The 57,434-nt window shown below is 54.2% G+C and carries 49 protein-coding genes, 1 other RNA gene and 1 other annotated feature; of the genes, 31 read left to right on the forward strand and 19 right to left on the reverse strand.

Annotation, left to right across the window (positions count from 1 at the left end):
* Positions 1–183: 183 nt before the first annotated feature.
* The 3 genes from clpB to rluD all read right to left on the reverse strand — a co-directional run bounded on the left by clpB (position 184) and on the right by rluD (position 4,594).
* A complete protein-coding gene (gene clpB / locus ACG0Z5_RS18230) occupies positions 184–2,757 on the reverse strand; it encodes an ATP-dependent chaperone ClpB (protein ID WP_394449958.1) in 2,574 nt (857 codons plus the stop codon).
* 128 nt (positions 2,758–2,885) lie between these two features.
* On the reverse strand, positions 2,886–3,617 hold the full coding sequence (yfiH, locus tag ACG0Z5_RS18235) for a purine nucleoside phosphorylase YfiH (protein ID WP_394449960.1): 732 nt from the start codon (positions 3,615–3,617) through the stop codon (positions 2,886–2,888).
* Entirely contained in the window at positions 3,614–4,594 is a 981-nt protein-coding gene (gene rluD / locus ACG0Z5_RS18240; protein ID WP_319629022.1) for a 23S rRNA pseudouridine(1911/1915/1917) synthase RluD, read from the reverse strand. Before rluD ends, yfiH begins: the two co-directional genes overlap by 4 nt.
* 131 nt (positions 4,595–4,725) lie before the next feature.
* Between rluD and bamD the strand changes: the two genes are divergently transcribed.
* The 4 genes from bamD (at position 4,726) to pheA (ending at position 7,504) form a co-directional block, all read left to right on the forward strand.
* Positions 4,726–5,469, forward strand: a complete 744-nt coding sequence (gene bamD / locus ACG0Z5_RS18245) for an outer membrane protein assembly factor BamD (RefSeq protein WP_394449963.1) — start codon at positions 4,726–4,728, stop codon at positions 5,467–5,469.
* A 272-nt stretch (positions 5,470–5,741) separates the two neighbouring features.
* Positions 5,742–6,074, forward strand: a complete 333-nt coding sequence (gene raiA / locus ACG0Z5_RS18250; protein ID WP_319629024.1) for a ribosome-associated translation inhibitor RaiA — start codon at positions 5,742–5,744, stop codon at positions 6,072–6,074.
* A gap of 121 nt (positions 6,075–6,195) precedes the next feature.
* Positions 6,196–6,321, forward strand: a sequence feature (Phe leader region).
* Entirely contained in the window at positions 6,197–6,244 is a 48-nt protein-coding gene (pheL, locus tag ACG0Z5_RS18255) for a pheA operon leader peptide PheL (protein WP_394450028.1), read from the forward strand. (Overlaps the previous feature by 48 nt.)
* Positions 6,322–6,343: 22 nt before the next feature.
* Positions 6,344–7,504 (forward strand): bifunctional chorismate mutase/prephenate dehydratase, encoded by a 1,161-nt coding sequence (pheA, locus tag ACG0Z5_RS18260; protein ID WP_319629025.1) that lies wholly within the window; start codon positions 6,344–6,346, stop codon positions 7,502–7,504.
* Here the strand turns inward: pheA and ACG0Z5_RS18265 are convergent.
* From ACG0Z5_RS18265 to aroF, 3 genes are all read right to left on the reverse strand, one after another.
* Positions 7,501–8,373, reverse strand: coding sequence for an SMP-30/gluconolactonase/LRE family protein (locus ACG0Z5_RS18265; RefSeq protein ID WP_394449965.1), 873 nt, complete (start codon positions 8,371–8,373; stop codon positions 7,501–7,503). The two genes, pheA and ACG0Z5_RS18265, sit on opposite strands and share 4 nt — an antisense overlap.
* Positions 8,374–8,437: 64 nt before the next feature.
* On the reverse strand, positions 8,438–9,559 hold the full coding sequence (gene tyrA / locus ACG0Z5_RS18270) for a bifunctional chorismate mutase/prephenate dehydrogenase (RefSeq protein WP_394449967.1): 1,122 nt from the start codon (positions 9,557–9,559) through the stop codon (positions 8,438–8,440).
* A gap of 9 nt (positions 9,560–9,568) precedes the next feature.
* A complete protein-coding gene (gene aroF / locus ACG0Z5_RS18275) occupies positions 9,569–10,639 on the reverse strand; it encodes a 3-deoxy-7-phosphoheptulonate synthase AroF (RefSeq protein WP_319629028.1) in 1,071 nt (356 codons plus the stop codon).
* A gap of 219 nt (positions 10,640–10,858) precedes the next feature.
* Here aroF and ACG0Z5_RS18280 point away from each other — a divergent pair, with 219 nt between their 5' ends.
* From ACG0Z5_RS18280 to ACG0Z5_RS18295, 4 genes are all read left to right on the forward strand, one after another.
* Positions 10,859–11,233: a DUF2799 domain-containing protein gene (locus tag ACG0Z5_RS18280; protein ID WP_394449970.1), complete on the forward strand. Its 375-nt coding sequence runs from the start codon at positions 10,859–10,861 to the stop codon at positions 11,231–11,233.
* A 145-nt stretch (positions 11,234–11,378) separates the two neighbouring features.
* Entirely contained in the window at positions 11,379–11,876 is a 498-nt protein-coding gene (locus tag ACG0Z5_RS18285; RefSeq protein WP_394450030.1) for a YfiR family protein, read from the forward strand.
* Complete coding sequence (dgcN, locus tag ACG0Z5_RS18290) at positions 11,869–13,089, forward strand: diguanylate cyclase DgcN (protein WP_394449972.1); 1,221 nt, start codon at positions 11,869–11,871, stop codon at positions 13,087–13,089. Before ACG0Z5_RS18285 ends, dgcN begins: the two co-directional genes overlap by 8 nt.
* Before the next feature lie 17 nt (positions 13,090–13,106).
* Positions 13,107–13,589: an OmpA family protein gene (locus ACG0Z5_RS18295; RefSeq protein WP_394449974.1), complete on the forward strand. Its 483-nt coding sequence runs from the start codon at positions 13,107–13,109 to the stop codon at positions 13,587–13,589.
* 4 nt (positions 13,590–13,593) lie between these two features.
* Here ACG0Z5_RS18295 and ACG0Z5_RS18300 read toward each other — a convergent pair whose 3' ends face one another.
* The 7 genes from ACG0Z5_RS18300 to ffh form a co-directional block, all read right to left on the reverse strand.
* The gene (locus ACG0Z5_RS18300; RefSeq protein ID WP_394449976.1) at positions 13,594–14,964 is read right to left on the reverse strand and encodes a PepSY-associated TM helix domain-containing protein; all 1,371 of its coding nucleotides are present in this window, start codon (positions 14,962–14,964) and stop codon (positions 13,594–13,596) included.
* Between the two features lie 59 nt (positions 14,965–15,023).
* Positions 15,024–15,428: a DUF2946 domain-containing protein gene (locus ACG0Z5_RS18305; RefSeq protein ID WP_394449978.1), complete on the reverse strand. Its 405-nt coding sequence runs from the start codon at positions 15,426–15,428 to the stop codon at positions 15,024–15,026.
* A gap of 140 nt (positions 15,429–15,568) precedes the next feature.
* On the reverse strand, positions 15,569–15,916 hold the full coding sequence (rplS, locus tag ACG0Z5_RS18310; RefSeq protein ID WP_319629035.1) for a 50S ribosomal protein L19: 348 nt from the start codon (positions 15,914–15,916) through the stop codon (positions 15,569–15,571).
* 41 nt (positions 15,917–15,957) lie between these two features.
* Complete coding sequence (trmD, locus tag ACG0Z5_RS18315) at positions 15,958–16,725, reverse strand: tRNA (guanosine(37)-N1)-methyltransferase TrmD (RefSeq protein WP_319786403.1); 768 nt, start codon at positions 16,723–16,725, stop codon at positions 15,958–15,960.
* Positions 16,726–16,770: 45 nt separating this feature from the next.
* Complete coding sequence (rimM, locus tag ACG0Z5_RS18320; RefSeq protein ID WP_394449981.1) at positions 16,771–17,319, reverse strand: ribosome maturation factor RimM; 549 nt, start codon at positions 17,317–17,319, stop codon at positions 16,771–16,773.
* Between the two features lie 18 nt (positions 17,320–17,337).
* A complete protein-coding gene (rpsP, locus tag ACG0Z5_RS18325; protein ID WP_394449983.1) occupies positions 17,338–17,586 on the reverse strand; it encodes a 30S ribosomal protein S16 in 249 nt (82 codons plus the stop codon).
* A gap of 115 nt (positions 17,587–17,701) precedes the next feature.
* Entirely contained in the window at positions 17,702–19,063 is a 1,362-nt protein-coding gene (gene ffh / locus ACG0Z5_RS18330) for a signal recognition particle protein (protein WP_394449985.1), read from the reverse strand.
* A 165-nt stretch (positions 19,064–19,228) separates the two neighbouring features.
* Here ffh and ACG0Z5_RS18335 point away from each other — a divergent pair, with 165 nt between their 5' ends.
* On the forward strand, positions 19,229–20,020 hold the full coding sequence (locus tag ACG0Z5_RS18335) for an inner membrane protein YpjD (RefSeq protein WP_394449987.1): 792 nt from the start codon (positions 19,229–19,231) through the stop codon (positions 20,018–20,020).
* A 19-nt stretch (positions 20,021–20,039) separates the two neighbouring features.
* On the forward strand, positions 20,040–21,326 hold the full coding sequence (locus ACG0Z5_RS18340) for an HlyC/CorC family transporter (protein ID WP_319629041.1): 1,287 nt from the start codon (positions 20,040–20,042) through the stop codon (positions 21,324–21,326).
* 42 nt (positions 21,327–21,368) lie between these two features.
* Here ACG0Z5_RS18340 and grpE read toward each other — a convergent pair whose 3' ends face one another.
* Positions 21,369–21,962: a nucleotide exchange factor GrpE gene (gene grpE, locus ACG0Z5_RS18345; protein ID WP_319629042.1), complete on the reverse strand. Its 594-nt coding sequence runs from the start codon at positions 21,960–21,962 to the stop codon at positions 21,369–21,371.
* Between the two features lie 122 nt (positions 21,963–22,084).
* Here grpE and nadK point away from each other — a divergent pair, with 122 nt between their 5' ends.
* From nadK to bamE, 3 genes are all read left to right on the forward strand, one after another.
* Positions 22,085–22,963 carry an NAD(+) kinase gene (gene nadK, locus ACG0Z5_RS18350; RefSeq protein ID WP_319629043.1) on the forward strand — a complete coding sequence of 293 codons (879 nt, stop codon included), beginning with the start codon at positions 22,085–22,087 and terminating at the stop codon, positions 22,961–22,963.
* A gap of 85 nt (positions 22,964–23,048) precedes the next feature.
* On the forward strand, positions 23,049–24,710 hold the full coding sequence (gene recN / locus ACG0Z5_RS18355; protein WP_394449989.1) for a DNA repair protein RecN: 1,662 nt from the start codon (positions 23,049–23,051) through the stop codon (positions 24,708–24,710).
* Positions 24,711–24,847: 137 nt separating this feature from the next.
* On the forward strand, positions 24,848–25,186 hold the full coding sequence (gene bamE, locus ACG0Z5_RS18360) for an outer membrane protein assembly factor BamE (RefSeq protein WP_319629045.1): 339 nt from the start codon (positions 24,848–24,850) through the stop codon (positions 25,184–25,186).
* 45 nt (positions 25,187–25,231) lie between these two features.
* Here bamE and ACG0Z5_RS18365 read toward each other — a convergent pair whose 3' ends face one another.
* Entirely contained in the window at positions 25,232–25,519 is a 288-nt protein-coding gene (locus tag ACG0Z5_RS18365; RefSeq protein WP_394449991.1) for an RnfH family protein, read from the reverse strand.
* Complete coding sequence (locus ACG0Z5_RS18370; protein WP_394449993.1) at positions 25,509–25,946, reverse strand: type II toxin-antitoxin system RatA family toxin; 438 nt, start codon at positions 25,944–25,946, stop codon at positions 25,509–25,511. Before ACG0Z5_RS18370 ends, ACG0Z5_RS18365 begins: the two co-directional genes overlap by 11 nt.
* A gap of 146 nt (positions 25,947–26,092) precedes the next feature.
* Here ACG0Z5_RS18370 and smpB point away from each other — a divergent pair, with 146 nt between their 5' ends.
* From smpB to ACG0Z5_RS18420, 10 genes are all read left to right on the forward strand, one after another.
* Positions 26,093–26,575 carry an SsrA-binding protein SmpB gene (smpB, locus tag ACG0Z5_RS18375; RefSeq protein ID WP_319629048.1) on the forward strand — a complete coding sequence of 161 codons (483 nt, stop codon included), beginning with the start codon at positions 26,093–26,095 and terminating at the stop codon, positions 26,573–26,575.
* Between the two features lie 785 nt (positions 26,576–27,360).
* On the forward strand, positions 27,361–38,898 hold the full coding sequence (locus ACG0Z5_RS18380) for a BapA/Bap/LapF family large adhesin (RefSeq protein WP_394449996.1): 11,538 nt from the start codon (positions 27,361–27,363) through the stop codon (positions 38,896–38,898).
* A 75-nt stretch (positions 38,899–38,973) separates the two neighbouring features.
* Entirely contained in the window at positions 38,974–40,383 is a 1,410-nt protein-coding gene (locus tag ACG0Z5_RS18385) for a TolC family outer membrane protein (RefSeq protein WP_394449998.1), read from the forward strand.
* Positions 40,380–42,572: a type I secretion system permease/ATPase gene (locus ACG0Z5_RS18390; protein WP_394450000.1), complete on the forward strand. Its 2,193-nt coding sequence runs from the start codon at positions 40,380–40,382 to the stop codon at positions 42,570–42,572. The genes ACG0Z5_RS18385 and ACG0Z5_RS18390 overlap by 4 nt, the downstream gene beginning before the upstream one ends.
* Before the next feature lie 7 nt (positions 42,573–42,579).
* Positions 42,580–43,743: an HlyD family efflux transporter periplasmic adaptor subunit gene (locus ACG0Z5_RS18395; protein ID WP_394450032.1), complete on the forward strand. Its 1,164-nt coding sequence runs from the start codon at positions 42,580–42,582 to the stop codon at positions 43,741–43,743.
* 70 nt (positions 43,744–43,813) lie between these two features.
* Positions 43,814–44,176: a transfer-messenger RNA gene (gene ssrA, locus ACG0Z5_RS18400) on the forward strand.
* A 193-nt stretch (positions 44,177–44,369) separates the two neighbouring features.
* The gene (locus ACG0Z5_RS18405) at positions 44,370–45,581 is read left to right on the forward strand and encodes an integrase domain-containing protein (protein WP_394450002.1); all 1,212 of its coding nucleotides are present in this window, start codon (positions 44,370–44,372) and stop codon (positions 45,579–45,581) included.
* Between the two features lie 9 nt (positions 45,582–45,590).
* Complete coding sequence (locus ACG0Z5_RS18410) at positions 45,591–46,976, forward strand: DUF3696 domain-containing protein (RefSeq protein ID WP_394450004.1); 1,386 nt, start codon at positions 45,591–45,593, stop codon at positions 46,974–46,976.
* Entirely contained in the window at positions 46,973–47,512 is a 540-nt protein-coding gene (locus tag ACG0Z5_RS18415; RefSeq protein WP_394450006.1) for a hypothetical protein, read from the forward strand. Before ACG0Z5_RS18410 ends, ACG0Z5_RS18415 begins: the two co-directional genes overlap by 4 nt.
* Complete coding sequence (locus ACG0Z5_RS18420; RefSeq protein ID WP_394450008.1) at positions 47,502–48,182, forward strand: RNA ligase family protein; 681 nt, start codon at positions 47,502–47,504, stop codon at positions 48,180–48,182. The genes ACG0Z5_RS18415 and ACG0Z5_RS18420 overlap by 11 nt, the downstream gene beginning before the upstream one ends.
* Positions 48,183–48,530: 348 nt before the next feature.
* On the opposite strand, the gene ACG0Z5_RS18425 is transcribed toward ACG0Z5_RS18420, so the two are convergent.
* From ACG0Z5_RS18425 to ACG0Z5_RS18435, 3 genes are read right to left on the reverse strand one after another with little or no spacing between them, the layout of a single operon-like run.
* Complete coding sequence (locus tag ACG0Z5_RS18425; protein WP_394450010.1) at positions 48,531–49,097, reverse strand: phage polarity suppression protein; 567 nt, start codon at positions 49,095–49,097, stop codon at positions 48,531–48,533.
* Entirely contained in the window at positions 49,094–49,357 is a 264-nt protein-coding gene (locus ACG0Z5_RS18430; RefSeq protein ID WP_394450012.1) for an ogr/Delta-like zinc finger family protein, read from the reverse strand. Before ACG0Z5_RS18430 ends, ACG0Z5_RS18425 begins: the two co-directional genes overlap by 4 nt.
* Complete coding sequence (locus ACG0Z5_RS18435) at positions 49,354–50,085, reverse strand: glycoprotein 3 (protein WP_394450014.1); 732 nt, start codon at positions 50,083–50,085, stop codon at positions 49,354–49,356. Before ACG0Z5_RS18435 ends, ACG0Z5_RS18430 begins: the two co-directional genes overlap by 4 nt.
* A gap of 41 nt (positions 50,086–50,126) precedes the next feature.
* On the opposite strand from ACG0Z5_RS18435, the gene ACG0Z5_RS18440 reads away from it, so the two are divergent.
* From ACG0Z5_RS18440 to ACG0Z5_RS18475, 8 genes are all read left to right on the forward strand, one after another.
* Positions 50,127–50,306 carry a hypothetical protein gene (locus ACG0Z5_RS18440; protein ID WP_394450016.1) on the forward strand — a complete coding sequence of 60 codons (180 nt, stop codon included), beginning with the start codon at positions 50,127–50,129 and terminating at the stop codon, positions 50,304–50,306.
* Positions 50,307–50,657: 351 nt separating this feature from the next.
* The gene (locus ACG0Z5_RS18445) at positions 50,658–50,924 is read left to right on the forward strand and encodes a helix-turn-helix transcriptional regulator (protein ID WP_015960100.1); all 267 of its coding nucleotides are present in this window, start codon (positions 50,658–50,660) and stop codon (positions 50,922–50,924) included.
* Positions 50,921–51,472: a host cell division inhibitor Icd-like protein gene (locus ACG0Z5_RS18450; RefSeq protein WP_394450018.1), complete on the forward strand. Its 552-nt coding sequence runs from the start codon at positions 50,921–50,923 to the stop codon at positions 51,470–51,472. The genes ACG0Z5_RS18445 and ACG0Z5_RS18450 overlap by 4 nt, the downstream gene beginning before the upstream one ends.
* Complete coding sequence (locus tag ACG0Z5_RS18455; RefSeq protein WP_393969257.1) at positions 51,469–51,696, forward strand: hypothetical protein; 228 nt, start codon at positions 51,469–51,471, stop codon at positions 51,694–51,696. The genes ACG0Z5_RS18450 and ACG0Z5_RS18455 overlap by 4 nt, the downstream gene beginning before the upstream one ends.
* Entirely contained in the window at positions 51,693–52,013 is a 321-nt protein-coding gene (locus ACG0Z5_RS18460; protein ID WP_394450020.1) for a DUF5375 domain-containing protein, read from the forward strand. Before ACG0Z5_RS18455 ends, ACG0Z5_RS18460 begins: the two co-directional genes overlap by 4 nt.
* A 14-nt stretch (positions 52,014–52,027) precedes the next feature.
* A complete protein-coding gene (locus ACG0Z5_RS18465; protein ID WP_394450022.1) occupies positions 52,028–54,361 on the forward strand; it encodes a primase-helicase zinc-binding domain-containing protein in 2,334 nt (777 codons plus the stop codon).
* A gap of 443 nt (positions 54,362–54,804) precedes the next feature.
* Positions 54,805–55,305 (forward strand): DUF6998 domain-containing protein, encoded by a 501-nt coding sequence (locus ACG0Z5_RS18470; RefSeq protein ID WP_394450024.1) that lies wholly within the window; start codon positions 54,805–54,807, stop codon positions 55,303–55,305.
* Positions 55,306–55,568: 263 nt separating this feature from the next.
* Positions 55,569–56,798, forward strand: coding sequence for an integrase domain-containing protein (locus tag ACG0Z5_RS18475; protein WP_394450026.1), 1,230 nt, complete (start codon positions 55,569–55,571; stop codon positions 56,796–56,798).
* The last annotated feature ends 636 nt before the right edge of the window (positions 56,799–57,434 follow it).

A 57,434-nucleotide genomic window follows, 5' to 3' on the forward strand; every position in this document is an offset into this window, starting at 1 on the left:
GCTTGCCGTTGTTCCGTGTCAGTGGAGGCGCATTATAGGGAGTTATTCTGAGACGGCAAGTCTAAATTCAAAAAAACTTTCCGACCGCTCACCATTCATACAAAACATCAATAAAAGGCAAATATTCGCCTGGTTTTTAAACAAAAACGAGCCCCTGAGGGCCCGTTTTTGCTTTTTTGTGACTTACTGCACTGCCACGATGCGGTCATCTTTGACCATCAGACGGATCGTTTTCCCAGGAATCAGCTCACCAGAAAGGATTTGCTGCGCCAGCGGGTTTTCAATCTGCTGCTGGATAGCACGTTTCAGAGGACGCGCCCCGTACACTGGGTCGTAGCCGTTTTCGCTTAACAGCTTCAGCGCATCATCTTCTATATGCACGTCATAGCCGCGCTCTTCGAGACGCTGGTACAAACGCTGAAGCTGGATCTTCGCAATCGAGGCGATATGTTGCTCACCCAACGGATGGAAGACCACGACTTCATCTATACGGTTGATGAACTCTGGACGGAAGCTGTGGCTGACAACGCCCATCACCAAATCCTTCATGTGTCCATAGTCCAGTTCGCCGAAACGTTCCTGAATCAAATCAGAACCGAGGTTGGAGGTCATGATAACCACCGTATTGCGGAAATCGACCGTTCTCCCCTGCCCGTCCGTCAGACGACCATCATCCAGCACCTGCAATAAGATGTTGAACACATCCGGGTGTGCCTTCTCAACTTCATCAAGCAGAATCACCGAATACGGACGACGGCGAACGGCTTCGGTCAGATAACCGCCCTCTTCATAACCGACGTATCCCGGAGGCGCACCGACCAGACGAGAGACCGAGTGTTTTTCCATAAACTCGGACATATCGATACGCACCATCGCATCGTCGCTGTCGAACATAAAGTTAGCCAACGCCTTACAGAGTTCGGTTTTCCCGACACCGGTCGGCCCGAGGAACAGGAACGAACCAATCGGACGATTGGGATCCGACAATCCAGCACGGCTTCGACGAATCGCATTCGATACAGCTTCTACCGCTTCATTCTGTCCAATCACTCGGCTGTGCAACTGTTGCTCCATCCGCAGCAGTTTGTCACGCTCGCCTTCCAACATTCTGGCGACAGGAATACCGGTCCAGCGTGCCAGCACGTCAGCAATTTCGACGTCAGTTACGCGGTTACGCAGCAGACGCATGGTTTTGCCTTCAGACTGGGTCGCCACAGTGAGCTGTTTTTCCAGTTCAGGAATTTTGCCGTATTGCAGCTCAGACATCCGCGCCAAATCACCCACGCGGCGTGCCTGCTCGATAGCAATTTTCGCTTGCTCAAGCTCTGCTTTAATAGTTTGCGTTCCGGACAGCGAGGCTTTCTCTGCTTTCCACTCTTCTTCCAGCTCAGAATACTGACGTTCTTTGTCGTCCAGTTCTTCATTAAGCATATCCAGACGTTTAAGGCTGGCTTCGTCCGACTCTTTTTTCAGCGCCTGCTGTTCAAGCTTGAGCTGAATGATACGCCGCTCGAGTCGGTCCAGTTCTTCCGGCTTCGAGTCTATCTGCATACGAATGCTGGATGCCGCCTCATCTATCAGGTCAATGGCTTTATCCGGCAGTTGTCGGTCAGCAATATAACGATGTGATAACGTCGCCGCAGCAACAATCGCCGGATCGGTTATCTGCACATGGTGGTGCAATTCATAACGCTCTTTCAGGCCACGTAATATCGCAATGGTATCTTCGACTGATGGCTCAGCGACAAATACTTTCTGGAATCGACGTTCCAGCGCGGCGTCTTTCTCGATGTACTGACGGTATTCATCAAGCGTTGTCGCCCCGACGCAGTGCAGTTCACCGCGGGCCAGCGCTGGCTTAAGCATGTTCCCGGCGTCCATCGCGCCGTCCGCTTTCCCCGCCCCGACCATAGTGTGCAGCTCATCGATAAACAGAATGACGTTGCCTTCCTGTTTCGCCAAATCGTTGAGCACGCCTTTCAGACGTTCTTCAAATTCCCCACGATATTTGGCCCCTGCCACCAGCGCGCCCATATCCAGCGCCAGCACCCGACGGCCTTTCAGCCCTTCAGGCACTTCACCATTCACAATTCGCTGTGCCAGCCCTTCGACTATCGCCGTTTTCCCGACGCCAGGTTCACCGATCAGCACCGGGTTATTTTTGGTGCGACGCTGCAATACCTGAATGGTACGGCGAATCTCTTCGTCACGACCGATCACCGGGTCAAGTTTGCCCTGCTCGGCGCGTTCGGTCAGATCGAGCGTATATTTTTTCAAAGCCTGACGTTGGTCTTCGGCTCCCTGATCGTTCACGCTGTCACCTCCGCGCATTTGTTCAATCGCCTGAGTCACATTGGCGGTTGTTGCTCCGGCAGTTTTCAGCAGGTCGGTCAGCGTGCCGCGTGATTCAAGCGCCGCCAGAACAAACAGTTCTGACGAGATAAAGTTGTCATTTCGTTTTTGCGCCAGCTTGTCGCAAAGATTCAGCACGCGCACCAGATCCTGAGACGGCTGAACGTCACCACCGGTGCCTTCCACCTGCGGTAAACGGCTCAATGCCTGATCGATGGCTGTGCGTAACTGCCCGGCATTCACGCCAGCAGAGGTTAATAAAGGACGTACCGATCCCCCTTCCTGATTCAGAAGTGCACTCATTAAATGAAGAGGTTCGATGAATTGGTTGTCGTGCCCGAGTGCAAGAGACTGGGCATCGGCGAGAGCAAGCTGGAATTTATTGGTAAGACGATCCAGACGCATAACTCCTCCCATAACAGGTCAATTTTGCTACTGGAGATTAAATGAGGTCATCCCTCAATTATTCAAGGTTAGAGACCTGAACTATGTGAAAAATATGTCAGCCTTCTGGATCGTCTTGATTCTTTAGGTTATATCAGCCAAATGAAACTTGCCATACGACCGGTGGTCCGATCGCGTCGATAAGAGAAAAAATCATCCTTTTCGCTTAGCGTACAGCGTTCACCGCCGAACACCTGATTAACGCCGACATTTGCCAGACGCTGACGGGCTAACTGATAGATATCAGCGAAGTATTTTTCGCCAACCGGACGGAAAGCACTATCAGCTTGTGTATCTTTGGCCATGAAAGCCTCACGGACTTCCGGACCAACTTCAAATGCCTGAGGACCAATCGCCGGACCAAGCCAGGCCAAAATGTTTTCTGGTTTATCCTGGAAATGAGCGACGGTTTGTTCCAGAACGCCATCACACAGCCCGCGCCAACCAGCATGTGCAGCAGCGACTTCGGTTCCCGCTTTATTGCAAAACAGCACCGGCAAACAGTCGGCGGTCATTACGGCACACACCAGACCAGGCTGATTGCTGTAGGACGCATCTGCCTTTTTGGAGACATATTCGCCGCCGGTCAAGGTCAAAACCGCATTCCCGTGAACCTGCTCAAGCCAGACCGGACGCGAAGGAAACGCCGCCGCTTCATAGAAACGACGGCGGTTCTCTTCTACATGTTGCAGATTATCGCCACAGTGGGCGCCGAGATTGAGAGAATCCCAGGGCGATGCACTCACACCGCCCACACGCGTGGAACTGCACGCGCCGACACCCTCAGGCATCGGCCACTGGGGAACAATAATCTTGGTCATAGCCAGGCAACATCATCCTTGTGTTCTTCGAAATCGGCGCGCATCGCAGCAATAAGATCGACCATATCCTGAGGGATAGGCGCATGCCATTCCATCTGGATCCCGGTAATCGGGTGATACAGACGAAGCATAGTCGCATGCAGCGCCTGACGGTCGAATTTACGCAGTTCGGTGATGAACTCTTCCGATGCCCCTTTTGGCGGACGCGGACGGCCACCATAAAGCTGATCGCCCACCAGCGGATGGGTAATATGGGCCATGTGCACGCGGATTTGGTGCGTACGTCCGGTTTCCAGACGCAGGCGCAAACGCGTGTGCACACGGAAATGTTCCATAATGCGATAGTGCGTCACAGCCGGTTTCCCCATTGGGTGAACGGACATGTGGGTACGCTTGGTCGGATGGCGACTGATCGGTTCTTCCACCGTTCCGCCCGACGTCATGTGACCAATCGCCACGGCTTCATATTCACGGGTAATTTCACGCAGCTGCAGCGCTTCAACCAGACGCGTTTGCGCCGGAACAGTTTTAGCCACCACCATCAGACCGGTAGTGTCTTTATCCAGACGGTGAACAATCCCCGCACGTGGCACATCGACAATCGGTGGATAGTAATGCAGCAAAGCATTGAGGATAGTCCCGTCAGGATTCCCTGCGCCCGGATGCACCACCAGGTCACGCGGTTTGTTGATAACGATAATGTCGTCATCCTCATACACGATGGTCAGCGGGATATCCTGTGGCTCGAAGCGTGCTTCTTCTTCGATTTCAGCGTTGATGGCGACACGTTCTCCCCCCAACACTTTCTCTTTTGGCTTGTCACAAATGACGCCATTGACCTGCACTCGCTGGTCAAGGATCCATTCTTTTATACGCGAACGCGAATAATCCGGGAACATTTCGGCCAAAGCCTGATCTAAGCGTTGACCGAGTTGTTTTTCGGATACCGTTGCGGTGAGTTGTACTTGTTGTGCCATAAACAGCTTCTTCGTTTAACGTTGGGTTTTACGGCTTCGCCGTATAATATAGTGTGCTATTGTAGCTGGTCTTAATCGGGAGCAGGAACGATAATCTCCCGCATAAACATTCTGAGGAAAGTCAAAACGTCATGACGCGCATGAAATACCTGGTGGCCCTTGCCACACTGAGCCTGGCTTTGGCGGGTTGCTCCGGTTCAAAGGAAGAGGTGCCTGATAACCCGCCAAATGAAATCTACGCGACTGCTCAACAAAAGTTGCAGGACGGTAACTGGAAACAGGCGATAACGCAACTGGAAGCGCTCGATAACCGCTATCCGTTTGGCCCGTATTCTCAGCAGGTTCAGCTTGATTTGATTTATGCGTACTACAAAAACGCCGATCTGCCACTGGCTCAGGCTGCTATCGACCGCTTCATGCGTCTCAACCCGACTCACCCAAACATTGACTATGTCATCTATATGCGTGGCCTGACCAACATGGCTCTGGATGACAGTGCGCTGCAAGGCTTCTTTGGCGTTGACCGTTCTGACCGCGATCCGCAACACGCCCGTGACGCATTCAATGACTTCTCCAAACTGGTTCGCGGCTACCCGCAAAGCCAGTACTCATCTGACGCCTACAAACGCATGGTGTTCCTGAAGGATCGCCTGGCGAAGTATGAGCTGTCAGTGGTGGATTACTACACCGATCGTGGGGCATGGGTAGCGGTCGTTAACCGTGTTGAAGGTATGCTCCGTGACTTCCCGGACACGCAGGCCACCCGCGATGCACTGCCGAAGATGGAAAAAGCCTACCGCGAAATGCAGATGAACGCGCAGGCTGATAAAGTGGCGAAAATCATCGCCGCCAACGGCAGCAAGACCAGTAGCTAAGCGTTCCTGATAACGAAAACGGCAGCCCCAAAAAGGCTGCCGTTTTTTTTGGCATTCGTTACAGCGCTGAAGCGGTTTAGCGCCCAGTCATCCCATCAACTATGGCCCTCTTTTTCGCATTCCTCAAGTATTAAATCCCCTGTTCCTGTCCTGCCTCACAAAATACGTTGACTGACAAAAAGTGACAAAATAACGTGATTTACATCACACATTTTGACATTGAGAACGGTATGCTGGAATCACCAAGACGGGAAAGACAAGAGGTAAAATTTATGACAATGAACATTACCAGTAAACAAATGGAAATTACTCCGGCTATCCGCCAGCACGTCGCAGACCGTCTCACCAAACTTGAAAAATGGCAAACTCATCTGATTAACCCACACATCATTCTGTCTAAGGAGCCGCAGGGTTTTGTAGCCGACGCCACCATGCACACACCTAACGGTCATCTGGTTGCCAGCGCGCGTCATGAAGATATGTACACTGCCATTAACGAATTGATCAACAAGCTGGAAAGGCAGCTCAATAAAGTGCAACACAAAGGGGAAGCACGTCGCGCCAACGCATCGGTGAAAGACGTCAACTTCGTTGAACAAGAGTAATCCTTATCAACTGTGTTAATCCAACGCGCCTTCGGGCGCGTTTTTTGTGCCCGAACGTTTTTGCGGTTGACAGCATGAAAACAGTACGGTTACTTTAACTGCGTACTTCCAAGGAAATCCTGATGAAAACTGTCCTGTTCTTCTTCGCATTCTTTTTTACCTTCCCCTGATTGGGAGGCGTTTCGTCGTGTGATAAAGAATGCGAAGACGAACAATAAGGCCTCCCACACCGGGGGGCCTTTTTTATTGATAACAAGAAAGGCGACATTATGACTGCGGAAAACCCGTTACTTGCTCTGCGCGACAAAATAAGCGCGCTGGATGAAAAGTTGCTCTCGCTGCTGGCCGAGCGTCGTGGGCTGGCAGTAGAAGTGGGCAAAGCGAAACTGCTGTCGCATCGCCCTGTCCGCGATATCGACCGCGAACGCGACCTGCTGGAACGCCTGATTGCCTTGGGTAAAAGCCACCATCTTGATGCGCACTACATCACTCGCCTGTTTCAGCTGATTATTGAAGATTCCGTTTTGACCCAGCAGGCGTTGCTCCAGCAGCATCTGAACAAAATCAATCCGCATTCCGCCCGGGTGGCATTTCTTGGTCCGAAAGGTTCTTACTCCCACCTCGCCGCACGTCAGTATGCCGCCCGCCATTTCGAGCAATTTATCGAAAGCGGATGCGCCAAATTCGCCGATATCTTTAATCAGGTCGAAACCGGACAAGCCGATTACGCGGTGGTGCCGATTGAAAATACCAGCTCCGGTGCCATCAACGACGTCTACGATCTGTTGCAGCACACCAGCCTGTCGATTGTCGGCGAGATGACGGTCCCTATCGATCACTGCGTGCTGGTTTCCGGCTCAACCAGCCTGGATAACATCGAAACCGTCTACAGCCATCCACAACCCTTCCAGCAGTGCAGCCAATTCCTGAACCGCTATCCGCACTGGAAAATCGAATACACCGAAAGTACCTCTGCGGCGATGGAAAAAGTGGCCGAAGCGAATTCGCCCCACGTTGCCGCTCTCGGCAGCGAAGCCGGAGGCGGGCTGTATGGGCTACAGGTTCTGGAGCGCAATCTGGCAAACCAGACACAGAACATCACCCGTTTCATCGTGCTGGCCCGGAAAGCGATTAACGTCTCCGATCAGGTTCCGGCGAAAACCACCCTGCTGATCGCCACCGGACAGCAGGCCGGTGCGCTGGTAGAAGCGCTGCTGGTACTGCGTAATCATAATTTGATCATGACTAAGCTGGAGTCACGCCCGATTTACGGTAATCCGTGGGAAGAGATGTTTTATCTGGACGTACAGGCCAATCTGGAATCGACCGCGATGCAAAAAGCCCTCAAGGAGCTGGGTGAAATCACCCGCTCCATGAAAGTGCTGGGCTGTTATCCAAGCGAAAACGTAGTGCCGGTTGACCCGGTTTAAGACTCAATAAAAGGCAACTTCTTCATCCCTGCCACCTCAACAGGCAGGGTGAAGATGGCGCCGGAGAGCGGCGATTGACGCGCCTCTTCGGCGCTCATATTTTCACGGGTGGTGGTAATAAACAGCGTTTTCATCTCAGGCCCACCAAAGCAGACCATCGTTGGGCGGCGTACCGGCAAATGATACTCCGCCAGCTGTTGGCCGTCAGGCGAGAAGCGCGCCACCCTGCCACCGTCAAACATCGCTATCCAGTAACACCCTTCTTCATCCATCGCTGCGCCGTCCGGAATACCTTCCCCTGCGCTAAACGTGCGGAAGACCTGCCGTTTGCCCGGCTCACCCTGCTCACCCAACGGCGTCCGGTAGATAACGCCGTTCGGGGTATCAGAGGTGTACATCCATTTTTTATCCGCGCTAAAGGCCAGCCCGTTGGCCCCATGAATATCACACTGGATAACTTTCGGTTTGAGCTGATTATCGACCCGCATCAGCAGCGCGCCGTTGTAATCACCCGGCCCCCAAAATGTTCCGGCATAGAAACGCCCGTCTCTGTCGGTACCGCCGTCGTTAAAACGCGCCAGCTGCGGATTGCTTGGATTGTCGCAGATTTTTCGCACCAGCAGTCCATGACGATCGCTCAACCAAATGGCACTGCGCAGCGCAACGATAAAGCCGCCCTTATCCCGGAGCGCAAAACAGCCTACCTCTTCGGGAAACTGCAGGACCTGATGCTCGCCGCTGGCGAGACAGTAGCGGTGAATTTCACACTCGAGGATATCGGCCCAATAGAGAGCCTGTTCGGCCTCGCTCCAGGTTGGGCATTCCGGTAAATGACCGGTGTAATCGAACAAAACTTCGGGTTGTGCCATTTTCGTTTCCCTATAAAAAAAGCCAGCGGGTTTCCCCTCTGGCTTTTGAGTATAAGCACTATTTTTATTGTCGACTGTCGTTAGCCTGGCGTAACAGCGTCCGGCTTTCGCTCTGGAAGCGCTGGGCGTAATCGCCAAACCAGTGTTCGACCTTGCGGAAACTGTCGATAAAAGCTTGTTTATTGCCCTGATCCAGCAGCTCAATCGCCTCACCAAACCGTTTATAGTAGCGTTTGATCAGGGCAATGTTGCTCTGAGAAGACATGATGATGTCAGCGTAAAGCTGTGGATCCTGCGCAAACAATCGCCCTACCATTGCCAGCTCAAGGCGATAAATCGGTGATGACAGCGCCAGCAGTTGTTCCAGTTGGACATTCTCTTCTGCCAGATGCAGGCCGTAAGCAAAGGTCGCAAAGTGGCGGAGAGCCTGAATGAACGCCATGTTCTGGTCGTGTTCAACCGCGCTGATGCGATGCAAACGCGCCCCCCAGACTTGAATCTGTTCCAGGAACCACTGATAGGCTTCCGGCTGGCGGCCGTCACAGTAAACCACCACCTGCTTCGCCAGACTGCCGCTGTCGGGACCGAACATCGGATGCAGGCCGAGAACCGGGCCATTGTGCGCCGCAAGCATAGCCTGCAACGGCACTGCTTTGACCGACGCCAGGTCGACCAGAATACAATCCGCAGGCAGCGCGGGTAGCTTCTCAATAATCTGCGCCGTCGCATGAATTGGGACACTGACGATAACCATCCCCGCATCGGCGACCATCTCTTGTGCACGGGCCCAATCGTCTTTCTCGAGGATCCGCACCTGATAACCTGACAACGTCAGCATTTTTTCAAACAGTCGGCCCATCTGCCCGCCACCACCGACGATAACCACCGGCCGCAGCTGCGGACAGAGCGTTTTAAAGCCTTTGTCATTTTCGCTGGAGTAGGACTCGCGCATCACCCGACGCAGTACGTCTTCGATAAGATCGGGCGGAACGCCAAGCGCAGCAGCCTCCTGGCGACGAGACGCCAGCATTGACGCCTCACGTTCAGGGACGTAAATCGGCAGGCCGTACTTGCTTTTGACTTCGCCGACTTCAGCCACCAATTCCAGGCGGCGCGCCAGCAATTCCAGCAGCGCCTTATCTACTTCATCTATTTGATCGCGTAGCGCGGTCAGTTCAGCAACCATAAATTCCTCTTACGCCAGACGAGCCGCCAGATGGCCACGCAAATCTTTATCCAGCTCACGCAGCAACGCGTCCGTCGTTTCCCAACTGATGCAGGCATCCGTCACCGACACGCCGTACTTCATATCGCAACGTGGCTGCTCGGAAGACTGATTGCCTTCATGAATATTACTTTCGATCATCAGACCAATAATGGAGCGGTTACCATCTTTGATCTGTGCCACAACAGATTCTGCCACAGCGGGCTGACGGCGGTAGTCTTTGTTAGAGTTACCGTGACTGCAATCAACCATCAGCGACGGCTTCAGCCCCGCCTGCTCCATCTCTTTTTCGCATTGTGCTACATCTGCCGGACTGTAGTTTGGCGCTTTACCGCCGCGCAGGATCACATGCCCATCCGGGTTACCCTGGGTTTGCAGCAGGCAAACCTGACCCGCCTGGTTGATGCCGACAAAACGGTGCGGCATCGCGGCAGCACGCATGGCATTGATCGCGGTTGCCAGGCTACCATCGGTGCCATTTTTAAAACCAACCGGCATCGACAGTCCGGACGCCATCTCGCGGTGCGTCTGCGATTCGGTGGTACGCGCGCCGATAGCGGACCAGCTGAACAAATCGCCCAGGTATTGCGGGCTGTTCGGATCCAGCGCTTCGGTCGCCAGCGGCAGGCCCATGCTTACCAGTTCGACCAGCAGACGGCGCGCAATTTTCAGCCCGCCTTCAACGTCAAACGAGCCATCCATGTGAGGATCGTTGATCAATCCTTTCCAGCCCACGGTTGTACGTGGTTTTTCAAAGTAGACGCGCATTACCAGGTAGAGGCTATCGCTGACCTCTGCGGCAAGTGTTTTGAAACGGTGAGCGTATTCAATCGCCGCTTCCGGATCGTGGATCGAGCAAGGCCCGCACACCACCAGCAGACGCGGATCGCGCCCGGCAATAATATCGGAAATGGTCTGACGAGACTGGGCAATCTGTTCTTCCTGTTCAACGGTCAGCGGGAATTCCGCTTTCAGCACTTCAGGGGTGATCAGAATATGTTCGTCGGCGATATGTACGTTGTTCAGCGCGTCTTTTTGCATGATGGCGTTCCTGTAATGCTCGTTTGCGATAAAGGGTTTCCTCAGTGAGGTTGAGCTAACAATACCATACGTGGTAAAGATTTCAATCCACAATCCGTAAATAATAATTTACACAAGCCATTTTTAGCGCATTTATTTCGCTTTTTCATGTAAACAAAATATTCCACTCGCGATTAATTCCACCTGCACTATGCTCAAAGCATTGATTCGGAGGAACCTATGAAACCCGTCCTGTGTGCGTTTTTAATTCTTGTGTTAAACGGATGCCAATTAAATCCCTACACCGATTCCCCACACTGGACCGGCACCGACTGGTACGGTGAAGGCCTGGACGACGGCCGCAGCGGGATCGTCGCCAGGAGTGACCAACGACTGGCGAGGGACCTTAACGCTCCTGAAGTCGATCATAACGCGTATATGAAAGGTTATAGGTTAGGGCTGGAAGATATCTGCACTACCCACCTGCTCTTTGGCTGGGGTGTTTCCGGCAAAATTTACCCCGAAGGGTGCGATACCCGTGAAAACGCAGTCGAACTTCGCCAGGCCTGGCAAAACGGTATGAATGAAGGCGCGAAATCAAACAGGCTGAATTAAACCCCGAGAGTCATCAGCACCATGATGAGCCTGAATGACGGCCTTTGTGAATAATGTTAGTCTTTATATAATCTACATGAATGTTTCATTTCTGGATGCGTGGCGAACTTTTGTGAGCAACCGGTGGCAATATATTGCGTGCCAAATGACGTTGGCACTGGTATTCCTGACGGCTGAAACGCCGGTATTTGCCGCGCCTGTCGGACAGGAAAGTGCTGTCCGCGATATTGTTTCTGGTATCGTCAGCTATACCCGCTGGCCCGCACTTAATGGCAAGCCAAGGCTATGTATTTTCTCAAGCTCTGCTTATGTTATGGCGCTGAGTCATGGGGAAAGTCATACCCGCCCCTTTTTACCCGTCACCGTAGAAAATGAACAACAGGCGCTGGCCGCTAAATGTGACGCTCTTTATTTCGGGAGTGAAACGCCGGAACACCAGCAGAAAATTATTAATAGTTTCCAGAACCGTCCCCTGCTCACGATTGCTGAGCAAAATTTAGAATGCAGTTTTGGCAGTGCATTTTGCCTGCAAATGAAATCACAGCGACTTACGTTTGCCGTCAATCTTGACGCGCTCTCGAGAAGTGGCGTCAGGGTCAATCCTGACGTATTAATGCTTGCCCGGAATAAAAAATATGAATAAGGGATCCTCAGCCGCGCAGCGCCCAACGTTTAAAAGAACCTTACGGCGAATCAACATGACCACCATCGTCATTACCATGATGCTGGTCTGGCTAATGCTGAGCGTCGTCTCGGTGGTGACGCTAAAACAGTACGGCCAAAAAAACCTCGAACTGACCGGGGCCACTCTGGGCCACAGTATCGAAGCGGCGTTGGTCTTCGGCGATGAAACAGCTGCCGCGGATACCCTCGCCACGCTGGGCAAACAGGGGCAATTCGCCGAAGCGGATGTTTTTGATAAGCGTCAGCAGCTGTTTGCGCGCTGGGCATATGAAAGCGATGCCGGCAGCGACCGCTTTAATCTGCTGGTCAGCCACTGGCTGTTTCCAAAACCCACCACCCAACCGGTGATCCATAATGGTGAGGTGATCGGGCAAATCCGGCTCAGCGCCCGCGACAGCCTGATTGGGCATTTTATCTGGACCTCACTGGGTGTGCTGACTACCTGCGTTTTACTTGCCACCGCGGCGGCGATGGTTATCTCGCGACATCTACATTCTGATGTGGTCGATGCCCTTCAGAAAATAACCGATGTGGCGCATGACGTGCGCACCAACCGGAACTTCGCGCGCCGCGTGCCGGAAGAACGCATTGAAGAATTCCACCGTTTCGCCCAGGACTTCAACAGCCTGCTGGATGAAATGGAGGCGTGGCAGCGTTCATTACAGGCGAAGAACGATCAGCTGCTACGCACCGCCATGCACGACCCGTTGACTGGCCTACCTAATCGGGCCTCGTTCCGTTCCCACATCAACGCACTGATGAACGATCCTGCGGCAAAAGCGGGCTCTGCGTTGCTGTATCTGGATGGCGATGATTTTAAAGTCATTAATGATACCTGGGGCCACGCTGCCGGGGATTATGTTCTGATCGAGACCGCGCTGCGGCTGGTCGAATTTGGCGGCAAACGGCATCACGCCTTCCGCCTGGGCGGGGATGAATTTGCGGTGTTGCTGTCAAATATCAGCGATGAGCTGCAGGTTCAACGTATCTGCATCGAGCTGGCGCAGCGATTCACCACTGCAATGGATATGCACAATGGTCACGCCGCACCGTTCACGCTGAGTATCGGCTACGCCATGACCAGCGAGCACGACAGCGTTGAAGGTTTGCTGGAACAAGCCGATAAGAACATGTATCTGATGAAGAATCAGCGAACCAGGACACTTTGTTAAATTATAAGGAATTCAGAATGCGTAAGCGTTTTTCCACTCCCGTGTTACTCGCAGCTCTCCTCCTGAGTGGCTGCCAGACGCCACAGGGAAAATTCTCTCAGGAACAAATTAGTGCCATGAAAACCTGGGGATTTACCGAAAACGCAGGCGACTGGTCATTAGGGATGTCGGATAAAATTCTGTTCGATACCAATAACTACCAGCTGAAAACCGACAGTCGGCAGCAAATCCAGACCATGGCCAGAAAACTCGCCGCCACCGGGCTGATGCACGCCCGCATGGACGGGCACACCGATAATTACGGCGAAGACCGTTACAACGAAGCATTATCACTCAAGCGCGCCGACCAGGTTGCCGACGCGTGGGCCGAAGGGGCGCATATTCCGCGTACCAACCTCACCACGCGCGGATTGGGTAAAATGTATCCGGTCGCCAGCAATAAAACCTCGCAGGGCCGCGCTGAAAACCGTCGCGTCACGGTGGTGATCAGCGCGCCCTGATTGATCACTCTGCTGAATGAACCGACGACACCGCGTTGGCCATCCGCCAGCGCAGGACGTCAATGAGGATAAACAGCAGCAGACTTCCGCCAAGTACTGGCATTGCGATCCCCAGCGTCACCGAGACCATAATCGTCCCGACACGCCCAACCGGCGACAAATCACACCAGCTCTGCGTCAACGTCGTCATCGGGTTATACACTGCCGGTGACGGACGTCGAATCCACCACAGCCGGTAACCGACGACGATCATCACGCACAGCGCGGTTCCGAAGGCAATCAGCACCAGCTGATTCAACACGCCAAACAGCAGACCCATATGGAAATCGACGCCCCAGCGCGTGAGCTTTGCCATCAGTGGAAAATCAACAAAACGAGTCCGATCCACAACCTGCATTGTATTGGCATCGACAGCCACCGCATCGACCTGGGTTGGCCAGCCGCGGTCGATCTCAGTCACCGTCCACGCCCTGTCACTGCTTTTCGGGGGGCGAATCTCCAGCCTACGGGCATCAATTCCCGACTGCTGAGCCAGATGCAATACGCTGTCAAACCGCGTTAAATCGAGTGGCATGGTCATCATCATTGCCATGCCATCATGATTATCGTGGTGCTCTGCGGTCGGGTCTTCATTCCTCGCCTGCCCGCTCAACTGGGTGTTGACCTGCGGCGTCAGCCAGCTAAACGCGGCCCGGAGTTTATCGACGTTGCCACCCGCCCACTGCGACCAGGTCAACCCGGTCACCGAAAACAGCAGCATTCCACCGAGCAGCAACCAGCCCAACGTGACGTGAACGCGACGTTTATTCTGTACAGAGTTGTTGAGCCGCCGTTTCGGACGGGTGAAAAACCATAGCGCAATCCCCCCGCAGGCCGCAATCCACATCCACGACGCGGCCAGCTCGCTGTAAAGCCGCCCGACGTTGCCCAATAGCAATGACCGGTGAGCGCAATCAATCCACTGGCGCAGGGGCAAAATACCGCTGGTGCCATACACCGTCATATCGCCTTTTACCGCCAGCGTGACCGGATCGATAAACAGCGCCCGGCTCTCGGATTCCCCCAGTTGAGGCGAACTGAACATCACCCGGGTCGTTTCGCCCGGCGTGAGTGATGGGCGCACGGCGTACAGCGGTAAATCCAGGCCGACCGCCTCTTCTGCGACGGCGATTTGCTCCGCCAGGGAGTGCGATTCGCCGACAACTTCAGCGCTCAGCGCCTGACGATAAATGATATTTTCGAGCTGTGGCGTGGCAACGTACAGCGTGCCGGTCAGCGCCGCGATAAAGATAAACGGCCCGACAAACAGGCCAATGGCGAAATGCAGGCGACGCAGCAGGTTAATCCATGCTGCGCGCGGGGTGCAGGTGGTCATACTTTTCCTTTTAAAAAGCAAACAGGGAGTGTGGCGCTCAAGCGCCCATTCAGATGTTGTTAGCAGGTAAAAGCAGACAGCGTGGGCGGCGCCCGGGTATCAGGATAAAGCCAGGGGAAAAAGTGCCACGCCTGCACCACCAGCCGTGGAAGGCGAAAATGCAGACGCATCAGTAGGGCGCAGACCAGCACGACCAGTGCCAGCAGCAATCCCGGCACATGGGCCAGTAATACGCAATAGCCACAGGCTTCGGCATGATCGACTGGCATCGACGCCGGGCTATGTCCGACATGATGCTCACCCATCATCGACAGGTCGTGATGCATCCCCGGCATAGCGCTCATTGGGTCTTTTTGTAGGGAAACGGAAATCAGCGGCGCAACGATAATCAACGCCATAGCAAACAGCGCGAACCATGCCGCGAGGCGGTTACTGCTGCTGCGATGAAATCTGTTGTCTGCCATCTGCCCTCCGAAGCGGGGACATTGTAAATGATTTGCAGCCGGAAGGTTAACAATCGAGGAGAAATCGGCAAGTCAGAAACATAAAAAAGGGCCAGCCTTGCGGCCAGCCCTTTTTAACTTGGATGTCGCTTAAGCGAATCTTAGTTAAGACGCTCTTTGATACGAGCAGACTTACCAGTACGCTCACGCAGGTAGTACAGTTTAGCTTTACGAACGGCACCACGGCGTTTAACAGCAATGCTGTCAACAACTGGAGAGTGAGTCTGGAAGACACGCTCAACGCCTTCGCCGTTGGAAATTTTGCGAACAGTGAATGCAGAGTGCAGACCGCGGTTACGGATAGCGATAACCACGCCCTCGAATGCCTGCAGACGTTTTTTGGAACCTTCAACAACCCATACTTTCACTTCCACGGTATCGCCCGGACGGAAGGAAGGTAAGTCCTGCTTCATCTGCTCTTGTTCAATTTGCTTGATAATGTTGCTCATAATTTAATCTCTTATCCTGGGTAAACTGATATTTGGGGGGCTTACGCCTCACCATCATGTTTATGCTGCTGTTGTGCGTGTTCCCGTTGGAACTCCGCCAGCAACCTTACTTGCTCTTCAGTCAGAGCCAGGTTTTCCAGAAGTTCAGGTCTTCTCAGCCAGGTCCGGCCCAGCGACTGCTTCAGACGCCAGCGACGTATCTCGGCATGGTTGCCTGACAGTAATACTGCCGGGACACTCATCCCTTCTAACACTTCAGGGCGGGTATAGTGTGGACAGTCCAGCAACCCATCAGCAAAGGAATCTTCCGTTGCGGATGCTTCATGGCCCAGAACCCCCGGAATGAACCGGGAGACGGAGTCAATCAGCGTCATTGCTGGTAACTCACCACCGCTGAGAACGTAATCGCCGATAGACCATTCTTCGTCAATCTCGGTTTGGATTACGCGCTCATCTATCCCTTCGTAGCGACCGCACACCAGAATCAACTTCTCACTGGTCGCCAGTTCGCTGACGCCTGCTTGATCAAGCTTGCGTCCCTGAGGTGAAAGATAAATCACCTTTGCGCCTTCACCTGCCGCGGCTTTTGCTGCATGAATGGCATCCCGTAAGGGTTGCACCATCATTAACATCCCCGGTCCGCCGCCGAAAGGACGTGAGTCCACGGTACGGTGCCGGTCATGGGCGAAGTCACGAGGACTCCAGCTCTGGATGTTCAGCAGGCCATTTTTTACTGCCCGGCCAGTTACCCCGTAGTCGGTAATCGCGCGAAACATCTCTGGAAACAGGCTAACTACACCAATAAACACAAGCCAATCCCCATAGTGCCGTCTTTTACCGGTAATCCGGAGGTTTTAAAAACCAGGATCCCAATCTACTTCAATGGTTTGAGTAGTGAGATCGACTTTCTTGATAACCTGCCCATCGAGGAACGGAACCAACCGCTCCTTGATACCAAATGCATCTTTCAGGTTTGCCTTAATGACGAGAACGTCATTGGACCCGGTTTCCATCATGTCGATGACTTTACCGAGGTCATAGCCTTCAGTGGTTACTACCTGGCAACCCATAAGGTCTTTCCAGTAATAGTCACCCTCTCCGAGCTGAGGCAACTGCGAGGAATCCACGAAAATTTCGCAATTTGTCATGAGATTCGCTGCATCCCGGTCTTCAACGCCTTTCAGCTTGATAACCAGGTCCTGATTGTGGTGACGCCAGCTTTCCAGCTCGACAACTTGCCACTGACCCGCCTTCTGGATATACCAGGGCTGATAGTCAAAAATGCTTTCGGTGTCTTCGGTGGAGGAAAACACTCTGAGCCAACCACGAATACCGTAGGAAGAGCCCAATTTGCCAACCACGATCGGTTCAGCAGGGACTTTCGCGGCGAGTTGCTTGCTCATCATGACCACCGTGACAGATTAAGCTGCTTTATTAGCGGCTTTGATCAGCGTTGCAACGCGATCGGAAACAGTAGCGCCCTGGCCAACCCAGTGAGCGATACGATCCAGATCCAGACGAGTTTCTTCTTCAGACGCAGATGCGATTGGGTTGAAGAAACCAACGCGCTCAATGAAGCGACCGTTGCGTGCATTACGGCTGTCAGTAACAACAACCTGGTAGAACGGACGCTTTTTTGCGCCGTGACGTGCTAAACGAATAGTTACCATAACATCCTCTTGTGTGAATAAAACACCGGGCCCCATCGAGGAACGGAGCCCGGTGTCATATTAAAAGCCCGAAAATTTTACTGATTTCTGGGCGAAAAGCAATCTCTAAAGCGATTTAGCGCCCTGGAAAACCAGGGGGCATCATGCCTTTCATCCCGCGCATCATCTTCGCCATCCCGCCCTTCTTCATTTTCTTCATCATGCGCTGCATGTCGTCGAACTGTTTCAGAAGACGGTTAACGTCCTGCACCTGCATCCCGCAACCCGCCGCGATACGGCGTTTACGTGAACCTTTGATGATTTCCGGATGGGCGCGCTCTTTGAAGGTCATCGAGTTGATGATCGCTTCCATACGCACCAGCACCTTGTCATCCATCTGCGCTTTCACGTTGTCAGGAATTTGGCCCATGCCCGGCAGTTTGCCCATCAGGCTCGCCATGCCGCCCATGTTTTTCATCTGACGCAGCTGCTCGAGGAAGTCGGTGAGGTCAAAACCGTCACCCTTCTTGAGTTTGTTTGCCAGTTTTTCCGCCTGAGCGCGGTCAACTTTGCTCTCGATATCTTCGATAAGCGACAGCACGTCGCCCATGCCGAGGATACGGGAGGCGATACGATCCGGGTGGAACGGCTCCAGCGCATCGGTTTTTTCGCCAACGCCGAGGAATTTCACCGGTTTGCCGGTGATGTGACGAATCGACAGCGCTGCACCACCGCGCGCATCACCATCGACCTTCGTCAGGATAACCCCGGTCAGCGGCAGCGCTTCGTTAAACGCTTTCGCGGTGTTCGCGGCATCCTGACCGGTCATGGCATCGACCACAAACAGGGTTTCGACCGGATTAATCGCGGCATGAACCTGTTTGATTTCGTCCATCATCGCTTCATCGACGTGCAGACGACCGGCGGTATCCACCAGCAGCACATCGTAGAATTTCAGCTTCGCTTCTTTCAGCGCCGCGTTAACGATATCGACCGGCTTCTGCGCAACGTCGGACGGGAAGAAATCCACGCCAACCTGCTCGGCCAGGGTTTCCAGCTGTTTAATCGCCGCCGGGCGATAAACGTCCGCAGAAACCACCAGCACTTTCTTTTTGTGCTTTTCGCGCAGGAACTTACCGAGTTTACCGACGCTGGTGGTTTTACCCGCCCCCTGCAAGCCTGCCATCAGCACCACCGCCGGTGGCTGAGCGGCCAGGTTAAGCACCTGGTTCTCTTCGCCCATCGCCGAAACCAGTTCCTGACGAACGATTTTGACGAACTCCTGGCCCGGCGTCAGGCTCTTGTTAACTTCATGGCCTACCGCGCTCTCTTTAACACGGTTGATGAAATCACGGACGACAGGCAGCGCGACGTCAGCTTCCAGCAGCGCCATGCGCACTTCGCGCAGCGTGTCTTTGATGTTGTCTTCAGTAAGGCGTCCGCGCCCGCTGATGTTGCGGAGCGAACGCGACAAACGATCGGTTAAATTATCAAACATTGTCTCTCGCCTGAGGTGGAAACGTTTGGTCGCCACAGCGACACATACACAGAATTTTGCCGCAGTATAACACGACACCGCACGAGTTGTGATGCAACGGTTGGAGCCTGAGTCACGTAACGTTATACTGCTTCTCTTTCATCACACGCCAATGTCGACATCTCTATGCCTGTTTTTGCCCTGCTCGCGCTTGTTGCCTACTCCATCAGCCTTGCGCTGATCATTCCTGGCCTGCTGCAAAAAAACAGCGGCTGGCGGCGTATGGCTATTTTGTCTGCGGTCATCGCCCTGATTTGCCATGCATTTGCGCTGGAAGCGCGGATCCTGCCCGGCGGTGATAGTGGACAAAATCTGAGCCTGTTAAACGTCGGTTCGCTGGTGAGCCTGATGATCTGTACGGTGATGACGATAGTCGCCTCGCGCAACCGCGGCTGGCTGTTGCTGCCGATTGTGTATGCCTTTGCATTGATCAATCTCGCCTTCGCCACCTTCATGCCCAATGAGTTCATAACCCATCTGGAAGCGACCCCGGGCATGATGGTGCACATCGGGCTGTCGCTGTTTGCTTACGCGACGCTGATTATCGCGGCACTGTATGCCCTACAGCTGGCGTGGATTGACTATCAGCTCAAGAATAAAAAGCTCGCCTTTAGCAGCGAAATGCCGCCGCTGATGAGCATCGAGCGTAAAATGTTTCACATCACCCAGGTGGGTGTTGTGTTGCTCACTCTGACCCTGTGCACCGGTCTGTTTTACCTGCACAACCTGTTCAGCGTTGAAAATATCGACAAAGCGGTTCTGTCTATTATCGCGTGGTTCGTCTATATCGTGTTGTTATGGGGTCATTATCATGAAGGCTGGCGCGGACGCCGCGTGGTCTGGTTTAACATGGCAGGCGCAGGACTTTTGACGCTGGCCTATTTTGGTAGCCGTGTCCTGCAACAGTTCGCGAGCTAAGACATAAAGGAATCTCCGTTTGGAACATATCTCAACCACAACGCTTATCATCACGCTTGTGGTCATGGTCATTATCTCGGCCTACTTCTCCGGCTCAGAAACCGGGATGATGACCCTCAACCGCTACCGGTTACGCCACATGGCCAAACAGGGCAACAGCGCCGCAAAACGTGTCGAAAAGCTGCTGCGTAAGCCTGACCGTCTGATTAGCCTGGTGTTAATCGGCAACAACCTTGTGAATATTCTCGCCTCTGCATTGGGCACTATCGTCGGGATGCGCCTGTATGGCGATGCGGGCGTGGCGATTGCCACCGGTATTCTGACTTTTGTGGTGCTGGTTTTTGCCGAAGTACTGCCAAAAACGATTGCCGCGCTGTACCCGGAAAAAGTGGCCTATCCGAGCAGCTTCCTGCTCGCACCATTGCAAATTTTAATGATGCCGCTGGTGTGGTTGCTGAACGCCATCACCCGCATTCTGATGCGCATGATGGGCATCAAAACGGATCACGTGATCAGCGGGGCGCTCAGCAAAGATGAGCTGCGCACCATCGTGAATGAATCGCGCTCGCAAATTTCCCGCCGCAATCAGGACATGCTGCTGTCGGTACTGGATCTGGAAAAGGTCAGCGTTAACGACATTATGGTGCCGCGCAATGAAATCGTCGGGATTGATATCAACGACGACTGGAAATCAATCGTCCGCCAGCTCACCCACTCCCCGCACGGGCGCATTGTGCTGTATCGCGACTCGCTGGATGACACCATCAGCATGCTGCGCGTGCGTGAAGCCTACCGCCTGATGACTGAGAAAAAAGAGTTCACCAAAGAAGTGCTACTGCGCGCAGCGGATGAAATCTATTACGTGCCGGAAGGAACGCCCCTCAGTACCCAGTTGGTGAAATTCCAGCGCAACAAGAAAAAAGCGGGCCTGGTGGTCGACGAGTACGGCGATATTCAAGGTCTGGTGACCGTGGAAGATATTCTTGAAGAGATTGTCGGTGATTTCACCACGTCAATGTCCCCTTCGCTGGCAGAAGAAGTGACCCCGCAAAACGACGGCTCGGTGATTATCGACGGCACCGCCAACGTGCGTGAATTGAATAAAGCCTTTAACTGGCATTTCCCGGAAGACGAGGCCCGCACCATTAACGGCGTGATTCTGGAAGCACTGGAAGAGATCCCGGCGATTGGCACGCGCGTGCGAATCAACCAGTACGATATCGATATTCTCGACGTTCAGGACAATATGATTAAGCAGGTGAAAGTGGTGCCGGTGAAATCACTGCGGGAGAGTGTCGGGGAATAATTAAGTACCTCTCCCCGAGCGGGGAGAGGTTAAGCGTTGGAATTACGCCTTCGCTTTCGCGACCGAAACCATCGCCGCGCGAATAGTACGACCGTTGAGGGTGTAACCCTTCTGCATGACCATCAGCACGTTACCCGCCGCCACATCGTCTGACTCGACCATCGCAATGGCCTGATGCACGTTCGGATCCATCGGCACGTTGGTGTCACCCACAACTTCTACGCCGTACTTGCGCACCACATCGAGCATCGATTTCAGGGTCAGTTCGATCCCTTCAACCATCGGCGCCAGATCCGGATTGGCTTTATCAGCCACTTCCAGCGCACGATCCAGGCTGTCGATAACCGGCAGAAGATCGTTCACAAACTTCTCGAGCGCAAATTTGTGCGCCTTCTCGACGTCCTGTTCGGTACGACGACGCAGGTTTTCCATCTCGGCTTTGATACGCAGCACGCCATCGCGCTCACGGGTCTGCGCTTCGACGAGTTGAGCTTCCAGATTCGCAATTTTCTCATCGCGCGGATCCACCTGCTCAGCCGAAGTCTCAGGCTCCACGGCCTCTACCTCATCGTGCTGGTCCTTGATAATTTCTTCCGGGGCTTGCCCCTCAGGCGTTTTCTGTTCTTTACTACTCATGAATTTCTCCGCGTTTTTTCGTATTCATCTCGCTGACTTCGCTTATTATGGGGATCGTGCTGCGGGATTCAAGGGAAGCAAGCACATTGTCATCATTCATTCGTCACAAGGACCTCCAGAAAATGAACAATCATTTCAAGTGTATCGGTATTGTCGGTCATCCCCGCCATCCTACCGCGCTGACCACACATGAAATGCTGTACCGCTGGTTGTGTACCAAAGGCTACGAAGTGATTGTTGAGCAACAGATTGCTCGCGAGCTGCAACTGAAGAATGTTGCCACCGGCACGCTGGCTGAAATCGGCCAACAGGCAGACCTGGCAGTGGTGGTCGGCGGCGATGGCAATATGCTCGGCGCCGCGCGTACCCTGGCGCGCTACGATATCAAGGTTATCGGCATCAACCGCGGTAATCTCGGCTTCCTGACCGACCTCGATCCGGACAACGCGCATCAGCAACTGGCTGACGTACTGGAAGGTCACTATATCACCGAAAAACGTTTCCTGCTTGAAGCCCAGGTATGCCAAAAAGAGTGCCAGAAGCGCATCAGCACGGCGATAAATGAAGTGGTGCTGCACCCGGGCAAAGTGGCACACATGATTGAATTTGAAGTCTATATCGACGAAGTGTTTGCTTTTTCTCAGCGCTCAGATGGTCTGATTATCTCCACGCCAACCGGTTCGACGGCCTACTCTCTCTCCGCTGGCGGACCTATTCTGACGCCTTCTCTGGATGCCATTACCCTGGTGCCCATGTTCCCACATACGCTGTCTGCCCGACCGCTGGTAATCAACAGTAGCAGTACCATTCGCCTGCGCTTTGCGCACCCGCGCACGGATCTGGAAATCAGCTGTGATAGCCAGATTGCGCTACCGATTCAGGAAGGTGAAGACGTGCTGATCCGCCGCTGCGACTACCATCTCAACCTTATCCACCCGAAAGACTACAACTATTTCAACACGTTGAGCTCAAAACTCGGCTGGTCAAAAAAATTGTTCTGAAATCGCCCTGAGCTCTTTACTGTATAAAAAACCAGTTTATACTGTATGAAAACACAGTTATGGTTTTTCATACAGGAAGACGACTATGCTGGCACAACTGACCATCAGCAATTTTGCAATCGTACGTGAGCTTGAAATCGATTTTCATAGCGGAATGACGGCCATCACCGGCGAAACCGGGGCCGGTAAATCTATTGCGATTGATGCCCTCGGGCTGTGTCTGGGTGGTCGTGCCGAAGGCGATATCGTGCGCGCCGGTGCCAGCCGGGCGGATCTCTGTGCCCGCTTTTCATTGAAAGATACCCCAGCCGCCCAACGCTGGCTGGAAGCCAATCAGCTGGAAGAAGGGCGTGAGTGTTTACTTCGTCGGGTGATCAGTAGCGACGGGCGTTCCCGGGGCTTTATTAACGGCACCGCCGTGCCGCTGTCGCAGCTGCGCGAGCTGGGCCAACTGCTGATTCAGATCCACGGTCAGCACGCGCACCAGCTGCTGGTTAAACCCGAACATCAAAAAACACTGCTCGATGGCTACACCGGTGAGTCGGTACTCACTCAGCGTATGGCGGAACACTATCGCCAATGGCATCAGAGCTGCCGCAGCCTGGCTCAGCATCAACAGCTCAGCCATGAACGCGCCGCGCGGGCCGAACTGCTGCAGTATCAGTTGAAAGAGCTGAATGAATTCCAGCCGCTGGCGGGTGAATTTGAGCAAATTGACGAAGAGTACAAGCGCCTCGCCAACAGTGGCCAGCTGATCAGCACCAGCCAGCAGGCGCTGAATCTGTTGGCAGATGGTGAAGACGCGAATCTGCAAAGCCAGCTGTACAGCGCCCGCCAACTGGTGGGTGAACTGACCAGCATGGACGCTAAACTTTCCAGCGTGCTCGAGATGCTTGAAGAAGCAGCCATTCAGCTGAGCGAAGCCAGCGATGAATTGCGTCACTATTGCGATCGTCTCGACCTCGATCCAAACCGCCTGTTTGAGCTGGAGCAACGCATCTCGCGCCAGATTGCGCTGGCACGTAAGCACAATGTCACCCCAGAAGAGCTGCCGGTGTTTTATCAGGCCCTGCTCGATGAACAGCAAGAGCTTGACTGCCAAGCCGACTCTGCGGAAACCCTGGCCCTGGCGGTGAGCAAACACCACCAGCAGGCGCTGGAAACCGCCCAGCAGTTGCACGCCCTGCGTGTCGCCAGCGCAACAGAATTAGCCGGGCTGATTACCGACAGCATGCACTCACTCTCAATGCCTCATGGCCAGTTCACGATTGATGTCAGCTTCGAAGAGAACCATCTGACGGCAGAGGGCGCGGATCGCATTGAGTTCCGGGTCACCACCAACCCGGGGCAGCCGCTGCAGCCGATTGCCAAAGTGGCCTCAGGCGGGGAGTTGTCCCGTATTGCGCTGTCGATTCAGGTGATCACGGCGCGTAAAATGGAAACCCCGGCGCTGATCTTCGATGAAGTCGACGTGGGTATCAGCGGCCCGACGGCGGCGGTGGTCGGTAAACTTTTGCGCCAGCTTGGCGAGTCCACTCAGGTGATGTGCGTCACCCACCTGCCGCAGGTGGCAGGCTGTGGGCATCATCATTTCTATGTCAGCAAAGAAACCGATGGGGCGATGACCGAAACGCACATGCAGCCGCTTGATAAGCGCGCCCGTTTGCAGGAACTGGCCCGTCTGCTCGGCGGCAGCGAAGTCACCCGTAATACGCTGGCAAATGCCAAAGAGTTGCTGGCGGCATAAACTTTTTCGGTAACTCAGGGTCATAGACAACAACAAAACGCCACAAGACCAGTTTCAATGTCCGGCAAGGTCTATTATCATCGGCATATGACAATTGAGCCGTGAACTGCTCAGGCCCGAAAAGGAATGAAATCACTATGCGCTGTAAAATGCTGACTGCTGCCGCAGCGGTTCTTCTGATGTTGACCGCAGGCTGTTCCACTCTGGAACGAGTGGTTTACCGTCCTGACATCAACCAGGGTAACTATCTGGCACCTAACGACGTCGCAAAAATTCGTGTCGGCATGACACAACAGCAGGTTGCCTATGCACTGGGCACCCCGATGATGTCCGATCCGTTCGGAACGAATACCTGGTTCTACGTGTTCCGTCAGGAACCGGGCCATGAGAAGGTGACTCAGCAGACGCTGACGCTGACCTTTAACAGCAGCGGTGTGCTGACTAACATCGACAACAAACCGGCGCTGACGAAGTAATTCAGCCCGCTACAGACGTAAAAAAAGCGCTCATTGAGCGCTTTTTTATTTTGCGGATTTCTCTGCCCGCTGGCGACGCAGCGCTTTCGGGTCAGCAATGAGCGGGCGGTAAATTTCTACCCTATCGCCGTCATGCACCCGATCCTGCAATTTGACTGCCCTGCTCCAGATGCCGACTTTGTTGCTACTCAGATCGATCTCCGGGCGCAACTTCATCACACCGCTGGCAACAATCGCCTGCTCAACGGTGGCACCTTCGTCCAGGGAAACCTTTTGCAGGTACTGCTTCTGCGGCAAGGCGTAAACCACTTCCACGGTGAGCTTAGCCGACACTGTAAACCTCTTTGGCACGCACCGTGAACGCCTGCACCATGTTTGAGGCCAGCTCTTTGAAGATCCGACCAAACGCCATTTCTATCAGCTTATTGGTGAACTCAAAATCGAGGTTGAATTCAATTTTACAGGCGTCCTGGCTAAGCGGGGTAAACGTCCAGCCGCCGATCAGTTTCTTGAACGGACCATCCACCAGATGCATTAAAATGCTCCGGTTGCTGGTCAACGTATTGCGGGTCGTAAAGGTTTTGCTGATACCCGCTTTTGATACGTCAACCGCCGCCGTCATTTGCGACGGTCCGGCCTCCAGTACACGACTCCCGGTGCAGCCGGGTAAAAATTCAGGATAGGCATCCACATCATTCACGAGTTGGTACATCTGTTCCGCGCTGTAAGGCACAAGCGCAGTACGACTAATCTGAGGCATAGCAATTTCCACTCACTGTCATCGCGCAAATAATATCATTTATCGGGTGTTAAAAAAAACGCTGTGCCGCAACTCGTGCTAAGATAGCCCATTGCGCCTCGCGGGAGGATTGAGGCAATGTACAGAAAAGATGACTTCAGGACACTATGACTAAGAAAAAATCAAACAAACCTGGATCAGCCACTATCGCGCTGAATAAACGCGCCCGTCACGAATATTTTATCGAAGATGAGTATGAAGCGGGTCTGGCCCTGCAGGGCTGGGAAGTCAAATCCCTGCGTGCGGGTAAAGCCAACATCAGCGATAGCTACGTTATCCTACGAGACGGTGAAGCCTTCCTGTTTGGGGCTAACTTCACGCCGCTGGCCGTCGCCTCAAGCCACTACGTGTGCGACCCTACTCGTACCCGTAAGCTGCTGCTTAACCAACGCGAACTCGATAGCCTGTTTGGCTCGATCAATCGCGAAGGTTACACCGTCCTCGCGCTCTCCCTTTACTGGAAGAATGCCTGGTGTAAGGTGAAGATTGGCGTGGCTAAAGGTAAGAAACAGCACGACAAACGCTCCGACCTGAAAGATCAGGAATGGGCGCGCGATAAAGCCCGCATCATGAAGCATGCCGGACGCTAAATATCCTTAGTCTAAAACCATCCCGACAACGGTGACTCACACTGTCGGGATGATTGCTTTTATGGGACAGGATCTTCTACAGGTGCAACCCTTCTCTTTTCTCCCCCTTAATAAACTTTCCGGCAATACTCCACGTTAATAATTAAGTAGGCAGCGACTCTCTTTATATTGTTAAGGATATATCATGTAATCTTGCACCTACTTATTATGGGTTATTATTTAACATTAGCCGATAGGTTCTGAGACGACTTTTACGCTGAAGAGTGAAAAGAAAACTGAGAGATTTATCACACTCTCCAAGCGTGTAAACCATTAGAGATGGTAACCATTCTCACTATTCCCCTGCAAAGTACATCTTCCCTTACGGCAACACAATCTTCTATAGATCAACGTATTAAACTCAAATCACATCACGTCTTTTCGGGCAACTTTCTCAAGCAGGTCGGATCACCTGGAGGAAAAAGGACTAATTGTTCACTTTTGCTAAAGCTCACTTAACCCCTGCTTAATTTGCACAATCTTTCGTTCCTGTCTATATCATGATCAGTACCCAGCAAATTTAAGCTGATAAAAAACAGGGGTTTTCATCCCAAAATAATTCGTCCGTATTCCGGTAAAGACTATTTTTTAATTCCTGCTTTGACGGGCAATGGATTTGTGCGCCCGAAATTTAAGACAAGGGCAACCCCATTTAAGGCATTAACTGCGGGAATACGTTTTATCGTGCGGCGTTTACCTTGCTTGCATAAACGGTAGTACCACTTTATTTGGATGGAGTGATAACCATGCGTCCTTTTTCTATCATTTCTGAATTGACCGGCGTCACCAGCAATGTCGAAGCCACAGAAGTCACCCTTTCTGCCCCGTCCGTGGTAAAGCTTCAGCTTGAGCGATCGGATATCGCCTCTATCACGCGCTCTGGCCAGGACATGGTTATCAAGCTTCACACAGGCGAAACCCTGACGATCCACAACTTTTACGCCGAGTATCCGCAGGGCACCAACCAACTGGTGCTCGAAGACAGCCACGGCGCATTGTGGTGGGTAGAGGACACCGCCGGTGATTTTCATTTCCAACAAATCGAAAATCTTGACGGCTTCATGGTTGCCGAAGGGCAATCCGACGGCGGCGCTATCTGGCCCTGGGTTCTGGGCGGTGTCGCGGTAGCCGCAGGGATTGGCATTGCCGCCGGAAGCGGCGGCGGTGGTGGTGGTGGTGGCGGTTCCGATGACAATTCTGGCAACGGAAGCGGCGATGGCGATGGAGATGGCAACGGAAACGGCGGTGGTGATAATGGCGGTGACGGTGATGGAGGTGATGGAGGTGATGGAGGTGATGGTGACGGCGATGGAGGAAACGGCGGCAACGGTGGCGGCAGCACCGCAGACACGACCCCGCCTACCGCACCAACTAATCTGGCTGTTTCCCCTGACGGCACCACGCTGACGGGTAAAGCCGAGCCAGGCAGCACCGTTGTAGTCAAAGGTCCGGACGGGACCGTCATTGGTAAAGGCACCGCGGGCAGCGATGGCAGCTTTACGATTGTGCTCGATAAACCCCAGATCAGCGGGGAACAGCTGACCGTTGATGCTACCGATAAAGCGGGTAATACCGGACCAAATGCCGAAGTAACCGCTCCGAATGTCGACTTGCCTGCCACCCCGGTGATTCTCAGCGCGCTGGACGATCACGGCGCAACGCCAACCCCTCTGGGCAATAATCAGATAACCAATGACAACACGCCGTTGTTGAAAGGCACCGGCACCGCTGGCAGCACGGTACATATTTTCCAGGACGGGCATCAGATTGGCACCGCCCTCGTCGGCAACGATGGCACCTGGAACTTTGCCATCACCAACGCTTTATCGGAGGGCGTCCATTCCTTCACCGCGATTGCCTTTAACCTGAAGGGTCGTAGCCTGGAGTCCACCCACTTCACGCTGACCATCGACACCGTTGCACCTGATACGCCACAGCTTTCCGCCGTCACCGACGATGTTCTGACCATTGTCGGCCCGCTGCAAAGCGGTTCTCTCACCGATGATGCCCGGCCCACGCTAAGCGGCAAGGGTGAAGTGGGCGACACCATCACCGTCTATGATGGGCAGACCAAACTGGGCACCACGACCGTCGATGCCAACGGCAACTGGACTTTTACCCCGTCGCAGCCTTTAGCTGACGGGCCGCATACGCTGGTGATTACCCAAACCGACCCGGCCGGGAACGTCAGCGGTAACACGCTGTCCCCGACGTTCACCGTGGATACAACCCCACCTAATCCGGCCCAGATTACCGATGTGTCCGAAAACGGCGCGACCGTCACCGGGACCGCAGAAGCCGGCAGTACGGTATCAATTTACGACAGTAATAACGTCCTGCTGGGATCGGTGGTGGTGGGCAGCAGCGGTGTGTTCGAAGTCACGCTCAACCCGGCACAAACGCAGGGCCAGTCGCTTGAAGCACGCATTCAGGATGCAGCCGGGAACGTCGGGCAGCCAACCGACTTCACCGCCTCAGATTCCGGCTTCCCGGTTCAGCCAATTATCGTTACCGTCACTGACGATTTCGCGCCATCAACCGGGAACGTCACCAGCGGCGGAGACACCAACGACAATACGCCGACGCTGACCGGGACCGCGGAACCGAACGCCACCATTACCATCAGCGATAACGGCATTCCTTTAGCCCCACCAGTGACCGCAGATGCCAATGGCGACTGGAGCTTTACTCCGCTGGTGCCGCTCACCGATGGCGATCACGCCTTTACCGCTACCGCCACAAATACGGCCGGAACCAGCGGGCCGTCGACCTCCTTCACCGTGGATATCGATACCCTGCCGCCAACGCTGAGCAATCTGGCGGTGGTCAGTCAGGGTCAGACCCTGACCGGGACAACCGAAGCGGGCAGCACCGTGGTGGTGAAAGACAGCCTGGGCAACACGCTCGGCACCGCCGTCGCCGATCAGAGCGGTAATTTCTCAATCACCCTGAGTACCCCCAAAACCAACGGCGAATCGCTGACGGTTAGCGTGACCGACAAAGCCGCTAACATCGGTGTTCCAGAAACATTTAACGTGCCGGATACCACCGCCCCGAATCCACCGAGCGGTCTGGTGGTCACGCCTGATGGTCTGCACGTCACCGGCCAGGCTGAGCCGAACAGCACCATCACTATTACCGATGGCAACGGCAACGTAATAGGCACCGGTGTCACCAACGGCAGTGGAAACTTCGTCGCGACGTTAGACACCCCGCAGCTCAACGGTGAGGGTTTGCTGGCAATCGCCACCGATGCAGCGAATAACCCAAGCCAGCCCGCCAGCGTGGTGGCACCTGACACCACCGCCCCGGATGTGCCATCGGGCCTGGTCGTCAACGCCAACGGCACGCAGCTGACGGGCAATGCCGAAGCCGGAAGCACGGTTATTGTGAAAGATCCGGATGGCAACGTGGTCGGCACTGGCAAAGCGGATCCCGCAGGCCACTTTACCCTGACGCTGACGCCTGCCCAGGATAACGGTGAAACGCTGGCGGTGACCGCCACCGATCTGGCAAACAACACCAGCCAGCCTGGCTTTGCCGATGCGCCGGATATCACCGCCCCGGATCAACCGGTTATCCTGCAGGTGACAGACGACGTGCCGGGTATCGTCGGTGCCCTCAATAGCGGAGACACCACCAACGACTCACAGCCCACCCTCTCCGGTAAAGCCGAAGCGGGTTCCACGGTGCAGGTCTATGAGAACGGTAATCTGCTCGGCAACGCCATCCTCGACGGCAGCGGCAACTGGAGTTTTACCCCTGACAGCCCGCTGTCTGAAGGCAGCCACCAGTTTATTGTGAAATCCACCGATGCTGACGGTAACAGCAGCAGCTCTGCGCCATTCAATATACTGGTCGACACCGTGGCTCCCCTGGTTCCGGCCATTACGCTGGTCAATGACGATGCCCCGGGGATGCTCGGTCCTGTCGCCAATACCGGGCTGACCAATGACAGCACGCCAACCATTAGCGGCACCGGCCAGCCTGGCTCAGTTGTCCATCTGTTTGATAACGGGGATTTTGTCGCCAATATCACCGTCACGCCATCGGGCACCTGGAGCTACACCTTTACCACTCCGCTCACAGGGACCGATCATTCGTTGACGGTCAACGCCAGCGATGACTATGGCAATACCTCGACCGACTCGGCGGCCTGGACCTTTACCCTGGATACCACCGCGCCAGCCGTGCCCGGCTTAACCGACGTCACGACAGCCGGGGGCACGACGCTCGATCCTGGGCAGTTGACCAATGAAACCCAGCCGCACCTGACCGGGACCGGCGATATCGGTTCAGTGATTACTATTTACGACAACGGCGTCGCCATCGGCCAGGTAACGGTTGATGGCCTCGGGGAATGGGACTTCACGCCCCCCCTGCCGCTGACGGACAATAAAACGCATGTTCTGACCGCTACGGCCACGGATGAAGCAGGCAATGAAAGCGCCCCGGCAAGCTTTACCCTGCAAGTGGATGCCACTGCGCCTGATGCGCCGATTATTGTGTCGGCCACCATTGAAGGCAGCAACGGCGATATTGTGCTGGCGAACGGCAGCGTGACCAAGGAGACGGAGCCGTTGCTGAGCGGTAACGCCGAACCTAATTCCTCCGTCACGCTGTACAACAACGGCGCGTTCCTGGCGACGGTGCCGACCGACGGCAACGGCGCGTGGAGCTATTTGCCGAGCACCGGCCTGACTGAAGGGCTGCATGTGATCACCGCCACCGCCACCGATGCGGCGGGAAATACCAGCCCAATATCCGGCGGCTTCTCAGTGCAGATCGATCTTACCCCCCCTGACATCCCGGCCGCCCCACTGGTTACGGATAATGTCTTGCCGGTGGTCGGAAACATCGCCGATAACGGTTCAACCAACGACACGACCCCTACCTTCAGTGGAACGGGTGAAGTGGGCAGCACCATCACGATTTACAACGGCACGGATATCATGGGTACTGCTCTCGTCAACGAGAGCGGCAACTGGAGCTGGACGCCTGGCTCCCCGCTGCCCCTGCCGAATTACGTCATTACCACCACCGCCACCGACCCCGCAGGCAATACCAGTGCGCATTCGCCATCGGTCAGTTTCACGATTGACACCGATGTTCCGAACGCGCCGGTGATCAGCTATGCCGAGGATGACGTTGGCCCACTCGTCCAGGTCACTACTGGCGGCAGCACCGACGACAACACCCCGGTTCTGCACGGCACCGCCGAAATCGGCAGCACGGTAAGCATTTTTAATGGCAGCACCCTGGTGGGGACCGCCATTACGGATGGCAGCGGGAACTGGTCTCTGGCGCTCGGTACGCTGACGGACAACACCTACACCTTCACGGCGGTGGCGACCGACAAAGCGGGCAACCCGAGCGGCACGTCAAACTCGTTCACCCTGACCATCGACACCGCGGTTCTTCTGCCGCCAGTCGTGGAGCAAATCGCCGATGATCTTGGGGTGATTCAGGGGAATTTGACCAACGGGATGTTTACCGATGACCAGACGCTGGTGATATCCGGAACCGGTCAGAATGGCACTACCGTAGTTATCTACGATAACGGCGTCGAATTGGGTACGGCGGTGGTCAGCAACGGGCAATGGTCGTTCCCGACCCCGACGCTGACGGTCGATCCGCTGACGGAAACTCAGCACAGCTTTACCTTCACGACCCGAGACGGGGCTGAGGAAACGGCCCCGACCGCCCCGATTGTCATCACCGTGGATATTGCTCCTCCTCCCGAGCCTGTGGTTGATCTGGTTTCACCTGACGGTACCAATGTGAGCGGAACGGCGGAAGCCAACTCGACGGTGATCATCAAGAACGCCGCGGGAGATGTGATTGGTCAAGGCGCAGCGGATGCAGGCGGTAACTTCAGCGTCACCCTCTCTCCGGCGCAAACCGCGGGACAAACGCTGACCGCCATCGATCAGGATCGGGCGGGTAATCAGAGTGGTGGCGTCGATTTCACCGCCTCTAACTCTGGCCTGCCGGATGTGCCGGTGATCGGCCAGATCCTCGATAACGTTAGCCCGGTCGTCGGCCCGGTCGCCCCTGGCGGCAGCACCGACGACACCACACCAACCCTGAGCGGCACCGCCGAAGCCAACGCCACCGTACATATTTACATCGATGGCAATCCGATTGAAGCAGGCAACGTTGTGGCTGACGGCAGCGGTAACTGGAGCTTTACTATCCCTTCCGACTTGCTGGAAGGGCCGCACAGCTTTACGGTCTCGGCCAGTAATGGCCAGGGCACCGGCGGGCTTTCTGCGCCAACGACCATTACCGTCGATTTAACCGCCCCGCTGGCACCGTTCATCACCAATGCCACGGACGACGTTCCGGCCAACGTAGGCACCCTGGGCAGCGGACAGTTGACCAACGATGTGCGCCCAACGCTGAACGGGGTAGGCGAACCGAATGCCACCATCACCGTTTACGATAACGGGGTAGCCATTGGCACTGCCACCGCCAACGGCAGCGGGAACTGGAGCTTTACGCCGACGGCGGATCTCACCAGCACCTCGCATGACTTCACGGTGACCGCGACGGATGCCGCCGGACATACCGGACCCCTTTCCGGGATCTTCACGCTGAACATTGATGCGGTCGCCCCGATTATCCCGGCGATCACCTCCGTGGCGAACGATAACGGCACGCTGCCGGTGGCGATCCCATCGGGCGGTGCCACCAACGATACCCAGCCGCTCATCGGCGGCACCGGGGAAATCGGCAGCACCATTACCGTGTATGACAACGGAACCGTGCTCGGCACCGCCACAGTGGACGGAACCGGTACCTGGAGTTTGCCAGCGCCGACGGCCCTGGCCGAAGGCGCTCATAACCTGACCGTCACCGCGACGGATGCGGCGGGCAATACCACCGTGCAGTCAGCCCCATTCCCGATTGTTATCGACACCGCCCCACCAGCCGTACCGACGCTGCTGACGGTGGTCGACGATCAGCCGGGTGTCACCGGGCCACTGGTTAACGGGCAATTGACCAACGACACCACGCCAACCCTCAACGGGCGCGGGGAAGCAGGCGCGACCATTAAAGTCTTCTCCGATGGCGTGCTGGTCGGCAGCGGCACGGTGGACGGCACGGGGGCGTGGAGCGTGACGCCAACCACGCCGCTGACCAATGGGATACATCAACTGACCGTCAGCCAGACCGATCCGGCGGGTAACGTCAGCGCCAGCACCGGCAGTTTCACCGTCAACGTGGATGCCACCGTGCCTGTCGCACCGATTATCACCTCGGTGGCGGACAACACCGCCCCGGTGATTGGCGTAGTGCCCAACGGCGGCAGCACCAACGAAACCCGTCCAGCCATTAGCGGTACCGGCGAAGCGGGTTCCACAATTACGCTGTACAACGGCGTGACGGTTATCGGCACCGCCACCGTTAACGCGGGGGGCAACTGGAGCTTTACCCCAACCACCGCGTTGACCAGCGGCACCTGGAATATCACCGCGACCGCCACCGATGCGGCGGGCAATACCGGCCCTGCCTCTGCCATTCGCAGCTTTACCGTCGATACCGCAGCCCCCACCATCCCGACCATTACCACGGTGTTTGACGATCAGGGCCCGGTCACGGGCAATCTGACCACCGGGGCGGTGACCGACGATGCCCGTCCGGCGATCGGCGGCACCAGCGAAGCCAACGCCAGCATCAAAATTTACGATGGCGGTAATCTGGTGACCACGGTCACCGCCGACGGGAACGGGGCATGGAGCTGGACCCCGGCCAGCGCCCTCTCGCAGGGGAGTCACGTCATCACCGTGACCGCGACTGATGCGGCGGGCAACGTCAGCCTCAGCTCCAACAGCTTTACCTTCGTGGTTGACTCGCAGGCTCCGCTGGCACCGGTGATCACCTCACTTGCCGATGATGTTACCCCGGTCACCGGGCCCATCATCAGCGGCCAAAGCACCAACGACAACACTCCAACCCTGACCGGGACGGCGGAAGTCGGTGCCACGGTGAACATCTACGATGGCACCACGCTGGTCGGCACCACCACCGCCGATGCGCTGGGCAACTGGATTGTCACCACCTCCACGCTGGGCGACGGGCCACACACCCTGACCGCCAGAGCCACGGATGCGGCGGGCAACCTCGGCCCATCATCGGCGGGCTTTGCCATCACTATCGATACCTCGGCCCCGGTGGTTCCGGTATTGCAGACGGTGTCGGATGATGTGACCGGCGGCGTGGTCGGCACGCTGACCAACGGCCAGCTCACCAATGACAACAAACCGACGCTGACCGGCACCGCCGAAGCGGGCAGCACGGTCAGTATTTACGATGGTTCAACCCTGCTTGGCACCACCATCGCGACGGGCGGCACCTGGAGTTTCACGCCGGGCACTGCGCTTACCGATGGCTCGCATACGTTGACCGTGACCGCCACCGATGCCGCGGGCAACATCAGCCCGGCAACCGGCAGTTTCGTGGTGGTGGTGGATGCCACCCTGCCAGTGACGCCTGTCATCACCACTATCGTCGACGATGTGCCGAATATTGTTGGCGCAGTGGGCAATGGGCAGCCAACCAACGACACCCTGCCAACGCTGAACGGCACGGCGGAAGCCAACAGCACCGTGCGCATTTACGATAACGGGGCGCTGGTTACCACCGTCACCGCCAATGGGTCAGGTAACTGGACCTGGACGCCAACTGCGGCGCTGTCTCAGGGAAATCACAGCTATACCGTGACCTCTACTGATGCGGCGGGCAACCTCAGCGCCACCTCAAGCGCAGCCGCAATTGTGGTGGATACCGTGGCCCCAGGCGCACCAACCAACCTGGCGGCGAACAGCACCGGGACACGCATTACCGGCACCGCTGAAGCCAACAGTACCGTGACCATCACCAGCAGCACCGGCACGGTTCTGGGAACCGCCACCGCCGACGGCACCGGAGCCTTTACGGTCACCCTCTCCCCGGCGCAAACCAGCGGTCAGCCGCTGCTGGCCTTCGCCCAGGATAAAGCGGGCAACGTCGGAGGTTCCACCCCGTTCACCGCGCCGGATACTCGCCTGCCGGATGCGCCGACCATCACCAGCGTGGTGGATGACGTCGCCAACTACACTGGGTCAATTGCCAACGGTCAACTGACCAACGACCCAACGCCGACCCTCAGCGGCCTGGCGCAGGCTAACTCGACGGTCACTATTTATAACAACGGCGTGCTGCTGGGCACCACCACGGCAAATGCCAGCGGCGCATGGAGTTTCACCCCAACCGCCAACATGACCGAAGGCAGCCACGCCTTTACGGCCACGGCGACCAACGCCAACGGGACGGGTGCAGCATCGTCATCCATCAGCATTAACATTGATACCACCGCCCCATCGGCACCGGGCATCACCATCAGCGCCGACGGCAGCACTCTCAGCGGAACAGCGGAAGCCAACAGCACCGTGACCATCACCCTGCCGAACGGTGCGGGCACCTTGACCGCCACCGCGGGCAGTGATGGCAACTGGACGCTCACCCTGCCAGTTCGCCAAATTGAAGGCCAGCTGCTAACGGCCACCGCGACCGATGTCGCCGGGAATACTTCCGGCCCAGGCTCGGTGACCGCGCCGCTCTTGCCGCTGTCGGCGGGGGATAACATCACCAACCTGGCGCTGACCTCCACCGCGACCACCACCACCGAGCATCTCACCGACTACGGCTTACTGCTGGTCGGGGCGCTGGGCAACGTGGCGTCGGTGCTGGGGAACGACACCGCGCAGGTGACGTTCAACATCGACAACGGCGGCTCCGGGGATGTCACCATTGATGCGGCCGCCACCGGGATCGTGCTGTCTCTGCTCTCGACGCAGGAAATCGTGGTGCAGAAATTCGATACCGCCAGCGGGTCGTGGCAGACCTTCATCAACACCAGTAATCCGGATTTCGCAAACCTGCTGACCCTGACCGGCAGCGGCGTGACGCTGAATCTAACCGGCCTTACCGGCGGGCAATATCGCGTCCTGACCTACAACTCAAGCCTGCTGGCGACCGGGTCTTACACCAGCCTTGATGTGGACGTGCATAAAACCAGCGCCGGATCGGTCAGCGGCCCGACCACGGAAACCGGGAACGTTATCACCGATCAGGATCCGACCGGCGGGCTGGATAACGCCCCAACCGGCACCACGGTGACGCAGGTGACCAACGCCAACGGCGTCGTGACCACGGTCGGCGCGGGCGGGGCAGACATCGTTGGGCTGTACGGCACGCTGCACATTAACCAGGACGGAAGCTACACCTACACCCTGACCAACACCTCGGCGGCGGTGCTCGGTCATAAAGAGAGCTTCACCTACACCATTACCCACAACGGCGTCAGCGATTCGGCGCAGCTGGTAGTGACCCTCGGCCCGGTTCCGCCAGCCAGTACCGTGGTTACCGCCGATGACAGCGCTTCGCTGGTGTTCAACACCGACGTGGAAGCAGTCAATAACGGGGCGTCGTCGCAGTCGGGCTTTACGGTGGTGGGCGTCGGTCTGGGCAACGTGTTGAGCCTCGACGTGCTCGCCGACATGAGCAACCCTATCAAGTTTGATGTGGAAGATGGCAGCACCCGCACCATGACGCTGCAATCGTCGGTGGGCGGGGTGGCGCTGGCCTCAACCTTCGACCTCTACATCTACCGCTTCAACGATATCACGCAACAGTACGAGCAGTATCAGGTGCAAAAAGGCTGGCTGAACGCGCCGCTGCTTGGCGGTCAGTCAAGCCAACTGACCCTGACCCTGCCCGGCGGTGAATACGTGTTCCTGTTGAATACCGCCAGCGGCGTAACCGCGCTGACCGGTTATACCCTCAACATTTTGCAGGATCACACCTACGCCGTGGACAGCCTCACCGCCAGCACTGCGGGTAACGTGCTGGGCAACGATGTGCTGCCAGCCGGGGCGCTGCTAACTGAAGTGAACGGCGTGGCGGTGTCGCCGACCGGCACTACCACCATTAATGGGCTGTATGGCACCCTGACCATTAATGCCCAAGGAAATTACACCTACACCCTGAAAAACGGCGTTGGGGCCGACAGCATCAAAACCCCGGACAGCTTCGTCTACACCGTGAAAGCGGCGAACGGCGATACCGACACAGCGTCGCTGAACATCACGCCAACACCACACGTGCTGGATGCGGTGAACGATTCCAGCGCGGTGATGGCGGTGACCGCAGTGCAGGACACGCTCGCCTACAGCAACGGTTCACTCGGCTCGGCGACCATCGCCACGCTGGGTAATAAAGGCTCCGGCAGCGGCAGCTTTGATATCACCGGCAATAACGCACTGCTGAACGCCACGCTGACCTTCAAGATAGCTTCACTGGTATCACTCGGCGGATTGAGCGTTGCCTGGTCAATCATTGAGAACGGCAACACGCTGGCGTCCGGCACCATTCCGGCGGGATCGATAAGCCTGCTCAATAACACCATCTCCGTGCCGCTCAACGGGCTGGAGCTGGATGCGGGACATTACACCGTTTCCTTCACCGGGAACCTGACCGGGCTGGCGGTAGGCAATATCACCATCACCCCGACCCTGACCGGGACCACCTCGCATCTGGATATCTTTGAAACCAGCGGCAGCAGTTCGGTGCAGGGCAACATCTTTGACGGCAGTGAATCCGCTGGGGCCTCCGACCAACTGGCGAGCGTGCATACCACCCTGAGCATCATCGGCGCGGGCGGCAGTACCGCCTCGCTGGATCCTGCGGCGAGTGCCAGCAGTGCCACGGTGTTGGGCAAGTACGGCTCGCTGCAATTTAACCTCGACGGGTCATACACCTACACCCTGAACAACGGCGTAGCGCTGTCATCGATAAACAGCAAGGAGACCTTCACCTACACCCTGAACGATCACAATGGTCATACCGATACTGCGACCCTGACCATCAACATGAATCCGCAGATGCTCAGTACCGATCAGCATGACGTGGTCACCGGGTCCGCCTACGGCGACACGATGATTTATCACCTGCTGAACGCGGCGGATGCCACCGGGGGCAACGGCAGTGACAACTGGACCAACTTCAATCTCGCACAGGGTGACAAAGTTGACGTCAGCGCACTGTTAACCGGCTGGGATCACCAAGGGTCTACGCTCGGGAATTTCATCCAGGTCACCACCAATGGGTCTAACACGGTGATTTCAGTCGACCGTGACGGCGGGGGTTCTACCTATCACTCAACGGCCTTAATCACTCTGGACAACGTCCAGACCAATCTGACGGAGCTGCTGCAACAGAACCACATTATTACCGGCTAGTCATAACAGCCCCGGGGGTCACGGCTCCCGGGGCAAAAAACAGCAACATGTCGTGTTTTTTAAAAGGGATACAATATGGGAAGAAGAGCGCCTGTCGCATTATTGCTGGCATTCCACCTCTGTTCCATTCAGGTGTATGCCGAAGATGAGCCACAAACTATCAGTTCTGAAGGACTGGCCAACGAGCAAGGATTGCCATCGCTCGATGGCTCCGCCGCTGAACTTCCCCTGAGTACCGCCGCGCCCGGCACGCTGACGCTGGGCAACGCCGTGAATCGCTCGGTTAACTGGCACCCGGCTATCCGGGAGGCGATCGGTAAACTGCAGTCACAAAACGAGCAGATTAACGTCGCCAAATCGAAGTATTACCCGCAGATAAGCGCGGGCATGAACAACGGCTACAGCAACACATACACCAACAACGGCTACAGCCCGTCGCTGGTGCTGTCGCTTTCGCAAATGCTGTATGACTTCGGCAAAGTATCAAGCCAGGTGCGGGCCGAAACCGCCGGAGCCGCGCAGGAGCAGGCCAATGTGCTGCTGAGTATCGACAATGTCGCCCACGACACCGCCGTCGCCATGGTGCAGGTGCAGTCCTGGCAGCAGATGGTGGAGGCCGCCAAAGCACAGCTGAATGCGCTCAACAGTATCGGTAAGCTCACCGAACAGCGTAACGATGAAGGGGCCACCTCTCTTTCGGATGTGGTGCAAACCAACGCCCGTATCGAATCCGCCCGTTCGCAAATGGTGCAATATCAGGCCAATCTCGAGAGTTCACAGGCCAACCTGATGACCCTGCTGGGCTGGAATACCCTGAACGACATCAGCAGTGATTTTCCGGCGAAGCTTGAACAGAGCTGCATGATGGCGAAACCGGAAGACCGGCTGGTTCCGTCGGTGCTTGCCGCCTGGGCTGGGGCCAGTGCCGCACAGGCCAATCTGGATTACGCCAACGCGCAAATGACCCCCACCATCTCGCTGGAGCCGTCGGTTCAGCATTACCTCAACGACAAATATCCGAGCAATGAGGTGCTGGATAGAACGCAATATTCGACATGGGTGAAGGTCGAAATGCCGATTTATCAGGGGGGCGGCCTCACCGCCCGACGCGATGCCGCCAGCCATGCGGTGGAGTCGGCGCAGTCCACCATCCAGCGCACCCGGCTCGACGTCCGGCAAAAACTGCTGGAAGCCCGCAGTCAGTCGCTGAATCTCGCCAGCGCGTTGCAGATTTTGCGCCGCCAGCAGCAGCTCAGCGAACGCACCCGCGAACTGTATCAGCAGCAGTATCTCGACCTTGGTTCCCGCCCGTTATTGGATGTGCTCAACGCCGAACAGGAAGTGTATCAGGCGCGCTTTGCAGAGCTGCAAACGCAGAGCCAGCTCCATCAGCTACAGCTTGACTGCCTGTATAACACCGGCACGATACGCCAGGCTTTTGGCTTAAATAATCGCAGCATCCAGTCCGTGGAGATCCAGCCATGACCCGTGCCGCTCCTCCTGTTGAAGAACTAATCAGCGATCGCGCCCTCAGCAACTGGGCGCTGGCCATCGGTCACGTCGCCGCCCACTATCGGGTGGTCTGTTCACCGGGCGCGATTCAGGCCAACGCCCCGTGGTTTAAAGGCAAAAACCGCACGCCAGCACTAACGCAGCTTGCGCGTCAGGCTGGACTCTCATTCCACCTGCTCACCCTGACCGAACACGCCTTCAGCCAATGGCGACTACCGGTGGTGGCGGAACTCGAAGATGGCCAGTTGGCGGTCATCGAGCACTTCAACGGCGACGATGCGGTCGACGTGTTCATGATTGACGGCGACAGCGAAAGTAACCGGGTGGTCGCCAGCGAACTGTTGTCATCGGTGAAATATGTGGCTGCCCTGCGCCCGCTCTCGGCGCTGAAGGACAGCCGCGTCGATACCTACGTCTCCCGCTTCAGCCCCGACTGGATGAAGGGGCTGGTGTTACAGGATTTACGGCCGTACATCCCGGTGATGATCGCCGCATTTTTGGTGAACGTGCTATCGCTGGCCGGGATCGTCTTTTCGATGCAGGTCTACGACCGGGTGATCCCGGCGCAGTCCTACCCGACGCTGTACGTATTGGCAACCGGGGTGCTTATCTCGGTGATATTCGGATTCCTGCTGCGGGAGGCGCGAACCCACATCATGGACGTGCTCGGCAAACGCGCCGACATGCGCATTTCTGACCGGGTGTTCAGCCACGCCCTACGGCTGCGGAACAGCGCAGTGCCCCGCTCCACCGGCAGCTTTATCTCCCAGTTGCGCGAGCTGGAACAAATCCGCGAGATGATCACCTCCTCGACCCTTTCCACGCTGGTCGATTTACCGTTCTTCTTCCTGTTCGTGGTGGTGTTGGGGATCATCGCCCCGCAGCTGTCGTGGATAGCCCCGGTGGCCGCGATAATGATGGTACTCCCGGGCCTGCTTTTACAAAAAAAACTGGCGATCCTGGCGAACCAGTCGGCGCATGAATCCACCCTGCGTAATGCGGTGCTGGTGGAGAGCGTGCAGGGGCTGGAGGACATCAAGCTGATGCAGGCGGAGAACCGTTTTTTGCAGCAGTGGAACAGCTACATTCGCATTACCGGAGAATCTGGCCTGCGCACCCGCAAAGTGACGCAGGGCCTGATTGGCTGGGGTATGTCGGTGCAAAGCCTGGTGTATGCGGCAGTAATATTGTTCGGCGCACCGCTGGTGATCGAGGGTGACCTGACCACCGGGTCGGTGGTGGCCGCCTCGATGCTGGCATCACGGATGATTGCCCCCATGGCCGGGCTATGCGGCGTGCTGGCCCGCTGGCAGCAGGTAAAAGCCGCCAAAATGGGGCTCGACAGCATCATGCAGTTGCCGACCGAAACCCAGCGCGATGAAAGCCTGGTGCATCAGGAAATTTTCCACGGCCACTACGTTTTTGAGAATGCGCATTTCCGCTACCACCACGAAGATCAGCGGGTGCCGCTGCGTATCTCGCGGCTTGAGATTTTGCCCGGAGAACGCGTGGCCCTGCTCGGGCGCAACGGCGCGGGCAAATCCACGCTGTTGCAGGCCCTGGCGGGCGGGGTTGAAATCGTCAACGGCGACCTGCGCCTCGATAACCTCAGCATCTCGCAAATCGACATGGCCGACCTGCGCCGCAACATCGGTTTTCTCAGCCAGAACGCGCGACTGTTCTTCGGCACCCTGCGCGAGAACTTAACCCTCGGCGCGCCGCACGCCAGCGATGAAGCGATCTTTGAGGTGTTGGAAATCTGCGGGGCCGATAGCTTTGTTAAACGCCTGCCGAAGGGATTAGATCACCCCATCATGGAAGGCGGCAACGGGCTGTCAGGCGGCCAGCGCCAGGCGATTCTGCTGGCCCGAATGCTGCTCCGTTCGCCAAATATCGTCCTGCTCGATGAACCGAGCGCCTCGCTGGATGAACACACCGAGCGGGAGTTTATTCAGCGCCTCGGCAACTGGCTCGGCAACCGGACGCTGATTGTCGCCACCCATCGCGTGCCGGTGCTGGATCTGGTAGATCGCGTGGTGGTGCTAAAAGAAGGCCAGCTGGTGATGGATGCCCCGAAAGCTCAGGCAATGAATAACAGCCGCACACCGGCTCCGGGAACGACCAATGGACGGGGGTGGAACAATGAAAACCAGTCAGCGTGATGTCGCCATGGACGACCTCGACATTCGTCGGGAGAATGAATTTTCCGGCGCCACTAAAATCGTGCTGCTCTCTGCCGCCCTGTTTTTACTGCTCGGCGCGTGGGCGTGGTTTGGTCAACTCGACGAAGTCTCGACCGGCACCGGGAAGGTTATCCCCAGCTCACGCGAACAGGTGTTGCAGTCGCTCGACGGCGGAGTGCTCACCGAGCTGTTGGTTCACGAAGGCGACAAAGTGCAGGCCGGGCAAGTGGTGGCGCGGCTGGACCCGACCCGCTCAGAGTCTAACGTCGGCGAAAGTGCCGCCCGCTACCGGGCCTCGCTGGCCTCCAGCGTGCGTCTGAATGCCGAGGTGAACGACCTGCCGCTCAAGTTTCCCGCCTCGCTCAATGCCTGGCCGGACCTGATCGCCCAGGAAACCCGGCTGTATAAATCGCGTCGCGCGCAGCTCATCGACTCGCAGGCCGATCTTCAGGACGCGCTGAACTCGGTGAATAAAGAACTTTCCATCACCGAACGACTGCAAAAAAGCGGCGCGGCGAGCCATGTGGAAGTGCTGCGTTTGCAGCGCGAGAAAAGTGACCTCGGCCTGAAAATCACCGATTTACGCTCGCAGTATTACGTGCAGGCGCGCGAGGCGTTGTCGAAGGCCAATGCCGAAGTCGACATGCTGTCGTCGATCATTAAAGGCCGGGAAGACTCGGTCACGCGAATGACCGTGCGCTCACCGATGCGCGGGATTGTGAAAAATATCCAGGTGACGACCATCGGCGGCGTCATCCCACCGAACGGGGAAATGATGGAGATCGTCCCCGTCGACGATCATCTGCTGATTGAAGCCCGCCTCTCCCCGCGCGATATCGCGTTTATCCACCCCGGACAGCGGGCGCTGGTCAAAATCACCGCTTACGATTACGCCATTTACGGCGGGCTGGAGGGCGAAGTCGAGACCATTTCGCCCGACACGATTCAGGACAAAGTGAAGCCTGAAATTGTTTACTATCGGGTGTTTATCCGCACCCATCAGGATTATCTGGCCAACAAGCGCGGGCATAAGTTCTCCATCTCGCCGGGGATGGTCGCCAGCGTCGACATCAAAACCGGTGAAAAAACCATCATGGATTACCTGATCAAGCCATTCAACCGCGCGAAAGAGGCGTTACGTGAGCGATAAGTGAGCGTTTACGCGGGTTATAGCGGTGGCGCTGGGGGCAAAAGGTCTGTTATACTGACTGGAACACATTGGGGCTGATTCTGGATTCGACGGGATTTGCGAAACCCAAGGTGCATGCCGAGGGGCGGTTTGCCTCGTTAAAAGCCGCAAAAAAATAGTCGCAAACGACGAAAACTACGCTTTAGCAGCTTAATAACCTGCTAAGAGCCCTCTCTCCCTAGCTTCCGCTCTTAAGACGGGGATCAAGAGAGGTCAAACCCAAAAGAGATCGCGTGGACATCCTGCCTGGGGTGAAATCGCTAAAACTAATCAGGCTAGTCTGGTAGTGGCGTGTCTGTCCGCAGCTGCCCGGCGAATGTAAAGACTGACTAAGCATGTAGTACCGAGGACGTAGGAATTTCGGACGCGGGTTCAACTCCCGCCAGCTCCACCAAAATCCTTCGAAGATGATTCCAGAGTCATCCGTAGAAGTCCTGAAAGCCCGCACGGCGCAAGCCCTGCGGGCTTTTTTGTGTCTGTAATCGTCCGAGACGATCCGCCTGAATCCAGTAAAAATTGGTACACGTTTAGGTACACGCTATACTGTGGTCCAATAAACGTGTACCAATTATGGAAGGGATCCAGACATGGCGCGCATCACACGCCCCCTCACAAACAATGAAATTCTTAAAGCTAAACCCCGCGAAAAAGACTTCACCTTGCATGATGGTGACGGCCTGTTCTTACTCATTAAAACCTCTGGTAAAAAGCTTTGGCGTTTTCGCTACCAGCGACCAAACAGTATCAGCCGTACAAATCTGAGCCTTGGCGCATATCCTGCCCTTACACTTGCAGCAGCACGTCAGATACGCGATCAGCATTTGTCTCTACTAGCACAGGGTATAGACCCTCAGCAGCAACAAGAAATGGTTTCAGAACAGCGCCAAATAGAGTTGGACAGCATTTTCTCTACTGTTGCTACCAATTGGTTCCAGCTTAAGAGCAAAGGTGTCACACCGGATTATGCAAAAGACATTTGGCGCTCCTTAGATAAGGATGTATTTCCTGCTATTGGCGGGATACCTGTTCAGGAGATCAAAGCCAGAACGATCATCGAGGCGTTGGAGCCAATCAAAGCGCGTGGAGCATTGGAGACGGTTCGTCGCCTAGTTCAGCGTATCAACGAGATAATGATTTACGCAGTTAATACTGGCTTGCTTGATGCCAATCCTGCATCAGGCGTAGGTATGGCATTTGAGCGGCCGAAAAAGCAAAACATGCCTACGTTACAGCCTGAAGAATTACCAAAGCTAATGCGTTCTTTAGTCATGTCAAACCTGTCTATTTCGACTCGATGTCTTATTGAATGGCAGCTCCTGACATTAACACGCCCTTCTGAGGCTTCAGGTGCCCGATGGGAAGAGATCGATCTCGATAAAAAGCTCTGGACGATACCAGCCGAGAGAATGAAGGCGAAGCGTGAACACATTGTTCCTTTGTCGCCTCATGCGTTAGAGATTTTGCAGGTGATGAAGCCTATAAGTTCAATTCGAGAACATATATTCCCAAGCCGGAATGACCCAAAGGAACCGATGAACAGCCAAACGGCCAATGCCGCTTTGAAACGCATTGGTTATGGTGGTAAGTTAGTGGCACATGGATTACGTGCTATAGCTAGCACCGCTATGAATGAAGCTGGCTTCAATGCAGATATAATTGAAGCATCTCTGGCGCATACAGATAAAAATGAAGTCAGAAGGGCATATAACCACGCACAATATTTAAAACAGCGTTCAGATTTATTAGTTTGGTGGGGCGAAGAAATAAAAAAAGCTGCCATGACTCAATTTATAAAATAAGGATGAAAAATGTTTAAAACATTAAAGATGGAAAACTTTAAGGTTTGGACTGATACCGGTGAAATCAAAATGTCACCTATTACTCTTTTCTTTGGGACGAATAGCTCTGGTAAATCAAGTATCGGCCAATTGCTAATGATGCTTAAACAGACAGTTGAGTCATCTGACAGGAAAACTCCGTTCTATCCCGGAGGAAAAAATTCGGCGGTTCAGTTGGGTTCATTCCAAGATATGGTTAACATGAGAGATGTTAATAAGAGTATTTCTTTTGAATATTCTTGGTCAATTGATGACCAATATTCAAAGTTAAGCTTGGACAGCATCATATCCTCCTCTGATACGTGTAAATTTCGCTCTGAGATATCATTCAACTCTGAAACCAATGGTTTATATGTCAGTAGTTTCTCATATACATTTTCCAAAAAAAATAAAGATGATGTATCTATCGGACTTATTCGCGATACAAAATCAAATTATAAGATTAAAACCAACAACTTTACACTTACACGTCAAAAAGGTAGGGTATGGGCCATAAAAGATTTAGTTAGGTTTTATGGTTTTCCTGAAGAGGTTGTCGCTTACCATCAAAATGCTGATTTCGTCCAAGATATAAATTTGATGCATGAAAAATTATTCCGCTCAGTATGCTATTTAGGTCCTATGAGAAATAAACCTGAGCGATTATATCCTTGGACTGGAATCTCACCTGAAAGCGTAGGTTATGCTGGCGAAAATGCTATTTCTGCACTTCTTTCATCAAAAGAAAGAAGGATTGGACTTGCTTATAAAAAGAAAAACAAACCATTAGAAGAAATTATTGCTGAAAAATTAAAACAAATGGACTTGATCGATAGTTTTTCTGTAAAAGCCATTTCAGAACATCGTCAAGAATATGAAGTAAAGGTCAAAACAAAAGGATCTAGGCAATGGGTTGATCTTCCAGACGTGGGATTTGGAGTCTCCCAAGTTCTACCAGTGTTAGTGCAATGTTTTTATGCTCAGCCCGGTTCCATAATACTGATGGAACAACCCGAGATTCATTTACATCCCAAAGCACAATCAGTACTTGCTGATGTTATGATAGATGTCATTCGCTCTCGAGAAAACGGTAAACCAAGAGACATCCAATTAATCATAGAAACTCACTCAGAACATTTCCTGCGCAGACTACAAAGAAGAATTGCTGAGGATACACTAAAATCAGAAGAAGTTTCCGCTTACTTCTCTGATTTATCATCGGCAGCGCCTAAATTAACTCCATTGAAAATTGATGTTTTTGGTAACATTCTTAATTGGCCAGATAATTTCTTTGGAGATGAGTTAACTGATATTGCAGAACAGGCAAAATCAGCATTAAAAAGGAGAATAAAAGAAAGAGAGGGCTCATCAAAATGAGTAAATTACCCAAAGCTTTTCTCGTTGATACAAATGTAGCTGTTACAGCTAATAAGCATATTGATATTAATAAAATTCCGGATGACATGCTTAAATGTGTACTGGAATGTGTCGAAATAATAGAGAAGGTGATTGAAAACGGTGGGTTAGTAATTGATGAAGGACAAGAGATTGTTGAGGAGTATCGTTCAAATTTAAACATGAGTGGTGCTCCCGGCATTGGCGATAAATTTATGAAGTGGATTTATACAAATCAATGGACATTCCCTGTTGAAAACATGGTCAAAATTACAAAATCAGGAACTAGTTATGAGGAGTTTCCTGTGCATCAAGACCTCACAAATTTTGACTTGTCCGATCGGAAATTTGTAGCAACCTCTTTTGCGCATCCAAAAAAACCGCCTATTTTTCAAGCAACCGATAGCAAATGGTGGGGGTGGAAGGAACCACTTGCTGATGTTGGTATAAAGGTTCATTTTGCTGACGAAAAATTTATAAGTGATATATATAATAGGAAATTCCCAAATGGAAGATGAACTCTACAAATTCCCTTCCACACCACATGTATTTCATCACCCTAATTTAAGGGGGGATAAAATAATTTCGGATAATGAACGGTCATTATTTTCCACTAGAAAAACCGTAATAGAAGAAAAAATTGATGGCGCCAACCTAGGGATTTCCTTTAATGCTAATGCTGACTTAATACTCCAAAATAGAGGTTCTTTTCTATATCCACCTTTCAATGGACAATGGAAATACATACCTGACTGGTTAGCAGTCAACCAAGATAAAATCTTTGATTGCATCCGTGATCAATATATTATATTTGGCGAGTGGTGTTATGCAAAGCACTCCATATACTATAATAGTCTTCCTGATTATTATTTGGTCTTTGATGTTTTTGATAAAAAAAGACATGCATTCCTGCCTTACGAAAAAAGGAATAAAATAATATCAGGTATAAATCTTCATTGCGTTCCCTTTCTTGGTGAGGGTATATTTGAAGCTAATAAACTTATGTCCTTTATAAGAAAGTCAAAGTTTAGTGATGAAACAGCTGAAGGTATATACTTGAGAATAGAATCTACCGAAGCAGTTGACTTCAGGTCGAAAATTGTCCGTCCAGACTTCACTCAAAATATTACAGACCACTGGAGCAAACGTATCATAAAAAAAAATAAGATCCTAACCCCTTATTCATAAGCCGCCTCCCCCCGCCCATAGCCACTCTTATTGTGGCTATGATTTTTCTTATACGAATATTAAGCCTATGATTGGCTTTTAATATCCCAAAACACATCGAATAAATACTCCCTAATGTTTTGATATTGAAAATAGAAGTCAACTCATCTAGCGCGCAATGCTCTCCCCGCCACGCCTGCACGCTTAAGGGGCCGCTTTTAATGCAAGTGCAAGAGCAGCCCTAGACCGCGCCAGAGCTGGCGCTGGCGAGAGTGGCGGGGGTGTGAAAACGCATGCAAAACCATGCACCTTACGCATGCATGGCTTAATTCGGTAAAAATGGCGGGATTTACGGGGATTTTCTGACGGCTACTGCGCGGCCAGTTCTGCGCGTTTATTTACGTAATTCTGGTTTTGTGCGGGTGTATATTTTTCACGATTATCATCCCGCGAAGCCGCGTCAGGTCTGAATCCGATAGCCGTTAAAATGTCATTATCCTGTGCGAAATAATGAATTTTTTCACCGGCGGCCAGCCACCCCGACAGCGCCTCACGCAGGTAATCGACTGAATGCTGCATCACGCAGTGCGTGACGGCGGGATTCTGGCTGTTATAAGCCATTAATTCGGGCGCAAGCGCGGCGGCCAGCTCTGCGCCGTGCGCCTGCATAAAATCATTCAGCCGGTTGCGGATACTGATGCGCTGCACGTTCTCATGCGAGCGAATATAGCGACCAGCCGCCTGATTCATTTCCCACTTTTTCACGTCGATAATCTCGCGCAGGGTTTGCAGACTCCGGGTGCGGCTGTCATCACCGGTGGCGATAAGCTCGCGGTATTCCTGTTCGGCGTCGGCCAGCTCCTGTTTACGATTCAGCCAGGTGGTTTTGTTGTTCTGACAGGCTTCAAAAGCCTGCTGTAGCGTCACGGTGGTCATGAGCGTTTCTCCTGATTATGGCGGAACGGTGAGCTGTAACAACCCTTTACCATACGGGGCGACATCGGGATATCCGGCACGGTCTGAGGCTTTAAGCTTTCAAAAGGTGACCGGATAATTTCTTCAATCGACTCGATGCTGCGAAAAGTGGCTGAGCATTCGATATTGATGCACTGGTGGTAGCGCTGTTTGACGTTATCTGAGAGATACCGACTTGTACGCGCATGCGCCGCTTTTTTGCAGAACGGACAGTGCATCATTCCAGCACCCCCCGCGCTTTCAGGTCAGCCTCACGCTCACGCAGTTTGTTAAAGTAGGCCTGACGCTGGCCGTTGGTCACTGCCACACCGTAATTCATGTGCGCCAGTGTCTCAGCCGACAGCCCGGCTTTAAACAGCACCGGCTCATCCGCCAGACGGATGTGACAGTCCTTCACCGCACGCTCAAGCCACACTTTTACCTCCTGCATGACCGCTTTATCGGGTTCGACATAGCCCTGAATCCCGACGGTGTTCGCAAGCGGGTTCCCCAGCGCCAGCATTTTCAGTTTCATCGCCCGGACAAGCGCCCCGCACGTCTCACGCAGCGCGTTATCCAGCTCTTTTCCGGCGTACTCGCTCAGCACATTGTGATGCGCCTGACGGTATTCTCTGGCGGTAATGTCACAGGAGGCTTTCAGGCGGTCGCTGTCATAGGCCAGCACCTCAGCCAGATGGTCGCATTCCTGCGCCAGCTCACGGGAAGCCACACGCGCCAGATGCTGCTGTTTCAGCTCGTCCGTCAGCAACGCACCACCGGCACGGAATGCCGCGCGCCATCCGCTGGCCTCGTTGCCGCTTTCCTTTTCGAGCTCTGCTTTCTGCTCTGCGGTTCGGGTCATCGCCGTGGTGGTGTCATCCATCTGACGGGCGTTTTCGAGATGGGCGGCTCTGGCCGCGTCCAGTTGCTGGAATGCCGGTGTCAGGTAATCAGGGATGGTAGTGGTCATGGTGTGTCTCCTCAGTCGTGTCAGGTTGAGGAGATTCTGCCGTGCGCCACACAACAACTCGACTCATTGCCGTTGTGGCAGGAATGGCACAGACGGGACTTTCAAAAGCAGGCTGGCCAGAGAAAGGTCGCAGGAAAATCACCCTCTCTGTTTGTTTTTTTACTGTTAACTATTCACCACTGTTCACCTTTAATAAAAATATAAGTAATACAGTAAGTTAAAGGGTGAACAGTTGAGAATCTGACTGTTCACCGTCTGTTCACCACTGTTCACCCTGAGCATTTATCGACCACTGGCACTCTTTAAGTCTTTTAGATTCATTGGGAATAAAAGAGTGTCTATATATTTCATTTTTAACTTATCGACCTTGCCAACAACGGCCAATAAAGGCCAATAAGGGCCAATAAGGGCCAATATAGACCAGCAGCGTCCACGGTATAAAATTCATACAGTTGTATGGTCTGCTGATACGAAATGACTTGTTGCCCTGAGCGAAAATATTCACAAAATAGAGCGCTACCCGAGGCCGGACGGACACGACCGGCACTGTATGGACTTTATGAGGTAGCCCGATGCACACCGCTTTTTCTTCCCCGTCTTCTGCGCCTGTCGCCCCGCCGATGCCGTTTTCTGACGCTGTTCAGGAGCGTTTTATCCGCCTGCCCGAAGTACTGCACCTGTGCGGCCTGTCACGCTCCACGGTTTATGACCTCATCAGCCGGGAGGCTTTCCCGAAACAAATCTCGCTTGGCGGTAAAAACGTGGCCTGGGCGCAGTCGGAAATCACCGCATGGATGACCGAGCGGATCGCCGACCGTAACCGGAGCTGCGACGCATGATGATGGCCGTTCTTCTTAAAGCCCCTTTTTCTGGCTTGCTTCCGTTCGCCGTTTCCAGGTATAGTTTTCCCGCTGTCGCAAAATCGGCAGCCGGGATTTGCAGCCCGTGTAACTTATTGGCGACACAACACGCGCCAAGCGTGTTTTTTTATGTCGTTGCTCTGACACACCTATTTTTGGGGCTGTGGTGTTTTCGCCATAGTTCCTCTCAGATAATGGTGGTCCGGGCGGGGCAGCCTTCGGGCTGGCCGGTTTCCAATAAGGCCGGTACTGCAAACCCCGTCCGGGCTACCACCCATGAGATTTGCAGCTCTGGTGGTGGCGTTAACCGCTACTTATTGGAGGTTGCCCTTATGGCTACGATCCTCACCCCGTCTCACCCGCAATTTGTCTTCGTGTTTGCCGCTGTTCGCCGCGCAGACCGTAAACCCCGTATCTGTATGCTCCGCACCGTGGCCGGTGATGAAAACGCCGCACGTCGTTCCCTCGTTCGTGATTACATCCTCTCGTTTGCTGGCCGTCTGCCACTGGCGGAGGTGCATGCATGAAACATCCCGCGATCACCCTGAAAGACCTTGAATGCCTTGAGCACCTGCGCAACGTCGGCCAGCTCGTCAGTGACCTGTCGCAGGCGCAGGACAGCACCACCCTTTGCCATAGCCCAGCGCAGCGTTTGCAGCTCTCCTCCGTGGTTTACCTGATGACCGTTCAGCTCGACGGCGTGGTCGAACGCTGCAATCAGCGCTGGCTGACCGGGGAGGCTAACGTATGAAAAAGCCCTTACCGCCTGTACTACGTGCTGCCCTGTATCGCCGCGCGGTGGCCTGTGCCTGGCTGACCCTGTGCGAACGTCAGCATCGCTATCCGCAGCTCACGCTCGATACGCTGGAAAGCGCGATTGCCGCCGAGCTGGAGGGCTTTTATCTGCGCCAGCACGGCGAGGAAAAAGGCCGTCAGATTGCCTGTGCGCTGCTGGAGGATTTGATGGAAGCCGGTCCACTGAAAGCAGCGCCGTCGCTGTCCTTTCTGGGGCTCGCCGTAATGGATGAACTCTGCGCCCGTCATATCGCCGCGCCGGTTGTGCACTGAGGGAGAAAATAACGATGAAAATGAACGTAACCGAAACCGTAAAACAGGCGTGCGGCCACTGGCCGCGCATTCTCCCGGCGCTGGGTGTACCGGTCATTAAAAACCGGCATCAGGCCTGCCCGGTGTGCGGCGGCTCTGACCGCTTTCGTTTTGACGATAAAGAGGGGCGCGGGACGTGGTTCTGCAACCAGTGCGGCGCGGGTGACGGGCTTAAGCTGGTCGAAAAAGTGTTCGGCGTGTCGGCTTCCGAGGCCGCCGGGAAAGTGAGCGCCCTGACCGGCAGTCTGCCGCCGGTAGCTGAGGACATTATCGCCGTCGCTGAGGCCGAAACCGACGCCAGCCGCAAAGTCGCTGCCACGCTTGCGGTCTCTCTGATGGAGAAAACCCGCCCGGCCACCGGCAACGCCTACCTGACCCGCAAGGGCTTTCCTGCGCTCGAATGCCTGACGCTGACCACCACGCACAAAACCGGCGGCGTGAGTTATCGCGCTGGTGATGTGGTCGTGCCGCTCAAGGACGATACCGGCGCGGTGGTTAACGTTCAGCTCATTAACGCTGACGGCCTCAAACGCACCCTGAAAGGCGGAGCAGTAAAAGGGGCATGGCACCTTATCGAAGGGAAAAAAGAGGCCGGGAAACGGCTGTGGATAGCGGAGGGGTACGCGACCGCGCTCACCGTGCATCACCTGACCGGCGAAACCGTCATGGTGGCGCTCTCGTCCGTGAACCTCCTTTCTCTGGCGAGCCTTGCCCGTCAGAAGCATCCGGCCTGTCAGATTGTGCTCGCCGCCGACCGCGACCTCAGCGGGAACGGCCAGACGAAAGCCGCAGCGGCCGCACAGGCCTGTGAAGGAATCGTTGCCCTCCCGCCGGTATTTGGTGACTGGAATGATGCCTTTATGCAGCAGGGCGAGGACGCCACGCGCAAAGCGATTTACGGTGCCATCCGGCCACCGGCTGAAAGTCCGTTCGACACCATGAGCGAGGCGGAATTTACCGCCATGAGTACCAGTGAAAAAGCGATGCGGGTTCACGAGCATTACGGCGAAGCGCTGGCCGTGGATGCCAATGGCCAGCTCCTGTCCCGCTATGAAGCCGGGACATGGAAAATTATCCCGCCGTCAGACTTTGCGCGCGACGTGGCCGGCCTGTTCCAGCGCCTGCGCGCCCCGTTCTCGTCGGGGAGAATTGCCTCCGTGGTCGATACCCTGAAACTGATTATCCCGCAGCAGGCCGCCCCGGCACGTCGTCTGATTGGCTTTCGCAACGGCGTACTCGATACCCTCACCGGCGTGTTCAGTCCGCACAGCAAATCACACTGGCTGCGCACCCTGTGCGACGTGGATTTTACCCCGCCGGTCGAGGGCGAAACGCTGGAAACTCACGCGCCGAATTTCTGGCGCTGGCTCGACCGCGCGGCCAGCGGCAACGCTGAAAAACGTGACGTGATACTCGCCGCGCTGTTTATGGTGCTGGCGAACCGCTACGACTGGCAGCTCTTTCTCGAAGTCACCGGTCCCGGCGGGAGCGGGAAAAGTATTCTGGCCGAAATTGCGACCCTGCTCGCCGGGGAAGATAACGCCACGTCAGCGACCATCGAGACGCTGGAATCCCCGCGTGAGCGCGCGGCGCTGATTGGCTTCTCGCTGATACGCCTGCCTGACCAGGAGAAGTGGAGCGGGGACGGCGCGGGACTTAAAGCCATCACCGGCGGCGATGCCGTGTCAGTCGACCCGAAATACCGCGATGCCTATTCGGCCTATATCCCGGCGGTTATTCTGGCCGTGAACAATAACCCGATGCGCTTCACCGACCGCAGCGGCGGCGTGTCCCGTCGTCGGGTGATAATCCACTTCCCGGAGCAGATTGCGCCGGAGGAGCGCGACCCGCAGCTTAAGGACAAAATCGCATGTGAGCTGGCCATCATCGTGCGCCAGCTTATGCAGCAGTTCAGCGACCCGATGACGGCGCGTACATTGCTCCAGTCACAGCAGAACTCCGACGAGGCACTCAGCATCAAGCGCGACGCTGACCCGACGTTCGATTTTTGCGGCTATCTGGAGGCGCTGCCGCAGACGAACGGGATGTTTATGGGGAATGCCAACATTATCCCGCGACAGCCCCGTAACTATCTTTATCACGCCTATCTGGTCTATATGGAGGCCAACGGTTACAAGCACGTGCTGAGTCTGAAAATGTTCGGGCTGGGGCTGCCGATGATGCTCAAAGAGTACGGGCTTAACTATGACAAGCGGCATACCAAGCAGGGGACACAAACCAACCTGACGCTCAGGGAGGACAGCAACGGCGACTGGCTGCCGAAGTGCGATGGATCCATAGCGACATAACCTACCTCAGACCGGCAACCGCCGGTCTTTTTATGCCTGACTGTCCCGCGAGGTGAGCAATCGACTGTTCACCCTTCACCATCTGTTCACCACTTAACACCATGAAATTACTGTATAAAAATAGAAGGTGAACAGAGTGAACAGTAAAACCTAAAAAAACTTTTTACCCCCCCCTCTTCGCCTGACCCGGCTCACCCTGAGCGCGCAAAAATCACAAAGGTGAAGAGTCGACTGTTCACTCTTCACCAACTCATCACCACTTAACTTTATGATTTAAAATGAGAAATGATCGAGGTGAACAGTGTGAACAGTTAAATGCAAAAAAACTTTTTTTGCGTATGATGTTGCAGTGTTACTTCAAGGTCAGTTCCAAGCTGGCTAACGGCCTCATCTGGACAGCGCATTAATTCATAACTTGGCAAGCCAAATTCTAAGGGCGTTTTATGGAAACTACTTTGCTTTCGAATTGCGACGATAAAATTATAAACATATTAAATGAAGCTAAAGATGTGGCACTGAGATATTACAAACTAACTAATAAACCTCTCGGGATCACCGGCGAAATAGCAGAATATGAAGCAGCAACTCTTCTGGGATTGTCGCTATGCTCGGCTCGTCAGTCTGGATACGATGCGATTGAAATTCTTAACGGGAAAGAACACAGAGTTCAGATAAAAGGTCGCTACATGCCTAATCCAAAGAAAGTTTCTGCGAGGATAGGTGCTATTGATATATCGAAGCCATTTGATTCTGTTCTTTTAGTTTTGCTTGATGAAAATTATGATGCTTTTGAGATGTATGAAGCATCACGAAATGAAGTAGTCGCAGCTCTGATAGCACCTGGTTCAAAGTCAAGAAATGAGCGCAATCAGCTCGGTATAGCAAAATTTAAGTCTATAAGTATTCTCCGCTGGAGCAAGGTTACTGAACCTGAGATCCTTTAATTGGTACACGTTTAGGTACACACCTGAAATCTGAATTAGTAAAAAATCTTTTAATTTATATAGATAACAAATTTATTCAGATTCCCCCAGCTCCACCACTTTTTAGTTGTTTGAAGTACAATGAAGTCTACTAAGCCCGCACAGCACAAGCTCTGCGGGCTTTTTCATGTCTATTGTCGTCCAGTGAGAATTGCTGAGAACTATCACTTATGGCACCCTGAATGGGACCCACAACGAAGGGTCCAAAAACCGAGGGTCCCAAAATGGCAAAAATCGCTAAGAAGCTCACTGACACTGAAATCAAAAGCACCAAGCCAGCCGACAAAGAAATCAACTTGTTTGACGGTGATGGTTTGATCCTACGAATCGCCCCCCTCTCGAAAGGAGGGAAGAAGAATTGGTATTTCAGGTATGCAGTGCCGGTGACCAAAAAGCGAACTAAGGTGAGCTTAGGAACATATCCTCACCTTACACTGGCAAGAGCCAGAGCCCTACGAGATGAATACCTTTCCTTGCTTGCCAATGGCATTGATCCTCAAATCCATAACAACGATAAAGCTAATGCCTTAAAGAATGCTACTGAACACACTCTCCAAGCCGTGGCAAGGAAATGGTTAGATGAGAAGGTAAAAACCTCAGGTATCTCACAAGACCATGCAGAAGACATCTGGCGAAGCTTGGAGAGAAATATCTTTCCAACGTTGGGTGATACCCCCATTAAGGAGATTCGCCCTAAAATGCTTAAACAGCATTTAGACCCCATAGAAAAACGAGGTGTCCTTGAAACACTTCGCCGCATCATATCCCGCCTGAATGAAATTTTCCGCTATGCAGCAACAGAAGAACTCATAGAATTCAATCCGGCTGACAATCTTGCCCAGAGATTTAGTAAGCCGAAGAAACAGAACATGCCAGCCCTGCCCCCAAACGAACTGCCCCGCTTCCTAATGGTGTTAAATAATGCCTCAGTCCGTATGGAGACACGATTACTGATTGAATGGCAGTTACTAACTTGGGTCCGCTCCGGTGAAGCGGTTCGCGCAAGATGGACAGATATTGATATAGAAACCGGCATGTGGAACATCCCGACTGAATTTATGAAAATGAAGAAGCCTCACAAAGTTCCACTAAGCAAAGAAGCTTTGGGAGTCTTGGGGTCAATGAAAGCGATAAGTGGGCATCGTGAATGGGTGTTTCCAAGCATAAAGGCTCCTCTTAACCATATGCATGAACAAACAGCTAATGCGGCCATAATCCGTATGGGTTTCGGAGGTGAGCTTGTAGCTCACGGTATGCGTTCCATCGCTAGAACGGCTGCTGAGGAGTCTGGAAAGTTCAGGACAGACGTCTTAGAAGCAGCCCTTGTCCACTCGAAGAAGGATGAAATAATTGCGGCCTACAATCGTGAAGAGTATCTCACAGAACGGGTGGTTCTCATGCAATGGTGGAGTGACTATGTGCAAGCTCAAAGGCTAAAAGCTATTGCTGCCTGACTGATCTTGGAGGTTAGCAGGAAGGCTGGAGACCGTTTGAAATGTATGGCCTTCAAAAAATATGATTATATATCAACGATATTAAATCAATAACCTCCACAGTTCTCAACGAAAAAGAAGATTCTTCTGACGTTTTCTAATCAGCTTTAGCTGCAAATCGACACAAATGAGGTAAGGAGAGCTTACAATCGTTCTCAATATCTTGAACAACGTAGAAAGATGATGGCTGGTGAGATAACTTCTTTTCATCAAACGATTATGGGACCAATACCAATCAAAACTTGGCTTGAATCAGAAATTACATTCTTTTAATGCGGCACACATCGTGTTTGTTGTGTATTGTCCTCAGACAACTGCTAAATGACCATGACGGAAGGTTTCACGTTTTACACATAGCTATTAATTTAGAGCATTGTTTTATAAAGTTTTTTATTTAAATTCAACCTTCAGAAGTTTTTCTTTTCTTCACCAAAAAAAATACTGTACATAAAAACAGTTAAGAGGTACTGTATTGAAGTGGTCAACAAAAACTGGCCACAGTTTTGGAGTTTTTCCAGAACAATCGCTCTGATTCATTGGGTGTTAAGCCACCGTTATATTGGTGGGGTCTGAGCTGGCTGTAATAACCAATGATGT

The organism is Scandinavium sp. M-37 (genome assembly GCF_043558715.1).
Lineage (GTDB): Bacteria > Pseudomonadota > Gammaproteobacteria > Enterobacterales > Enterobacteriaceae > Scandinavium > Scandinavium vulneris_A.

Coding starts and splice junctions, on each gene's coding strand:
- clpB (WP_394449958.1), bottom strand. CDS start 2,757: ATGCGTCTGGATCGTCTTACCAATAAATTCCAGCTTGCTCTCGCCGAT.
- yfiH (WP_394449960.1), bottom strand. CDS start 3,617: ATGACCAAGATTATTGTTCCCCAGTGGCCGATGCCTGAGGGTGTCGGC.
- rluD (WP_319629022.1), bottom strand. CDS start 4,594: ATGGCACAACAAGTACAACTCACCGCAACGGTATCCGAAAAACAACTC.
- bamD (WP_394449963.1), top strand. CDS start 4,726: ATGACGCGCATGAAATACCTGGTGGCCCTTGCCACACTGAGCCTGGCT.
- raiA (WP_319629024.1), top strand. CDS start 5,742: ATGACAATGAACATTACCAGTAAACAAATGGAAATTACTCCGGCTATC.
- pheA (WP_319629025.1), top strand. CDS start 6,344: ATGACTGCGGAAAACCCGTTACTTGCTCTGCGCGACAAAATAAGCGCG.
- ACG0Z5_RS18265 (WP_394449965.1), bottom strand. CDS start 8,373: ATGGCACAACCCGAAGTTTTGTTCGATTACACCGGTCATTTACCGGAA.
- tyrA (WP_394449967.1), bottom strand. CDS start 9,559: ATGGTTGCTGAACTGACCGCGCTACGCGATCAAATAGATGAAGTAGAT.
- aroF (WP_319629028.1), bottom strand. CDS start 10,639: ATGCAAAAAGACGCGCTGAACAACGTACATATCGCCGACGAACATATT.
- ACG0Z5_RS18280 (WP_394449970.1), top strand. CDS start 10,859: ATGAAACCCGTCCTGTGTGCGTTTTTAATTCTTGTGTTAAACGGATGC.
- ACG0Z5_RS18285 (WP_394450030.1), top strand. CDS start 11,379: ATGACGTTGGCACTGGTATTCCTGACGGCTGAAACGCCGGTATTTGCC.
- dgcN (WP_394449972.1), top strand. CDS start 11,869: ATGAATAAGGGATCCTCAGCCGCGCAGCGCCCAACGTTTAAAAGAACC.
- ACG0Z5_RS18295 (WP_394449974.1), top strand. CDS start 13,107: ATGCGTAAGCGTTTTTCCACTCCCGTGTTACTCGCAGCTCTCCTCCTG.
- ACG0Z5_RS18300 (WP_394449976.1), bottom strand. CDS start 14,964: ATGACCACCTGCACCCCGCGCGCAGCATGGATTAACCTGCTGCGTCGC.
- ACG0Z5_RS18305 (WP_394449978.1), bottom strand. CDS start 15,428: ATGGCAGACAACAGATTTCATCGCAGCAGCAGTAACCGCCTCGCGGCA.
- rplS (WP_319629035.1), bottom strand. CDS start 15,916: ATGAGCAACATTATCAAGCAAATTGAACAAGAGCAGATGAAGCAGGAC.
- rimM (WP_394449981.1), bottom strand. CDS start 17,319: ATGAGCAAGCAACTCGCCGCGAAAGTCCCTGCTGAACCGATCGTGGTT.
- rpsP (WP_394449983.1), bottom strand. CDS start 17,586: ATGGTAACTATTCGTTTAGCACGTCACGGCGCAAAAAAGCGTCCGTTC.
- ffh (WP_394449985.1), bottom strand. CDS start 19,063: ATGTTTGATAATTTAACCGATCGTTTGTCGCGTTCGCTCCGCAACATC.
- ACG0Z5_RS18335 (WP_394449987.1), top strand. CDS start 19,229: ATGCCTGTTTTTGCCCTGCTCGCGCTTGTTGCCTACTCCATCAGCCTT.
- grpE (WP_319629042.1), bottom strand. CDS start 21,962: ATGAGTAGTAAAGAACAGAAAACGCCTGAGGGGCAAGCCCCGGAAGAA.
- nadK (WP_319629043.1), top strand. CDS start 22,085: ATGAACAATCATTTCAAGTGTATCGGTATTGTCGGTCATCCCCGCCAT.
- recN (WP_394449989.1), top strand. CDS start 23,049: ATGCTGGCACAACTGACCATCAGCAATTTTGCAATCGTACGTGAGCTT.
- bamE (WP_319629045.1), top strand. CDS start 24,848: ATGCGCTGTAAAATGCTGACTGCTGCCGCAGCGGTTCTTCTGATGTTG.
- ACG0Z5_RS18370 (WP_394449993.1), bottom strand. CDS start 25,946: ATGCCTCAGATTAGTCGTACTGCGCTTGTGCCTTACAGCGCGGAACAG.
- smpB (WP_319629048.1), top strand. CDS start 26,093: ATGACTAAGAAAAAATCAAACAAACCTGGATCAGCCACTATCGCGCTG.
- ACG0Z5_RS18380 (WP_394449996.1), top strand. CDS start 27,361: ATGCGTCCTTTTTCTATCATTTCTGAATTGACCGGCGTCACCAGCAAT.
- ACG0Z5_RS18385 (WP_394449998.1), top strand. CDS start 38,974: ATGGGAAGAAGAGCGCCTGTCGCATTATTGCTGGCATTCCACCTCTGT.
- ACG0Z5_RS18390 (WP_394450000.1), top strand. CDS start 40,380: ATGACCCGTGCCGCTCCTCCTGTTGAAGAACTAATCAGCGATCGCGCC.
- ACG0Z5_RS18395 (WP_394450032.1), top strand. CDS start 42,580: ATGGACGACCTCGACATTCGTCGGGAGAATGAATTTTCCGGCGCCACT.
- ACG0Z5_RS18405 (WP_394450002.1), top strand. CDS start 44,370: ATGGCGCGCATCACACGCCCCCTCACAAACAATGAAATTCTTAAAGCT.
- ACG0Z5_RS18410 (WP_394450004.1), top strand. CDS start 45,591: ATGTTTAAAACATTAAAGATGGAAAACTTTAAGGTTTGGACTGATACC.
- ACG0Z5_RS18415 (WP_394450006.1), top strand. CDS start 46,973: ATGAGTAAATTACCCAAAGCTTTTCTCGTTGATACAAATGTAGCTGTT.
- ACG0Z5_RS18420 (WP_394450008.1), top strand. CDS start 47,502: ATGGAAGATGAACTCTACAAATTCCCTTCCACACCACATGTATTTCAT.
- ACG0Z5_RS18425 (WP_394450010.1), bottom strand. CDS start 49,097: ATGACCACCGTGACGCTACAGCAGGCTTTTGAAGCCTGTCAGAACAAC.
- ACG0Z5_RS18430 (WP_394450012.1), bottom strand. CDS start 49,357: ATGATGCACTGTCCGTTCTGCAAAAAAGCGGCGCATGCGCGTACAAGT.
- ACG0Z5_RS18435 (WP_394450014.1), bottom strand. CDS start 50,085: ATGACCACTACCATCCCTGATTACCTGACACCGGCATTCCAGCAACTG.
- ACG0Z5_RS18445 (WP_015960100.1), top strand. CDS start 50,658: ATGCACACCGCTTTTTCTTCCCCGTCTTCTGCGCCTGTCGCCCCGCCG.
- ACG0Z5_RS18450 (WP_394450018.1), top strand. CDS start 50,921: ATGATGATGGCCGTTCTTCTTAAAGCCCCTTTTTCTGGCTTGCTTCCG.
- ACG0Z5_RS18455 (WP_393969257.1), top strand. CDS start 51,469: ATGAAACATCCCGCGATCACCCTGAAAGACCTTGAATGCCTTGAGCAC.
- ACG0Z5_RS18460 (WP_394450020.1), top strand. CDS start 51,693: ATGAAAAAGCCCTTACCGCCTGTACTACGTGCTGCCCTGTATCGCCGC.
- ACG0Z5_RS18465 (WP_394450022.1), top strand. CDS start 52,028: ATGAAAATGAACGTAACCGAAACCGTAAAACAGGCGTGCGGCCACTGG.
- ACG0Z5_RS18470 (WP_394450024.1), top strand. CDS start 54,805: ATGGAAACTACTTTGCTTTCGAATTGCGACGATAAAATTATAAACATA.
- ACG0Z5_RS18475 (WP_394450026.1), top strand. CDS start 55,569: ATGGCAAAAATCGCTAAGAAGCTCACTGACACTGAAATCAAAAGCACC.